Origin of the sequence: Paenarthrobacter sp. NPDC089322 (assembly GCF_040684895.1) — a bacterium.
Classification (GTDB): domain Bacteria; phylum Actinomycetota; class Actinomycetes; order Actinomycetales; family Micrococcaceae; genus Arthrobacter.
Map to the genome: position 1 here is coordinate 57,672 of NZ_JBFBGW010000018.1, position 43,683 is coordinate 101,354.

Genomic DNA, 43,683 nt, shown 5'->3' on the forward strand with positions numbered 1-43,683 from the left:
TGGACGGACGTCGGGAAGACATCGTTTGAGGACTGGGAAGCGTTCACGTGGTCGTTCGGGTGGACAACCTTGTCGCTTCCGGCAGACGCGAGGGCGCGGGATGCGAGCTCCGCGATGACCTCGTTGGTGTTCATGTTGGAGGACGTGCCGGAGCCGGTCTGGAAGACATCGATCGGGAAGTCGCCATCGTACTTTCCGGTTGCGACCTCATCCGCAGCGGCTGCGATTGCCTCGGCGAGCTCGCCGTCGAGCACCCCCAGTTCGGCGTTCGCGAGTGCTGCGGCTTTCTTGACGCGTGCAAGTGCCTCGATGTGTGCGCGTTCCAGCGTCTTGCCGGAGATCGGGAAGTTCTCCACAGCACGCTGCGTCTGTGCGCGGTACAGGGCGTTCACGGGGACGCGAACTTCGCCCATCGTGTCATGTTCAATACGGAACTCAGTGGTGGAAGTCATGGGGCTAGCTTATGGCGATTGCGGGCTCCACCGAAAACCCGGAAAGGAGTGCTACGTGCCCCGGCCGTAAGGCCGGGGCACGGCGTCCTAGACCTGCCCGATCCCGGAAACGAGGGCCGCGCGGCCCTCGTCGAGCTTGTAGGAAAGGCCGATCACAGCCACGCGGCCTTCCTCAATGGCGTCGGAAATCACACGGGAGCTGTCTGCCAGTCGGGACGCCGTCTGCTTCACGTGCTCCACAACCATGTCGTTGACGTCTTCCTGGTCGTTGCGCTTGGCGGTCAGGACCGATGGGGTGATGCGCTCCACCAGGTCGCGGATGAAGCCTGCAGGCATTTCACCCGTTTCCACAGCCGACTTGGTGGCCTGGACGGCGCCGCAGCTGTCGTGGCCCAGGATGACGATCAGCGGGACGTGAAGTGCGCTGATGCTGTATTCCAGCGAGCCAAGGACGGCGTCATCAATCACCTGCCCGGCAGTGCGAACCACGAAGGCGTCACCCAAGCCGAGGTCGAAGATGATTTCTGCTGCGAGCCGGGAATCCGAGCAGCCGAAGATCACGGCAAAAGGGTTCTGGCTTTCGAGAAGGGATGATCGGCGGGCTGCGTCCTGGTTGGGGTGCAGGGATTCGCCGGAAACAAAACGTTCGTTGCCCTCGCGGAGGCGGCGCCAGGCCAGGGCTGGAGTCAGGTAAGTAGGCACCTTACTACTTTACGGGGCCGGTGCCGCCGGTCGTGAAAGTGTTGCGGAACGATGTCAGGCGGCAGGCGCGCTGCTTGCGGCAGGTGCCGTGTCCGCGGACTTCACGACGGCGGTGGCAAGCGTCGCGAACTCTTCAAGGCTTGCCGTTCCACTCAGGACGATGGTGGTTCCTCGATATTCAAGGATCATGCTGCGCTGCTCCTTGCCTGAATCCCGCAGCTCCCACTCCTGGCCGCCGGCGTTTCGGGTGCCGGTCACGGGAAGGTTTCCGGCTTGTTGAAGCACCCACGTCGGGTTGGCCTGGCGCGTCTGCGTCAGGCCGATAAAGGCCTCTTTGGGGGTCAGGTAGCCGACTTCCCACGTGGGCACACCGGTGCTGGTCCCGGATTCCCAGCGGGCGTAGTTCGGCGAGAATGCGCCACCGGTGTCGGGTGTTACGGGTGTGAATCCCGCCACATCGCTGGCGTTGCGGGCGGCAGCGGAAACGTCGACGGCGGGACGGAACCCTTCGCCTTTCGGTGCCGGGTTCATCAAGACCACTGGAAGAAAAGCGAGAACGCACAGCACGAGCGCGATGATCATGCCGATGACAGAGGCATTGGCGCGCTTGGCCGCTTTCGCCGGAATGACGGGTTTAAAGGGGGCACCGGTGGCATCCGGCGCGTTGTTTTGGTTTGCATCGAAACCATCCGGGCCATTGCCGGCAGCGGGCTTGTCCTGCGTTTCACTCACCCTTCCATGGTCCCTTACCCCGGCCGTAAACACACAACCGGCACCTGAGCAGGCCGGAGTCATCCAACGACTCCGGACGAGCCGGGCGACTATGATCGTTGGTAGAGGGGCCCCAGGTCGCCTCGTGCAACCGTTTCCGGTCCCGTGAATCGTCACTCGAAGAAGAGGTTCAAGTGTCTCCTGCACCAATGACCCAGCAGTATTCCACGATTTCGCCGTCGCTCGCCGTCGGCACCGACGAACCCGACCGCAACCTTGCGCTGGAACTCGTTCGTGTCACCGAGGCCGCGGCCATTGCCGGTGGCCACTGGGTAGGTTTTGGCGACAAGAACAAGGCTGACGGTGCCGCCGTCGACGCCATGCGCTCATTCCTCCACACCGTCCACTTCAACGGCGTCGTCGTCATCGGCGAAGGCGAAAAGGACGAAGCCCCCATGCTGTTCAATGGCGAACAGGTTGGTGACGGCACCGGTCCGGAATGTGATGTCGCGGTTGACCCTATCGATGGAACCCGCCTCACCGCCCTCGGCATCAACAACGCCCTCGCAGTCCTCGCCGTGGCCGAGCGCGGCTCCATGTTCGACCCCTCCGCCGTCTTCTACATGGAGAAGCTCGTCACCGGCCCCGAAGCCGCCGACATGGTGGACCTTCGCCTGCCCGTCAAGCAGAACCTGCACCTCATCGCCAAGGCCAAGGGCGTCAAAGTCAACCAACTCAACGTCATGATCCTGGACCGCGACCGCCACCGCCCCCTCGTGGAAGAAATCCGCGAAGCCGGGGCACGCACCAAGTTCATCATGGACGGCGACGTCGCGGGCGCCATCGCCGCAGCCCGTTCGGGCACCGGCGTCGACGCCCTCATGGGCATCGGCGGTACCCCGGAAGGTATCGTCGCTGCCTGCGCCATCAAGTCCCTTGGCGGCGTCATCCAGGGCCGTCTGTGGCCCACCTCGGATGACGAAAAGCAGAAGGCCATCGATGCCGGGCACGACCTCGACCGCGTCCTGTCCACCAACGACCTCGTCACCTCGGACAACTGCTACTTCGCAGCCACGGGCATCACCGACGGCGACCTCCTCCGCGGCGTTCGCTACCAGAAGGACCGCGTGCTGACGCAGTCCATCGTGATGCGCTCGAAGTCCGGCACGGTGCGCTTCGTCGATGCCGAGCACCACGCATCCAAGTGGGAGACATACGCGCGCAAGGCGTAACCCCTTACCTGGCTACAGAAGGACGGCGAGCATCGCTCGGCGGCTATCTCCTCGTTCCTCGTCGATTTGATGCCGCTGTCGCGATACTCGCCGTCCTTCTCTGTGTGTGCGGGCGGTTCGCCGTGCGCGCTTTTTGAGGGTTGGTTGGCGGTGCGGGGTGTGCCGTCATCACCCACTTTGCCTTTGAAAACCAGATGACACGCCGTCATTCCGGGCGTGTTGCAGGGCGGCGGGCTCAAAGTGGGTCGTGGCGGCACCGATCCGCCGATGCTGCGGCAAGGGCGGGAACGGGTGGTTGGGTTCGCGCCCTTGCTGCAGCGCTAGCGGAGCTTGTCCCGGAGTTTGCGGGCCAGTTGGTAGGCGCCGTAGCGGAGTTTGTTCACCGGGAGGTCCCACGTGCCGGGGTAGGCTACTTCGCGGCCTCCGAAGGACTTCTTGAACGCTGTGAAACCGGCCCACTTGTGGTCCGGCTGGTCTTCGGGAGCGACTCCCCAGAGGTCAACGTACTGGAGACCTTTCTCCTTGGCGTCGGCCATCAGCGTTACCAGGAGTGGAATACCCGCGCTGAGCTTGCGGTGGGTATCGTCCAACGCCGCGTGGGCGTACACGCGGGTGTCGGACGAGTCGTAGGCGAAGGCCGCCGCGATCGGTTCACCCTCAAGCTCTGCGATGAAGAGCGTTCCAGCGCCGGCGGGGAGCAAGGAAGCCGCTACTTGGGTGAGGTACTCATCACTTTGCGGCTTGAAGCCATTCCTCGCTGCCGTGAGATGAAGGAAATGCAGGAGGATCGAGATATCCGCCGGGTCCTGGGACGCCCGGAACGTGACACCCTTCTTATGGATGTTCCGGTACAGGTTTCGGTTGGTCGGCTTCATGCCGGCCAGGACATCCTTGAAGTCGCCCTCAAGGTCCACCACCCAACTCAGCTCGGGCTGCTGGTTGACCGGCGCAGGCTGGAGGCCACGCGCTCGGAGGAGGGGACCGGCGTCGGACGCTGTAAACCCGGCATCCGCAGGTTCCATCCGCACGAAGACAGCCCGCTCCTTCCGGGCCAAAGCCACCAAAGCCGCCGTGGCGGCGTCGAAGGCCTCTACCGTCTTGGCCACCGGACCGTACGGGGCGTAGATGACTTTGCCCGCGGGGTTGTGTTCCTCAATCGCCAAGAAGCTCCAGCCGGGACCCGACTGCTCGAAAACCCGGCGTCCGAGGGCACGCTGGACAGCGGCCCAAGCCGGCGTCTGAAGGAAAAACTCCACGACTCAGTTCCCCAGCCCCGTGGTCACGGCAAAAGCGATACTGGTTTCCGTGGAACCCTGGACAGGATGGACGTTCACGGGGTTCTCGACCTCGGGGATGAAAGCGGCTCCGCCGCGTCCCAGTGGAAGATCGCTCTTGGGGGAGTCGAGCACTACGGAACCGGCAACAACGACGACGACGGCAGGCCCGGATTGTGCCAACGGCACCGGTTCGGCTCCCGGACCAAGTTCGATCCGTTGGAGCTGGAACTCCTTGAACGGCGGGCGATACAGCTCCTGGCCGAACTCGGTGCGGGCGGCCTCGATGCGGGGAACACCCAGCGACTCAAAGCGGACAGTCTTCAGGAGTTCGGGGACATCAACGTGCTTGGGGGTCAGGCCGCCGCGCAACACGTTGTCCGAGGACGCCATGACCTCCACGCCCAGCCCATGCAGGTAGGCGTGAACGTTTCCTGCGGGCAGATAGACGGCTTCACCGGGCTGGAGTGAAAGGTGGTTCAGGAGCAGGGAAATGAGGACGCCGGGATCGCCGGGGAAGGCCCCGTTGATTCCGAGCATCGCCGACAGCGCATCCTCATGGGGTTCCTGGGGAGCCCCTGCGCGGAGCACCGCCTCCACCTCCTGAATGGCATCCGTAACCTTGCTGCCGCCTTCGATCAGGCGCGTGAAAGCGGCCTTGAGGGCTTCCTCTTCATTGGCCAGGCCGAGGTCGGCGATGACGCCCGTGATAATCTCCGGAACGTCCACGGCCGCGGAGTCCAACACCGACGCGAGGTGTTCAAAGATGCTCCTCGAGGCTGCCGGGGAGCGGAAACCGCACAGTGCCCGGAACGGCGTAAGCGCGAAAATCATCTCCGGCTTGTGGTTGTCGTCCCGGTAGTTGCGGTCTGCGGCGTCGGCGGGGATGCCCGCAGCGTTTTCCCGGGCAAAGCCTTCCCGTGCCTGCTCGAGGCTGGGGTGCACCTGGAGGGAGAGGGGCTGCTCGGCCGCCAGGATCTTTGTGAGGAACGGAAGCCTCGGCCCGAATTCAGCCACGCTCGGCGTGCCGAGGAAATGTACGGGATCCTTGGCGATCAAGGCATCAAGGGGTTGCGTGACCCCGTTGGGGTGGATGGCCGTGGACGGTGAGTCAGGGTGGGCGCCGATCCACATTTCCGCCTCTGGACCACCTGATGCCGGCCGCCCCAGCAAGCCGGCGATCGCCGTCGTCGAACCCCAGGCGTAGGGCCGCAAAACATTCTCAATCTGGTACACGAAGGAAAGTCCTTACAGTTGCGCTGAACGTGAGCTGATGGGGTACTGCGGATTTACAGCGGGGCGCATTGCCCGTTGGTCGCAACGAGATCGCGGATGCCTTGCTCGTCGCCCTGGGCTTTGAGGCCGTTGAGCAGTTCCTCGGTGATGGGAGTGCCGTCCGGAGTTGTGGTGACCGGCGTGAAGTCCGTCGGCGACGGCGATGGTTGCTGTCCCGCACGCAATCCGGACGGCAGCTGGCCGGCGGCTACTACCGTACCCGCTGCCGGTCCGTCATTGGATACGATCGCGTCGTCCGCTTTGGGCGTTTCCGATGGTGTCAGCAACTCCTGGACCTTCGAATGGATCAGGTCAAAGTCGGGGACCGTCGAGAATGAGGCGTCGAAGTCGGGTGGGCCGATGGTGAGTCGCTTCACCGGTTGGTTCTTGGATTTCAAGGCAAGGTCAACAAAGCTGCCGAGCTGTGCCGAGGAAATGTTGGAGTCGACTACCTTGGTGCCCGCATTGGCGATGTCCTCGAACTTGGTGAGCAGGGTGCCCGGGTCGAGCTGTTTCAGCATGGCCTGCTGGACACACTGCTGACGGGCGATGCGGGCGTAATCGTCGACGAACTCGCGGGAACGCCCATACCAGAGGGCCTGGAAACCGTTCAGGTGGACATCACCGGCGGGGATCCAGCCGTCCGGCATGCCGTGGATGCCGTTGGCCTCGTCAATGGTGGGCCCGCTGATGGGGACCCAGCCGCCGGCCTTGATGCGGATGCCGCCCATGGCGTCAATGAGCTTCGCGAAGCCGTCCATGTCCACCAGGACGTAGGCCTGGACGGTAATGCCCAGCGTGCCGGACACGGCTTCGAGGGTGGCTTGGGCGCCGGGATCGGCAACACCGGGGTAGAGGTCCTTGTAGTTATTGGTGACCTCGGTATTGACTGCGTTAATGAGGCATTCGTCGCCGCAGTTGTAGCCCTCCGGATAGATCTGGCGCATAGGCGAATCTTCACTGAACTGCGCGTTCTGCAGGTTCCGGGGTACCGAGATGATGGCGCTCTCGCCGGTTTTGGCGTCGACGCTGATAACCGAGAGGCTGTCCGGGCGGCGTCCGGTCCTGTCATCGCCGGCATCCCCGCCCATCATGAGGAAGTTGTAGCGGCCGTCCACGGGATCAATGGCCGGGCCGGCGTTGAAGATGCTGCCGATGGCGTTCCGGCTGACGTTGAGGACGTAGGCCAGATAGCCCAGCGAGCCGCTGGCAAGGATGGTGGTCACCGCGAGGACCACGGCAATGATGGGCCGCATCCCCGGGGCCAGCAGCGTTGGCCGGATGATGCGCAAGGTGTTGAGGAACAGGTAAGCCCAACCCAAGGCCAACGCCACCAGGACAACGATGATGACGAGCGAACCCACCGGATGGGTCACGATGCTCAACAGCATGGTGCGGTTGACCAGCGCTATGAAGAGCGCCACCAGTGCCAGGGCCCAGACCGTGAGCGTGACCCGCAGGGCGATCCGCCCCAATTTGCGGTCGCCGGCCACGATCTGGGCGCTGCCGGGGATGAAGAGCGTGAGGAGGACCAGCACGAAGGCGCGTTTGGTCCGCACGGGGGCACTGGCCCCCGCTGGGTAGCGGACGGGATCAGTCAGGCCCGCGCCGGACTGATTCGGATTCTTGTGCACGGTGGTCACCCGCTGCCCTCCTAGCGGTTGCTCCGGCCGGATGCGTTGGCAGGGGAGAAGACTTCTTCCACCTTGTGCCGAAGGTTTTCGCCTTTCTTGGTGGCGACGTCATTCAACTCCTGCGCAAAGCGAAGCAGGTCTTCGCGGAGGCTGGCGGCCAGTTCGTCTGTACCCGATGCCAGCATGCGCACAGCCAGCAGCCCCGCGTTGCGGGCGCCCGCGATGGAGACGGTCGCCACGGGTACGCCGGCCGGCATCTGCACGATGGACAGCAGCGAGTCCATGCCGTCCAGCGTCTTGAGCGGCACCGGGACACCGATCACCGGCAGGGGAGTGACCGAAGCCAGCATGCCAGGCAAGTGGGCGGCGCCACCGGCACCGGCAATGATCACACGGAGGCCGCGCTCGTGTGCCGTCTGCCCGTAGCGGATCATTTCTGTGGGCATGCGGTGTGCCGACACGACGTCTGCCTCGAAGGGGATGCCGAATTCAGCCAAGGCGTCCGCTGCCGCTTCCATGACAGGCCAGTCCGAGTCGGAACCCATGACGAGCCCTACGAGCGGGGCTGTTGCTGCTGACGTCATTCGGTCTCCTCAAGGGTGGTCTGCGCCGGCAGGCGGCCGTCGCGGATGATGTTTGCCACGGCTGTGGCTCGCTGGCGGACGGAATCGACGTCCGAGACGGCGGAGCCAACCAGGTTGACGTGGCCGATTTTGCGGCCGGGCCGGACAGATTTGCCGTAGCAGTGCACCTTGGCGGCCGGTTCGTAAGCCAGTGCAAGGGGGAACGCCTCAAACAGGTTCTGGTTGTCGCCGCCCAGGAAGTTCTTCATCACAGTCACGGGAGTCAAGGCGTCCGTTGCACCGAGCGGGAGGTCCAGGACAGCGCGCAGGTGCTGTTCGAACTGGCTGGTGATGGCGCCATCCTGGGTCCAGTGCCCTGTGTTGTGCGGGCGCATCGCGAGTTCGTTGATAAGGAACCCGGCACCAACACCTGGAGTCTCGAACAGTTCTGCCGCCATGACACCCGTGACGCCGAGCTCGTTGGCGATGCGCAGAGCCGCTTCCTCTGCGGCTGCGGCAACTTCCAGGGGAATGTTTTGGGCCGGGGCGATGACTTCGTCACAGACACCGTCCACCTGGATGGTATGTACTACCGGCCAGGCACGGGATTCGCCGCTGGGGGTCCGCGCTACGAGGGCAGAGAGTTCCCGGCTGAAGTCCACCTTGGCTTCTGCCAACAGGGGGCTCATGGACTCAAACCAATCGGCAGTATCTGCTGCATCCTCGGCAGAATCGACGATGCGGACGCCCTTGCCGTCGTAGCCGCCACGAGGTGTCTTCAACACCACAGGCCATCCGATCTTGTCGCCGAAAGCGACGAGTTCCTCCACCGTGTTCACGGCGGACCATTCCGGGTTCGGCAGGCCTAAACGGTCGATTGCGGCGCGCATGACGAGTTTGTCCTGGGCGTTCACGAGTGCGTCCGGGCCGGGCTGCACGTTGACGCCGGCATCAAGGAGCGCCCGCAAGTGCTGCGTGGGGACGTGCTCGTGGTCGAACGTGATGACGTCCACGCCCTTGGCGAACTCGAGCAGGGTGTTCAGGTCTTTGTAGTCACCAACCGGAGCCGTGGGAACGGCCGGGACGGCTGAAACGTCTTCGCCCTCAGCCAAAACGCGGAGTTCGAAGCCCAAAGCGGTAGCGGGCGGGGCCATCATGCGTGCGAGCTGGCCGCCGCCAACAACGCCAATCACTGGAAAAGTCACAAGGTTCAGCCTACCGAACCGGGGGCAGGATCACGGATTTCTCCTTCTCGTTACTACCGTTTGCCTGTCCGGCGGGGCCGCCTATAGGCGTTCTCACAGCGAGCTCCCGGGTAGCGCTTGGAAATGGGCGCTAAAATGGATGTGGCCCATCGGCCCACTTTCTATCGGCCATGGAGGGTCATGATCACCACACTTGCAGATCGCATCCGCGGACTTGCCTCGCTTTTCTGGCGCGAGGTGGCGAAGTTCGGCGCCGTAGGCGGTGTTGCTTTTGTCATCGACTCCGCCGTGTTTATCTGGCTCTTTTCGGGTCCGATGCACGGCAGCGAAGTATGGGCCAAGGCGGTAGCGACCATTGTGGCAAGCGTGTTCTCCTGGGTGGCCAACCGCTTCTGGACGTTCCGTCACCGTAAGCAGGCGAACGTGGTGCGCGAGGCCGTGCTGTTTGCAGTGATGAATTTCATCGGGCTGCTGATCGCGTCCGGCTGCGTGTGGTTCGCCAAGTACATCCTGGATTTGAACGACAAACCTTCCCTTTTCATTGCGGGCAGCGTCGTGGGACTCATCCTCGGCACCATTTTCCGCTTCTTCGCCTACCGCTTCTGGGTGTTCAACGAAGAGCTCGACGCCGAGCCCGAGTTCTCGCATGACCATGAGATCCTCGAACTCCACCATAAGCCGAAGCCCGGAGCGGAAGTCGCCGCCTCAGCACCAACCACCGGCGAGGTGCCGTCCATCAAGAACGGCTGACGCGCTCGTTCTCCAGCAAGTGCTCGGTCACTTCCAGGTCGGGGTGTACAAGAACAACGGAGCCGTCTTCTTTCCACGCACCCAACGAGGCCGCCAACCCCGCTTCCAAACCATCCGAAGCACGCACCAACAGGCGAACCCCCGCCTCATGGGACGCAGCGAAGCCGTCCAGGAGGCTGCCGTGGTGGTGGACTGCGGAGCCGCGGACTGCCGGGTTTCCTGCCTCGGGTTCGTTGTGCGCCATGAAAACGTCACCGTGGGAGCGCACTTCCGCTGCGTAATCAACGACGCCGGATGGAAGCTCTCCGGGCCAGCGCATCGCGAGTGCCGCGAGCGGCACGGCAACGACGGCGTCAAAGCCGGCTCCCGCGCCGTCGTCGGGAGTGTCGGTCACCAACAGGTCAGCTGAGGTGCCGTCCAACACCACCTCCATGCCGAGCTGCCAGGCGGCCAAAGCCCAGACGAACGACTTCCAATGCGCAGGGAGGTCCAGCCGGACCGCCATGCCGGGTTCGGCGTCCAGCTCGTCCTGCAGGAGATTGCTCGTCTTCGCTACCCAGTTATCCAGGACGCGCCCCGAGAGTTCCACGCGCTCGGAATCCGGGCCGTACCACGTGAGCCTGGGGGAAGTTGAATGGCCGGACCGCAGCGCGGTCATCAGGGTTGCTGCCGGGATGCTCATGGACCAATCTTGTCACGATCGACTTCCACGGCGGGGCCGGTTTGTGAGATCCAGCACACTGCAGTTAGTCCATTCGGTGGGGGTGGCGGTAGAGATTGAGGGCTGCCCCCGTAAATTCAGGAGATGTTTACCCAACTGATGCCGGACTTCCGTTTAGCGTGCGACGCGCCCGGCGCTGCGGCAGAAATTGTTGGGCGTGGCGCATCCCACGTTTCTACAGATTCTTGATTATTATCCCCGCGCGGCTTGACTGGCGGGTAGTTACACGCGTGTAATTAGTAATCAAACGCCGCTGCATAGATGACCGGAGCAACACCGGGCGTCGGAAATACATCCAGGCAGCAGCTGCAAAATCAGGAGGGACGCCATGGGGCAAGCGTTGCGTATCCAGGAAGATGCAGTCGTCGCAGAACATGCGTCGGTGAAGTACCGTTCGAGGGAAGTACCAGGAGATTGGTACGTGGACCCTGCGGATCCGGAAGCGGCAGACCGATACAACCAGAATGTGCAGGAATCATTGGAAGACCAGGCGACTGCTCTTCTCGCAGCACATGAGGCTTTGATCGGGGACCTGCCCGCCGGGCCGGACGACGACGTAGACGACCCTCCCATGGAGTTGCGCCGTCCCCTTGAATCCCCGGGGCAACCCGTGTGGATCGGCCTCCCGAGCCAGGGAGACTTCGACGACGAAGGCGAACTCGGCTGGCAAACTGACGCCTTGTGCGCCCAGACCGATCCCGAAGCGTTCTTCCCGGAAAAAGGTGGATCAACGCGGGACGCCAAGAAGGTCTGCGGAGCGTGCAACGTCCGCTCGCAATGCTTGGAGTATGCCCTCGCCAACGATGAGCGCTTTGGTATCTGGGGCGGACTTTCGGAGCGCGAACGTCGTCGGCTGAGGAAGCGAGCGGTCTAATTCTTAAGGAAGTACACGTCACCGCCGTCGTGGTTGCCCACGACGGCGGGGACTATTTGCCCAGGACATTGGCGGCATTGTCGGACCAGACGCGTTCGGCAGATGCCGCCATTGGCATTGATACAGGATCCGGGGACAACTCCCTTGATTTGCTCCGTGAGGCGTTGGGACCAGAGAACGTCACCACGTTCCGGCAGCCAAAGACCGGTTTTGGTGCTGCCGTGCAGGCGGGATTGTCGGAGCTTGCACCTGGCGGGACCAAGAGCGTCGACGCTGGCGACACTGGAACAGTCGAATGGATCTGGCTCCTGCACGATGACGCAGCTCCCGCACCTGATGCGCTGGCGGAGCTCCTCCATGCAGTCGAGCGAACCACGTCCGTAACCGTTGCCGGATGCAAGCAACTAGGCTGGGATCACGAGCGGCGACTGGTGGATGTAGGGCTCTCCACGAGCCGTTGGGCAGAACGCCTGACCCTCATCGATGCCGATGAGGTGGACCAAGGGCAATACGATGCCCGCTCCGATACCTTTGCCGTGAACTCTGCCGGCATGCTGATTCGACGGGACATCTGGGAGCAACTCCAGGGCTTCGACCCCGCACTTCCGGCAAGCGGCGATGACGTCGATTTCTGCTGGCGCAACTGGCTTGCGGGAAACCGTGTGGTGGTGGTGCCGGGCGCCCGGATGTTCCACGTGGAGCACCGGCCCCACGGGCTCGGGACGTCCTCGGCAGCGCGCAAAGCGCAGATCCATATGCGCCTAAAGCACACGCCGTGGTGGAACCTCCCGTTCCAGGCCGTGGGTGCCTTGCTGGGTTCCCTCGTTCGGCTTGTCCTTAGCATTCTGGTCAAGGAACCCGGCTACGGATTCTCCCAGTTCGCTGCCACTATCGCCGCTTTGGCCCGGCCGCTGGCAGTGATGCGGGGACGACGCACGGCGGCACGGACACGGACAGTGCCTCGATCACTGGTTCGTGGGCTGCAGACCTCATCCCGGGAAGTTCGGGCAAGCCGGCGCTCCCTGCTCGAAGCAATCCGCCCCAGCGAGGAAAGTTCCGCGGCTTCCGATCTCCTGGCGCCGGAACCCAGCGGCGACGCGGCCGATGACTTCGCGGCGCTTGCCACGAACGAGCGTGGATGGGTGGGGACGGGAGCTGTCGCGGCAGCGCTCATCGCGCTGGCTGCTGCGCTGGTTGGACTCATGGGCCTCCTGCGCGAAGGGGCAGTTGCCGGCGGTGGCCTCCTTCCCCTCTCCGCGTCACCCGCGGACATTTGGGCAAATGCCGCCACGTGGTGGATTCCGTTGGGGGCAGGACTCCCGGGACACGGGGATCCTTTCGGCTACGTTTTGTGGGCAATCTCGCTGTTCGGCGGGGGAGACGGTAACGCAGCCGTAGTGTGGCTCCTCATCCTGGCCATGCCCCTATCCGGACTCGCGGCCTGGTTTGCTGCCGGCGCCTTGACTACCAGGCGGCGTTTCCGGACGGTGGCCGCTTTGGCGTGGTCCGGAGCGCCCGCGCTGCTGGTTTCCATCAATGAGGGCCGGCTCGGTGCTTTGGTGGCACATGTTCTCATGCCGTTGCTCCTGCTGGCACTGATGCGTGCGTCGGGATCCGCCATTGGACAACCGCACCCGGGTATCCACCGACACTCCCGTTCCAGCGACACCCTTATGCGTCGGCCGGCACCTGCCTTGGGAAAGCCCGGCATCAATGGCACTCCATCCTGGACTGCGGCAGCCGCAGCAGGGCTGGCAATGGCGGCAATTACCGCGTCGGCGCCGTTGCTCCTTGGCCCGATCACCGTGGCGATTGTCCTTGCCGCTGTGGTTCTTGGCCACCGCGGTAAGACTCTGTGGTGGTCGCTGCTGCCAAGTGCCGCCCTCTTCATCCCTTACGGGATTTCCGTGCTGGACCGTCCGCGCTCTCTGTTGGCTGATCCCGGGCTTCCTCTCAACTTCGAAGCGGCGCCGTTGTGGCAGCAGCTTCTGGGCCAGCCGGTCAAGTTTGACCTCGGCGGCGGGCTCACCGGTTTGGCGCTGTTCGGGCCAGGTGCCATGCCTTGGGCCCTGCTGCTCGCGATGCTGGTGAGCGTACCGGTACTTCTCCTCGCGATGGTTGCCTTGTTCCTTCCAGGTAAGCGTGCAGCAGCCGTCCGGGTGTTCTGGCTGGTGGCGCTGGCGACCCTTGCAAGCAGTTGGCTGGTGGGCCACGTGGCCACGGGCGTGAACAACAACGTCATGGTGGGGCCGTTTACCGGTCCTGCTGTGTCGGCATCCTGGCTGCTGCTCCTCGGTGCGGCCTTACTCGGCGCGGACAAGATGTTCGGCGCCGACAACATGTTCGGCGCCGACAGGATCTTCAGTGCCACCCGTCCTGTTCCGGATGCGCCGCGGTGGAAGCGGCCGCTGCGACGGGCGGCCTCGGGCATCGTTCTGGCGCTTTTGGTGGCGGGCCCGTTGGCCGGCATGGGTGCCTGGGCAGCGCAAAACGTCCTGCAACCCTCCTCCGCGGCCGCGTTGACCCCGGAGACGCCCGAAACGGTTCCCGCGGACGACGGAACCGTCCCCACGGAAGACGGCTCGTCACTAGGCGTTCTCCGCAAGGTCTGGCCGGTAGGCAACGGCACTTTGCCGGCCACCGCCGTCGACCGCGGCGTGGGACCCGAGCGAACGCGAACGCTGGTCATCACAAGCGGTGAGCAGGGCGCGTTCACGTCCTCGCTGATGCGCGGCGCCGGTACCACGCTGGACAGTCTTTCCACCGTAGCGTCGGCGCGGAACATTATTGGCGCTCCCGGCCGCGAGGAAGTCGCCGCGGATGACGCCGCAACTGCGGCTCTGCGGAGGGCTGTTGCCACCATCGTGGCGAGCACGGGCGTGGACCCACGCGAAGACCTGGAACAGCTCGGTGCGGGCTTCATCGTCCTCAAAGCCGCTGACAATGCAGCGCAGTTGACGGCCAGCAGGATCGACGCCGTTCCGGGACTCGTTGCTGTTGGACAGACCGACGCCGGATGGCTCTGGCGTGTCACGCCACGCGGACAGTCTGCCGAAACAGCGGCAGACTCAGCCCACCGCGTGCGGGTTGTCGATGCCCAAGGGGCCACCATTGGTGCCTTGCCTTCCGAAGACATCACGGTAGCCGCTGACGTGCCCCCGGGCGAGGACGGAAGGCTTGTTGTCCTGGCCGAAAGGTCCGATCCCGGCTGGGAAGCGTGGATGGATGGTCGCCCGTTGAAGCCGACCACGTCGGACTGGGCGCAGGCTTTCGAACTCCCGGCAAGCGGCGGCAGCTTGGAAATCCGCTACAGCAACCCCTGGGGCCTGTTCTTCGGAATAGCTCAGGCAGTGGTGTTCGCTCTGACAGCCCTGCTGGCAATCCCGATACCCGCCCGACGCTCGCGAACCGGCATGTCGAGGGACGAAGTTTCCCTCCGTAAGGAGTACAGCAGTGTCTGACGACCAGAAAAACGAGGTCGACGCAGCCCAGGAGCCGGGGACGCCCCGTTCGGGTTCCAGCAGTTCTCCCCGGGTTTCCGGCAGGAAATCCAGCGGGTCCAACAAATCCGGTGCCAATAAAGGGGTTGTCACAGGAGTTTTGTCGGCAGTAGTCATCCTTGCTGCAGGTGGGGGTGCCGTCGCGGCGGCGTCCATGGTGCCCGAGCCGTCCGGGGGGACCGCATTGGACCTCCGGGAAGCCGATGTGCCCGCCGGACGCTCCCTTGGCGTGTGTCCCGAACCCGCCCGGCTTGTCGATGGAACGGAGTTGGGCACGGACGCCGCATTCAGCCCGGTTTCCACGACAGCGTCGAGCGCGCTCAATGCCGTGGTGCTGAGCAACCCCGCGGGCACCATCCCGGGCACACGCATCATGACATTGGCTGGGGATACCGTGTCCGAAATTGCAAAGACGCCCACAAGCACGCCTTCACCCACTGCCGGGCCTCCAGTCCTCGCGGCAGGCGCGGCGTCCATCAGCCCTGTTACTGCTCCCATCGTGGTGGGGGCGGAACCGGTCGGAAACGAGCAGGCTTCGCTTGCTGCAAGCCTCAGCTATTCGGCCACGGACGGTGACCTTCGCGGGATCGCCGCCGCTCCCTGCCAACAGCCCGGGAACGATGCCTGGCTCTTGGGCGCAAACACGGCCCTGGGCAGGACCGCGGTCCTTAATCTCAGCAATGCTTCCGAAACGCCGGCCACGGTGAATCTGGATCTCTTCGGTGAACAAGGCCAGATCCAGGCGCCCGGCGCCCGAGGCCTCCTGGTAGCGCCCGGCACCACCCGCTCCGTGAATCTCGCCGGCCTGGCCCCTGGTGAGTCCCACCTGGCGGTTCATGTCCGCAGCACGGGTGGTCCCGTGGCCGGTACCATCCAGCAGAGCGTGCTGCGGGGGTTGGTCCCGGGCGGCGTCGACTTCCTTTCCCCGGGGACCGGACCGTCGAATCTCCAGGTGATGTCCGGCGTCGAGATCCAAGACCCTGCCGCTGTCAAGGCGCTCGGCGGCAAGAGCGGCTTTGCCGATGCCGTTCCGGCGCTCCACATAGCTGTGCCTGGTTCCACGGATGCCGTTGTGCGGGTGCGGTTGTACGGCGCCAACGGTGAGCGTCAGATCCCCAACGGGGGAGTAGTGACAGTCAAGGGTGGTTCCGTGGCCACCCTCGATCTGGAGGGGGTTCCCGCCGGGAGCTACACCGTGAGCGCGAGCTCTGATGTTTCATTCGTGGCATCCACGAGGGTTGTCCGGGGGACCAAGGCAGAGGACGCTACGGACTTCGCATGGTCGCCATCGTCAGCGCGGCTTGGAAGCCAACACTTGGTGTCGGTACCCCGTAACGGACAACGGTTCTTCAGCTTTGGCGTGCCGGACGGGCGCGCAACTGTCAGCTACGCACCGGTGACCGCCGACGGCAAGGTTGGAAAGTCCGTGGACGTGGATATTTCCGGCGGCACGACGTCATTGATAGAGCTACCGGCGAAGACTGGTGACGCGGCGGTGGCAGGCTTCGTTGTGTCGGCATCCGGGGACCCGGTATACGGTGCGCTGTTCCTTGGAACGCAAGACCGCAATGACGTCTCCGTGCTGGCCATCCAGGACGCAGCCGCGGGCCTTGAGAAGGTTCCGGTGACTGTGGGGTATTAGGCCCTGCCCGTCAGGGACGCGGCTTACTGGTAGCGGCGCCGGTACACCGGATCAAGCGTCTCCGGCGGGACGCCCAGCATTTCGGCCGTGTACTCGACCACGACGTCGTGAACCAGGTCCTGGAGTTCTTCCCGCGTTCCGGCCGTCTGCTCCACCACGCGTCGGTACACAGTGATCATCGGTGCTTCGCCGCGGCCGCCGGCGGTGTAGGAGCCCATGGGTGCCCCGCCACCGGCAGCAACCAACTGCTCCAGATCCGGCGGGATTTCATCGACGGCGAACAGAACGCCATCCAGTTGCTTGCCCCACATGTCCTGCAGCCGCTCAGCGGAGTCCAGAACCATGTCATCAAAACGCTCCGAGCGCGTCCGGAAGCCAGGAAGGCTGGGGAGCATGAGTTCTCCCCGCAGTCCACGCCCATGACGGTTGCGCCGACGCCGTCGGAAACCGCGGACACCCGCCGATGCGTGTGCCTTCCCCTGATCACCCTCGGCGTCAGTCCACCGGACAGTGAAGCCGGGAACATGTGGCTGTGACTGCATATATCGACTTTAGTCCCGAGGAACCGCCAACGCGATATCAGCGCGTTCACCACGCCGTGGCCCGTGGCGGGGCGCTTTAAGAACGGGCCACGGGCGTCCAATGCGCAGAGTGGCGGTCAAATGGCGCTAATCTGGGGTGTTGTGGGTGCTATTCGTCAATGCTCAAGATCTGCCTGCCGCCAATCTGCGGTGGCCACTTTGACGTACGTGTACGCCGACTCCACAGCTGTTCTTGGCCCACTAGCCACCTATGCGGAACCGCATGCTTATGACCTCTGCGCCCAGCACGCAGAGACCCTCACAGTGCCCCGTGGCTGGGAGGTCCTGCGCCTCGCGATGCCGGCCACTCCACCCGAGCCGGGGCCGGATGATTTGCTGGCCCTCGCTAACGCCGTCCGGGAAGCGGCATCGGCCGCTGCGGAGACCCCTGCACGGGCAAGCCGTCCGCAGGTGGAAGCACCCGCTGTGCTTGAAGGCACCCGCCGCGGCCACCTGCGGATCCTCCGCGAACCTTCTTAGCACCATCCGGCGGTCGAGGTTCCGACTCGGCGGCCCGTACGCAAACGTCGTCGGCTCCTTGGGGGATCGCCCGCGCGGTAGGCTTGGATCTGCCGATTAGTCCGCCAGCGGCACCACTCCGGTGCCACCCAGGGAGCATCATTCATGCCAAAGGTCAGTCCTGAACTGTTGTCCATCCTGCGCTGCCCCGTCACGGGCTCGCCGCTGGTCCAGGAGGGCGATGAGCTGGTTTCCACAGCTGCCGCCGAAAACGGTGAGAAGGTCCGTTACGAGATCGAGGACGGCATCCCCCTGCTCCTGCCGCCGGAATTACGCGCAGCCGCCCAGGCCGCATCTTCCGGACAGCACGACGCCAAAGCCTGACGTATTCCAGACAGCAATACCCGCACGGTACCCCCTAAGGACTTTCATGACTTTCGATTACAAAGTGGCTGACATCTCCCTGGCCGAGGCCGGCCGCCACCAGATCCGTCTCGCAGAGCACGAAATGCCGGGCCTCATGTCGCTGCGAGCAGAGTTCGGTGCCGCCCAGCCGCTCAAAGGTGCCCGTATTGCCGGTTCGCTGCATATGACGGTCCAGACGGCCGTCCTCATCGAAACCCTCACCGCCCTCGGCGCGGAGGTTCGTTGGGCCTCGTGCAACATCTTCTCCACGCAGGACGAAGCCGCTGCCGCTGTGGTTGTCGGCAAGGGCACCCCCGAAGACCCGCAAGGTGTTCCGGTTTTTGCGTGGAAGGGCGAAACCCTTGAGGAATACTGGTGGACCGCCGAGCAGATCCTCACGTGGCCCGGAGCGGACACCAACCCGGAGCTGGGCCCCAACATGATTCTCGACGACGGCGGCGACGCCACCCTGCTGCTGCACAAGGGCGTCGAGTTCGAAGCAGCCGGCGCCGTCCCGGCACCGACCGAGGAGGACCCCGAGGAATACGTCCTGATCCTGGACCTGCTCCGCCGGACGCTTGCAGCGGATCCGCAGAAGTGGACACGGCTGGCAGCAAAGATCCAGGGTGTGACCGAGGAAACCACCACGGGCGTGCACAGGCTTTACCAGTTGGCCGAGCAAGGCAAGCTGCTGTTCCCGGCCATCAACGTCAATGACTCCGTCACCAAGAGCAAGTTCGACAACAAGTACGGTATCCGGCATTCGCTCCCGGACGGCATCAACCGGGCGACGGACGTCCTCATGGGCGGCAAGGTCGCCGTCGTATGTGGCTATGGCGACGTCGGCAAGGGCGCCGCGGAAGCGCTGCGGGGCCAAGGTTCCCGCGTGGTCGTGACCGAGATCGACCCCATCTGCGCACTGCAGGCCGCCATGGACGGCTACCAGGTTGCCAAGCTCGAGTCCGTGCTCGCCCAAGGCGACATCTTCATCACGACCACTGGCAACAAGGACGTCATCATGGCCGAGCACATGCTGGGCATGAAGAACAAGGCGATTGTTGGGAACATCGGCCACTTCGACAACGAGATCGACATGGCCGGCCTTGCCAAGGTTGCAGGCGTCAAGAAGGTGGAGATCAAGCCGCAGGTCCACGAGTGGGTCTTCGATGAAGGGACGGACAACGAGCGCTCCATCATCGTGCTGTCCGAAGGCAGGCTCCTGAACCTGGGCAACGCAACCGGCCACCCGTCGTTCGTCATGAGCAACTCGTTCGCCAACCAGACCATCGCGCAGATCGAACTCTGGACCAAGAGGGACCAGCCGGCCGGCGAGCGTGAATACCAGAAGCAGGTTTACGTCCTTCCCAAGATCCTTGACGAAAAGGTGGCGCGCCTGCACCTGGACGCGCTGGGCGTGGAGCTGACTGAACTGAGCAAGGACCAGGCTGACTACCTTGACCTGGATGTCGCAGGACCCTACAAGCCGGAGCACTACCGCTACTAGGCCACCTGCTGCTTAAGGATTCTCACCGACAGGCCGGACACGTCACCAGCGTGGCCGGCCTGTCGGCTAGAATTGGATGTTCAGAATTGCTTGCCGGGGGACAGGAAGACGGAAACCATGACGGAAGTCGCCAAACGGAAAACGGGCAAGGTCCTTGCGATTGTGGGGATCTGTGCCGCTATTGCCGTGGGCGGAATTGGCGTAGCTACCGCTCCCGGATGGCTTTCCGGATTCAGCCAGGATGCCGTGGGTACGGCCCAACCAACTCCGACGCCGGAAGCCAAGCCCGTTGAACTCGGTGTCACGCCGCTGGACGGCGCCGTGGAGTGGAACCCCGTGGTGGGCCCGCAGATCAAGGCAGTCAACGGCAAGATCAAAGACGTTGTGCTGGCACCCACCGGCGGCGGCGCTCCTGTGCAGGGCAAGACCAGCGCAGATGGAAGCACATGGACCACCCTTGAGGTCTTGAAGTTCAAAACCAAGTACAGCTATTCCTTCACCGTGGTGGACACGGCAGGCAAGGAAACCAAGAAGACCCAGACGTTCACCACTGTTTCCGCCGCTTACGAAGCCGACGCTTCCATCTACCCCCGTAACGGCACAGTGGCAGGTTCCGGCCAGCCGATCGAGATCAACTTCAGTGAGCCGGTGCTGGACAAGGCCGCCATGGAAAAGCGTGTTGCCATCACTGTGTCATCGGGCCAGCCCGTCGCCTGGCACTGGTATTCGGACAAGAAGGTCCGCATCCGACCCGAAACCTTCTGGGCCTCCGGTACCACTGTCACGGTTGACATGAAGCTCCTGGGCGTCAATTTCGGCAATAACATGATCGGCAACGGCGACGTCGTGTCCACGTTCACCACCGGCCCCCAGCGGGTGGCCGTGGTGGACGACAACACCAAGACCATGAACGTCTACACCGATGGCCAGTTGGTCTACACAGCGCCCGTTTCCCTCGGTGGGGAAGACTGGCTGTCGCCCACCGGATATGCCGTGATCATGGAGCAGGAACGGCACTCCAACTTCAATGCCGGGACCATTGGCTTGAAGCCGGGGGACAAGGGCTACTACCCGCCGCTCGTTGTCGAGTACGCAAACCGATTGACCTGGTCCGGCGTTTACGTCCACCAGGCACTTGAAGCCGCATGGAGTTCCATTGGCGTGGCCAACGTCTCCCACGGCTGTGTTGGCCTGCTGCCCAAGGATGCTGCCTGGTTCTTCAACAACATGAAAACCGGCGACGTCGTGCAAATCCTGAACACTGGCGCACCGGCCGTTGAACCGCTCGAGGGCTTCGGGGACTGGAACATTCCCTGGGCCAGCTACGCCCAGCGGTAGCCCGCTCCTAAGAGCGCCGCAGTCACTCGTGACTCTTTCACCACACCTTCGCCCGGACTGCGGCAACTGCTTTGCCCTTTGTTGTACCGCCTTGGGCTTCATCCGATCGGCTGACTTCGCCATCGACAAACCGGCCGCTTCGGCGTGCCCCAATATGGCAGGCGACTTTTCCTGCACCATCCATCAAAGGTTGCGTCCCCGCGGATTTAGCGGATGCACGGTCTTTGACTGTTTCGGAGCGGGCCAAGTGGTCTCGCAACGCATTTTCGCCGGCGTCAGTTGGTCGCAGGACCCGTCATCGCAGGACGCCATGTTCGCGGTCTTCAGAATCGTCCGGCAACTCCACGAAATGTTGTGGTACCTGGACGAAGCCAAGCGGCGCACCCGGGACTCCGCGCTGGCAAGCGATGCCGTCCTGCTTTCTTCCGCTGTAGAGGCCGCGACGCACGGTGACGTGACAGCGGTCCTGGCTGCCGACGTCGAACGCCTGCACGGCGAGGTGCGCGCCCTGCTGATGGAAGTGAGTGAGGAAGTGCGGGCTTCGTACGGGGCTGAGGGCCGCCATGGGCTCGACGACGGTCTCCGCCCGGGTGCCGACCTCATGGGAGCCCGGCTCGCGAACCGTCGACTCTGCGGCGCGGACCTCCGCGGGGCTTACCTGATCGGTGCGAACCTCGAAGGAAGCGACCTCACAGCAGTCGATGTGCTCGGTGCCGATCTGCGGAACGCCCGCCTTCACGACGCCGACCTGTCCTGCTCGCTCTACCTCACCCAGCCGCAAATAAACTCCGCGCAGGGCTCCGGCGGAACGCTGCTGCCCGAGCGCTTGGCAACCCCGGCCCATTGGATCGGCTGATCGTTCCAGGAGGCCGGATTAGGTTGAACGGCTGAACGGCAACCGGCTAAGCCTCTCGCCGACAGTCGAGTTGCGCTGTTCGGCTTGCCTCAAGCGGTTGAGTTCGCGGTTCCTCCGTTCGCCGAGGACCGCCCCGATGTAGTCGTCGGGGCGGGTCCCCGGGGGCGGAGGAGGGGCAACGTAGTGGGCCAGTTCGGTGGCCAGGGCCGTAGCCATCCGTGTTCGGGAGGCCGGGGCCATCAGGTAGGCCTGTTGGACAAATGTTCCGGCCCGGCGCGCGGTTGCGTCTGGAACCCGGCCGATGTCCGCCATCGAAACCCATGCCTGGAGATAAGGCGGTGCCCCGGGGAGGATGCGCGGTTCCGACGGCACGCGCTGGCGGAGCGAGTAGGTGCCTGCAACGACGTCGCCCAGGCGCTTGGACCGGTCATTGAACAAAGCGACGGCGATGGCCAGACCGCCAAAAGTCAGGTAAATCTCGAGGAAACCAAGGAGCCCGCGGATCACGGCATGGCGGAACCGGATGGAGCCGCCGTCGTCGCGCACAATCCGCAGGCCGGTGGCGAGTTTGCCCAGTGAACGGCCGCGGGTCAGGGTCTCCACTGTTACGGGCACGATCACGAAGGAAAAGACGACGCTGGACAATATCAGGGCTTGCACGGCTGCTTCGTCGAGGTCACGCGAGGCCATGCTGATCAGGATAATGAGCAGGATCAGCAGGATGATGTGGGCGATGACGTCCAGGATAAGCCCAAGAGCGCGGGCAGCGAACGACGCAGGCCGCAGTTCCAGGACCACTGCCTCTCCGGTAATGATTGAACTCAAGTCCGCCCCCGTAGTTCCGCACTGCGGCGGACCGCATCACGCGCCCGCATGATCGAGTCTAGCTGCGGTCGACGATCCTGTGCCGCGGTCCTTCCCAGCGGTTAGGGTGGTGCCGTGGACATTGACGCGTTTTCGGCTGTGCACGGCGACAAATGGGCGCGCCTTTCTTTCCTGGCGCACAAACGGCGGCTCACCGGGGAAGAAGCGGATGAATTGTTGCGCCTGTACCAGACCGCGTCGGCGCATTTGTCCCTCATCCGCTCGGTAGCGCCGGAAACAGCACTATCGTCGTCGCTCTCCGCAGCCCTTGCACAAGCGCGTACCAGGTTCACGGGGGCGCGGTCGAACTTCATGGAAGACCTTGCGCGCTTCTTCGTCATCGCTTTGCCCGCGGCGTTTTACCGGATCCGTTGGTTGACGGTGTGGTGTGGCATCTTCTTCGTGCTCGTCGGAGCCGGGTACGCGTTCTGGATCGGGACGTCACCCGAAGCTTTGCGGGCCGTCATGGGAAGTGACGAGAGCGTGCGACGGTACATCGAGGAAGACTTCATCGACTACTACTCGGAGAATCCGGCGGCGTCGTTCGCGGGGGCGGTCTGGACCAACAACGCATGGATTTCCGCCCAGGCAGTGGCCTTCGGCATCACAGGCTTCTGGGTGCCCATGATCCTCTTCCTGAATGCCCAAAACGCCGGTGCAGCTGCCGGGGCCTTCGCGGCGACCGGCAAGTTGGATGTCTTCTTCAGCTACATCCTTCCCCATGGCCTCATGGAACTGACGGCAGTGTTCATTGCCTGTGCCGCCGGTCTACAGATTTTCTGGGCGATGGTCCGGCCCGGTCCCAGGACACGGTTGCAGGCGGTGGCCGATGAGGGCCGTTCCCTCATTACGGTTGCCCTTGGCCTGGTCCTGGTTCTACTCATCTCAGGCGTAGTCGAGGCTTTTGTCACCCCCAGCCTGCTGCCTGTGTGGGCAAAAATCACCATCGGGGCCTTGGTCCTGGCTGCCTACTGGACTTACACCCTGGTTCTTGGGCGGCGGGCGTCCCGCTCGGGTGCCACAGGTGATTTGGACAGTCACGACGCCGGATATCGCGGCATTGCTGCCTAGCACCTTACAGTTACGTTTCAATCCGGCTCCAGGCGGGGTGGCTCCGCGTGTCTACCCGAAGCCGGACTGTAGGCTCGAATGCAGACAAGTGAGCCGGCAGCATGCAAGGGCCGGTGGATGCCTACGGAAGTGAAACCGCTGTGAGCGACAAGAGCCCAAAACCGCAGGAACCGGAGACGGACGTCCATGACGACCCCGATGAACCGGCCTTCGACTGGATGAAGCCCCGGACATCCGGCGGATCGTCAGCGGCATCTGCTCCTGCCGGTGCGTCTTCACCTTCCAGCGATTCGGATACTTCCGCTCCTATCCAGCCCGAGAGCCGGGCGGACCGCAAGGCCGCCGAGGCTGCGGATGCAGAGCCTGAACCGCCGCTGTTCGCTGATGCTTCGGCCAGCAACCCTTTGGCCAGCAACCCTTCCTCAGGCCAGCCTGCACACTACTCGGAACCGCTTCCGACGTCAGCCCTTCAGGTCCGCCCGCCCGAAGACGAGGTAGCCAGGCGCAACGCAGAGCGTGAGCAGGCCGCGAAGGTCAAGCCCATTGGCCCCCGGATTTTCCAGGTCCTGCTGGCTGTCTTCTACCCGGTCATCCTCTTGGTGCTGGCGGTCAGGGCTGTAACCAGCCCATTGTTCCTTTGGGTGGAATACAACCGGCCAGGGTTCCCGGGCGACGGCTACGGTTTCAGCACGGACGATCGTATGACCTATGGCTCCTACGCGGTGGACTACCTCAGTAACTGGTCCGGTCCCCGGTACCTCGGCGGGCTGGTCCACGAGGATGGTGCCAAGCTGTTCAAGGACACTGAAGTTTCGCACATGGCCGACGTGAAGCTTGTCATCCTGTCCTCGTTCGGCGCAGGCCTTCTGCTTATCATCCTCAGCATCATCGCCATCCTCTATCTGCGCAAGCGCAGCCAGGGCGGCGTGCGGCGCGGCCTCTTTGCGGGTTCCATCGTTACCTTGGTGATCATCATCGGCCTTGCCGTCCTGGCAGTCCTGAGCTGGCAGACGTTCTTTACGGAGTTCCACCGCATCTTCTTCGCCAGCGGCACGTGGACGTTCTCGCTGGAGGACACGCTTATCCGACTTTTCCCGGGCCAGTTCTGGGTGGACGCAGGTATCGTGATCGGCGCTCTCGTGTTCCTGGCAGCCACGGTGACATTCATTCTCACCTGGCCGACGCGTCGTCGCCGCGGTGCCGGTGCTAAGTCGTCTGCCGTCGACGACAGCGAAAAAGAAGAGTCGTTTGAGGACACTCCTGAAGATGAGGCTGTTCGTCGATAAGAAGGGTGGCGGTGCGCGGTTCAGCGCTCGTAAAGCCTGTCCACGATTCCGGAAAAGTCATTCACCACTGCGGCGCGCTTGAGTTTGAGCGACGGCGTCAGGTGCCCGGATTCAACACTGAGTTCGGCCTTGATAAAGGTGAACTTCTTGATCGACTCGGCCGCGGATACCAGTTTGTTGGCTTCGTCCACGGCGGATTGGACCGCTGCCCGCACGCGCTGATCCGACACTGCGTCATCGGGGGAGAGGTCCTCGACCTTGTGTTCGGCACACCAATCGGCAAGGCCTTCACGGTCGATTGAAATCAACGCCGCAACGAACGGCCTGCCATCGCCAACGACCACGGCCTGTCCCACCAGTTGGTGTTCACGCAGCTTTTCCTCCAAGGGGCCAGGGGCAACGTTCTTGCCGCCGGCCGTGACCAGAAGGTCCTTCTTGCGCCCGGTGATGGTCAGGAACCCGTCTTCGTCGAGTTCACCGAGGTCCCCTGTGCGGAAGAAACCGTCCACGAACGCCTCAGCGTTGGCAGCCTCGTTGCTGTGGTACCCCTTGAACACGCCGATGCCCTTGACCAGGACTTCGCCGTCCGGTGCTACCCGGATGGTGGTGCCGGGGAGCGGAATCCCGACGGTCCCGATCCGCGACATCGTTGGCGTGTTCACCGTGCACGGTGCGGTGGTTTCAGTCAAGCCGTAGCCCTCCAGGACAGGAACACCTGCGCCGTGGAAGAAGTGGTTCTCGCGCAGGCTGAGCGCGCTCGCGCCTGACACGGTGTAGCGCACGGCGCCCCCGAATACTTCGCGCACCTTAGGGTAGAGGAGCTTGTTGAATGCTTTGTGCTTCACGCCCAGCAGCCAACCCGGACCGTGCCCCTCGCCCCGCGCAGCGAGGTCCACCGCCGTCGAATACTCGACGGCGGTGGCAGACGCCGCCGCGAAGAGCGCAGACTTTCCCGCCATGGCGGCCTTGTGGCCGGCACCGGCGTAGACCTTCTCGAAAACGCGGGGCACAGCAAGGAGGAAGGTCGGTTTGAAGACGCCCAAATCCGCCATGAGTCCGTTCGCTCCGGCGCTGTGCCCCAAGGTGACCCCGGCGGTGAGGCAGACTACCTGAACGGCCCTCGCCAGCACGTGCGCCAATGGCAGGAACATCAAAGTCCTGGCGCCATGCTGCATCAGAAGCTCGGGGAGGAACGGAATGACATTCCGCGCGACGAGCACGAAGTTCCCGTGCGTGATCTCGCAGCCTTTGGGCTTGCCCGTGGTCCCGGACGTGTAGACGATCGATGCGACATCGGACAGTTGGGCCGTAGTGCGTTGACGTTCCAGTTCAGCATCGGTGATGCCGCTTCCGACGGCGGCGAGGCTGCTGAGGTTCGGAGCCTCACCTTCATGTTCCATCTTGATTATTGCCACCGGATCGTCGCCCAAGACAGTGGACCTGTCCACAAGGCCATGAACCATGGCCGCTTTGGCAGCGTCGTCGACGAAGATGCGTCGGGCCCCCGAATCCAGGAGGATCCACTCGATCTGCCCGGCAGATGAGGTCTCGTAGATAGGCACGGTAACGCCCCCGGCCAGCCAAATGGCGAAGTCCACCAACGTCCACTCGTAGCTTGACGGGGCAAGGACAGCAACGGGATCACCGGGGTTCAAACCGCCGGCAATCAACCCCTTCGCCAAGGCCTGGACGTCTGCGAGGAAGCGGGAAGCGGGGACGTTGAGCCAGCCGTTGGGTGTTTTGTGGGCGAACAGAATCCCGAAGGGGTCCTTGCGGCACCGTTCCAGGAGGAGGTCCGTCACATTGCTGTTCTCGTCGGCCTCGACCAGGAGCTCCGTGCTTGCTTCCCTCACTACCGCGTCACTTCCTTTGAAATTCCTAACCCTGCGCTGTCCAGCCTAGATCCAGGACGGCATCCACATCCGCATCCGCCACTCCTGGTAGCTGACCACCTCGGCCGTCAGGACCGGGTAGAAGTAGGCCGTTGCGAGGACAGCCAGGACCATGACCAAGGCCAGCATGTAGAGTCCGGATCGTCGCCGCCACGGCGGGTCGCTGCTGCGTCCCAGGGTGAGCCCCAGGACATACGTCAATGCCAGGACCAGGAACGGTGCAAAAGACACGGCGTAGAAGATGAACATGGTGCGTTCCGGGTACATGAACCAGGGAAGGTACCCGGCAGCGACACCTGCAAGGATGGCGCCGGCTCGCCAATCCCGGCGGCCTGCCCACCAGAACAACAGCACGACGAGTGCGATGGCGCCGCCCCACCACACTATGGGGTTGCCGACAGGGAGGATGGCTGAGGAGCAGGTTTCGGCAACGCAGCCGGGAGTCCCCGGCTTGGGGGATTGGTAGTAGAAGACGGTTGGCCGGCCCATCACGAGCCAGGTCCAAGGGCTGGACTCGTAAGGATGGTCCGAACTGAGGCCCTGATGGAACTTGTACGCTTCCAAGTGGTAGTGGGCCAGGGAGCGTACGGAGTTGGGCAACCAGTCCAGGCCCGGGGCGGGGTTGGTGGCAGCCCACTGGCGGTAGTAGGCGTCCTTGGACAGGAACCACCCGGTCCACGTGGCAACGTATGTGGCAGCGGCGGTGGGAATGATGGTCAGGAAAGCCGGGAGACCGTCCTTGAGGACCCCGGCACTGGGCCAGCTGCGGATACCGGCAATTCTGCGGGCGTTGATATCCCAGAAAACCGCCATCAGGCCGAAGGCAGCCACGAAGAACAAAGCGGACCATTTGGTGCCGACGGCCAATCCCAGGCACACGCCCGCTACCAGTCGCCACCAGCGCATGCCGAGCCATGGCCCGGCCAACAGTTGCCCGGGTGTAGGGCGGCCCCCGGGTGAAGCAGCCGCTTGGGCGGCGAGCCTTGAAGCCAGACGTCGGCGGCCGTCGTCGCGATCCAACAACAACGCACCGAAGGCGGCAAGGATCCAGAAAGCCAGGAAGATGTCCAAAAGGGACGTCCTGGACAACACGATGTGGTGGCCGTCGATGGCGAGGAGGAGCCCGGCAACCGCGCCAAGCGTGTGGGAGCGGAAGAGCTTCAACGCAATCAACGAAACAAGGAAAACCGTCAGCGTTCCGGTCAATGCGGCACCGAAGCGCCAACCAAAGGGATTGTCCGATCCGAACAGCCACATGCCGAAGGCGATCATCCACTTACCTACGGGCGGATGGACCACATATTCGGGGCTGTTGAGCAGGATGTCCGGGTTGCCGGCGTTGAACGAGTCGTTCGCCTTGTCCGGCCAACTGCGCTCGTAACCGCTCACCAGATAGGAGTATGCGTCCTTGACGTAGTACGTCTCGTCGAAGACCAGGCTGTGAGGCGTCTCCAGGCGGAAGAACCTGAGGATACCGCCGATGACCGCGGTGATGGCAGGGACCAGCCAGAACCACAACCGCAACGAGGCCGGGTAGTCCCGCCAGCTATGGATCCCACCGATCAGGCGCTTCACCAGGGCTTCCTTGGAGAAGGCTTCCGCAGGCCGTTCAATCCAACGGTGGCGTTCGAGTCCTCGTCCAGGGAGGGGATAGCTGTCGCCCTCGTCCTCTACGCGCGGCGGCAGCGTACGCGGGGTTGGGATGGTCACGGTTTCATCGTCTCCGGCAGCTTCACCGTCGACTCCCGCAGGCAGCGCAGAGTCCACGGGGGTTCCTGGCGCTGCGGTGGGAACGGGAGACTGGTTCACCCGCCCATGCTACCTTTCCATCCTTGCTGCGGCGCTGAAGTGCGCGCGGCATTAGGCTTGGCAGGTGGATGAACAATACGGCACCCCGGACGAGGCCCTCCTTGATGAGGACGGCGACGCAACTGAAGCGGTGCGCAACGCAACGCCCGGAACGGGCAGGATCGTGCTCGCGGCAACTCCCATCGGCAACGTCGGAGATGCGTCCTCGCGCCTGGTGGAGCTTCTGGCTACGTCCGACATCATTGCGGCCGAGGACACCCGCCGCTTGCACCGGCTGGTCCAGTCCTTGGGGGTGGAGGTGTCAGGACGAGTAATCAGCTACCACGAGCACAACGAAGTAGCCAAGACGGGCGAACTCCTGGATCACGTCCGCGCCGGCAAGACCATCCTGATGGTGAGCGACGCCGGGATGCCCGCAGTCTCGGACCCCGGCTTTCGTCTGGTTGAAGGTGCAGTGGCCGCAGGGTTGACTGTGACTGCCGTTCCGGGTCCTTCCGCTGTGCTGACTGCATTGGCGTTGTCCGGGTTGCCCACGGACCGCTTTACCTTCGAGGGTTTCCTGCCGCGCAAGTCAGGGGAACGGAATTCCCGCCTGGCTGAATTGGTGGAGGAGCGCCGGACCATGGTGTTCTTCGAAGCTCCGCACCGCCTCGAAGTGATGCTCCGGGCATTGCATGAGCGTTTCGGGGCGGAACGCCGGGTGGCTGTGTGCCGTGAACTGACCAAGACGTACGAGGAAGTCATCCGGGGGACACTGCGGGAACTTCTGGAGTGGGCGGAAACCAACGAAGTTCGCGGCGAAATAGCCGTGGTGGTGGGTGGTGCTCCGGCCCAGGCACCCGCCAAACCTGAAGACCATGTTGCAGCCGTCAACGAGCTGGTTTCGCAGGGCATTCGGCTGAAGGAGGCCGTGGCGGCCGTAGCCGATGACGCCCGCATCAGTAAGCGCGAGCTGTATTCCGCCGTTCTGGCCGCCCGCTGACCACTCGAAACTTCTTGGCTTAGCCCCTGTGCAGCTGCACAATTTGCGGAGCCGATGGCAGTGCGCACAGGCGTAGACACTGATTCTTGCCGGGCAGTACCGTGGCAGTAATTCAAGCCACTTCTGGCAAGGAACCCTAGTGGTGCAACACTCCAAAGCACCCCAGACGAAGGAGTCGCCATGACTGTCACGGTTGAGCGCGAAAGCGAACTGCTGGCTTCCGTACCCACCGGCCTGCTGATCAACGGTCAGTGGCGTCCCGCGGGATCCGGTAAAACTTTTGATGTTGAGGACCCGGCCACCGGCAAGGTCCTGCTCAGCATCTCCGACGCCGGCGCCGAAGACGGCGCAGCGGCCTTGGATGCTGCCGCCGCTGCGCAGGCTGACTGGGCACGCACCGCCCCACGTGAACGCGGTGAAATCCTGCGGCGGGCTTTCGAGCTGGTGACCGAGCGCGCCGAAGACTTTGCCCTGCTCATGACCCTGGAAATGGGCAAGCCCCTGGCTGAAGCCCGCGGCGAGGTCACGTACGGTGCAGAGTTCCTGCGCTGGTTCTCCGAAGAAGCCGTCCGTGTCTCGGGCCGCTACTCCGCAGCCCCGGACGGCAAGAACCGCCTGCTCGTGCAGAAGAAGCCGGTTGGTCCCTGCCTGCTGATCACCCCGTGGAACTTCCCGCTTGCGATGGCCACCCGCAAGGTAGCCCCGGCTGTCGCTGCCGGTTGCACCATGGTCCTCAAGCCCGCCAACCTGACCCCGCTGACCAGCCTGCTGTTTGCCCAGGTGATGCAGGAAGCAGGCCTCCCGGCCGGCGTCCTGAACGTCATCCAGACCTCCACCGCGGGTGCGGTGACCGGTCCGCTGATCAAGGATGACCGCCTGCGCAAGATCTCCTTCACCGGCTCCACCCCGGTGGGCCAGGCCCTCATCCGAGAAGCTGCGGACAAGGTCCTGCGCACCTCTATGGAACTTGGCGGCAACGCGCCGTTCGTCGTGTTCGAAGACGCCGACCTGGACAAGGCCGTCGAAGGCGCTCTCGCAGCCAAGATGCGCAACATGGGCGAGGCCTGCACCGCCGCCAACCGCTTCATTGTGCATGAGTCCATCGCTGATGAGTTCGCGCAGAAGTTCGCCGCGAAGATCGGTTCCCTCACCACCGCCCGCGGCACCGAGCCCGAGTCCAAGGTTGGCCCGTTGATCGACGGAAAGGCACGCGACGGCGTCCACTCCTTGGTTACCGACGCCGTGGCAGGAGGCGCCACAGCGGTCACCGGTGGTGCCGCCGTCGACGGTCCCGGGTACTTCTACCAGCCCACCGTCCTCAAGAACGTGGCGGAGGATTCGCGGATCCTGAAGGAAGAAATCTTCGGACCCGTGGCCCCGATCGTGACGTTCTCCTCGGAGGACGACGCCATCCGCCTGGCCAACAACACCGAATACGGCCTGGTGGCCTACGTCTTCACCAAGGACCTCAACCGCGGCCTGCGCGTCAGCGAAAAGCTTGAGACCGGCATGCTCGGCCTCAACGCCGGCGTCATCTCCAACGCGGCGGCACCCTTCGGTGGCGTCAAGCAGTCCGGACTGGGCCGTGAAGGCGGCTCAGAAGGCATCGAAGAGTACCTCTACACCCAGTACGTAGGTATCGCGGACCCGTACGCCGACTAGGCTCCGCTGGACCCATCACCGCTCTCGCAACAAGAACGGTTGATACAAGCAAGGGCCCGGCGCCGGAATCACAAGTTCCGGCGCCGGGCCCTTCGCTGTTGCGCAGCGCGGGCTGCTAGCGGCGCTGCGGGAGGAAGCCTCGGATTGCCCTGCCGGACCGTACGGCAGCCTGCCCGACGTTGCGGCCCAGCGTGCCCACCGCGCGGAACGGGGCACCGAGGGCGTGGAACCAGCGGCGCATCAGCGACGGCGGCACCCAGGTAGCGCGGAAACGGGCCCACCAGCCGGCGTTGTTCCGCAACGATTCACGGACGACGGCGATTCTCGCCGCAGCTGACGACGCCGCACCTGCCGGGCGACCATAACGTTGCCGTTCGAAGTCGGAGGTGAGGGAAACCACCGCGGTGTGGGCGCCGTCGTCGAGTCCTCCCGCCTCACCCAATACAGCACTGGAACGAAGCCGGGCGGAAAAGTTCCGCGGCGTTTCACTGGGCGCGGAAGGGACCCCGAAGTCGGTGGCGAGGTCCTGCAGTTCGGCCCACGCGAGCGAGGCAGGAGCATCGCGGTCCCCGGGAGGCGGTGCCCCCTCGGGCGGCTCTTTACGGTTCAGGCGGCTGCGGCGCAGCACGGACCTGCTGATCCGTGGCGAGCCAAGGAAAGCAGCCAGAAGCAACACGGCGGCTGCCGAGGCAAGGATGCCCGGAAGGGGGTTGCTTTCCGTGGAACCGGCGCCGGGAGTGCCGGGGACCGGAACGGGAGCAACGCTTGGAGCCGGAGTTGCAGCGGTGCTGGGCACCTCTTTCTCGTCCGCGTTGGTGCTGAGGTTGCCTGCCACGGAAGCTTCGGAGGCGTACTCCGGCACGAAGCCGCGCGATGGCGTCGGCTCGAACGGAACCCATCCCAACCCCTCAAAGTACAGCTCGGGCCAGGCATGGGCGTCGCGGGCGTCCACCTCGTACTCGGGGAAGGAACCCTGCCCGACCAAGGCCACCGTTTCACCCGTGAGACGGCCGGGTGCGTAACCCACCGCGATGCGGCTCGGAATGCCCTCCACCCGGGCCATGACTGCCATTGCCGACGAGAAATGCACGCAATAGCCGCTCTTGACCGCCAGGAAATCGGCAAGGACGGAGAGGCCGTTCCCGTCGTACCCGTTCTGAACCGGGGCCTGAAGCGAGTACGTGAATTCGCTGGACCGCAGGTACTTCTGGATGGCCAGTGCCTTGGCATAATTGCTGCCCGCCGAAGCTGTGACGGCGTCCGCCGTCTCCCGCACGATGCCTGGAAGGTTTGCCGGGATCCGCAGGAAGTCGCCGGAAATGGACCGGGCCGGCGCCGTGGCCTGGGACAATGATTGTGCCGTGACCTTCGGCGTGGCCGAGAAGACCACGTAGCGCTGTGCGAGCGTGCTTGTCTCCTTGCTCATGATGCTGAGGGTGGCAGGATCCCAGGTCCAGCGTCCGTTGAGCCCGTTCACGGACACGGGAGCATAAGGCGTGGGCAAGTAGGGGCTGGTGAAGAGTCCTGCGTTGATCGACGTCACCGCGTTGACGACTTCGCCTTGCAGGTCGTACCCCGTCTCGATCCTGTCGGCACCGGTGCGGCGCGTGGCCGAGCGGTCGTCCGGCGCCCAGGTTTCGCCGTCGAAATGCTCGACGGTGACGGACCTCAGGTAGGTGGGTGAGCTGGAACTCGTCGCATACGTGATGCGACCGGCGCCCGTGGGACTCCGCAGGCTGTTGCCCAGGGTGATCATCGGGTTGAGCCCGTTGGAGGTTCCCCACGGCGACAGCCTGGAGCCCTGCGGAAAAGTGCCCGTTTCAAAACCCGGAATCGCCAGAGGCACAACCAACGCCAGTCCCAGCGTCAGCGCCCCCGTCACCAGGGAACGCCTGAACTGACCTGAACTTCGGGGTGCTCCGGACTGCAACCTGGAATCGGGTGCGAACCACTGGCTGCAGCCAAGTATCAGGAGGAAGCCGACCACCGCCCCGATGAACCCCGCGATGCCGACACTCTGCGGCTTGATGGTGGCCGGGACCACCATCACAGCCAAGAGACCGATCCCGCTGGCCGCAGGCATGGAAAGTGGTACAGCCAACGCATCGATCAGGACTACCAAGAGTCCCAAGCAAGCGCATGCCACGAACACGATCCCGGTATTGGGGGCCACCGGCGCGCTCTCGGATACAACTGTCTCAGCGGCGCGTTTGATGTGGCGCCCCACCGCCTCGAACGTCCCGGACGTGGGAATGAAACCCAGGAAGCTGTCCTGCCGGCAGAAAGTAAAGCTCAGTATCCCAACCAGCGAAGCCAAGGCGCCCAACGTGGCGAGGAGCGGCTGGACCCGGAGGGATCGCAGGATAGCCAAGGCCAATGCCACGACGACCACCGTTGTGATCAGGGGCATGAACCAGGCCCAACCCCTGAAAACCCCATTGAGCGACAAGGCTGGGCCAAGCACGGCAACCGCCACGGAACCGGCCATGGCCCACGGATAGAGGCCGGGACCCTGGCGCTCCCGACGCGACGGCGCTCCCGGATGACCCGTCTGTGGACCGGGCCGGGTTCCGCCCGACGGATACCCTTGGGGGCCTGGACCGGCCGGGTCGCGATGCGAGGTGGTAGTCATCTGGGTACCGCCGCCCCACGGCGCACGTCCATCGCCGCACCTGCAGCGGCCACAATGCCGCCTTCATCGAAACTGGACCATGCGGCCGCGAGTGGCGTTTTGGACGTGACAGACACAGCCCGCCACCCACCCTGCCGCAACGTCTCCAGGACGTCGTCGTTACTGTGGCCACTGTCAGTCACCAGCAGGGCGAACGCATTTGCGCCGTAGCCTGCTGCGGGCGCGAGGGCTTTGGCTTCCGCCGGCGTCACGTGACCCAACAGGGCAAGGAGCGGGCCGCGGAGGCGGTGGGCTGCGAGCTTGTCCATAAGACGGTCATCGAAGGCCGAGTCCATGTTCTCCGCACCCGGGGAATCGGGGGACTGCCTCGGCTGCTCTGCCTTGGCGTCCGCGTGCTGATCAGTTCTGTGTTGCTCTGTTCTGTGCTGCTCCAGGCGGTGGTGTTTGGGGCCGCTCAACTCGATGGCCGCCAGTCCCTCAGCGATGGCATGAAGTCCGCCACCGCCCGTGAACTCTTCCGCGCTCGGATCCGAAGCGGACCTCGAGCGGCTGAAGGCGGGCTTGCCGAACGCGTCAAGGGCACGGAGGGAATAGTTTCGCTCGGCAAGATGCGCGCAAATGGACATTGCCGCCGTCACCACCCATTCGAATCCCGCGTTGGTGGCAAGATCGGAATCGTCTTCGTGGCTTCCGAACATCGACGCTGTGCCGGACGGGAAGGCGGTGAAGCGTTGGTCCAGGATGATGGTCGCTTCCGGGGTGGTCACTGACTCTTCCTGCCGGACCATCAGTTGTCCGTGGCGTGCTGTGGCGGGCCAGTGAACACGGCGCATGGGGTCGCCATGCCTGTATTCGCGCGTCATGATGTCGTCATCGCTCGGATTGGCCCGGATGCGGGTGGCGGTGACGCCGTCGTTGCCGCGCGCCCCGGCGAGCCCGGTGACGGGAAGCTCGACGGCGGCAGGCGTCACGGTGAGGAGGTCGCCGTCGTCGATCGAATGGCGGCGCAACGACAAACCGAAGGGATCGCTGAACTCGGCGGTGACCGGCCCGATCCGGAATTGTCCGCGCTTGCCGGACCGCAGATGGTACTCGTAGCGGCTGGTCCCACCGGAAGCCGACCGTGCGGGAAAGCGGAAAGCGGGAGGATCGCCGAATCGCGACGGCAACTGTTCCTCCATGATGACGTGGCCTGTGGAGTACGTGGTCCGGGCGACGGCCAAACGCACGGTGGTTGTAGCGGACGTTTCCACTGTGGAGGGGTTGAATTCCCGGTACACCTGGAACTTTGGCTTGAGCACGCGGACGCCAGCCAAGGCAACCAACGGCAGCAGGAGCAGGAACACTGCCAGCGTCAGCAGATCGCGCCGGCCCATGATGTGCGCGGACACGAGTGAAACCACCCCGGCGGCAAGCAGTCCCCAGCCGCGGTTGGTGAAGAGGTGCTTCGGGAGCCGATCCATCAGTGCCACGCCGGCATCCTCCTATGCGCTGTGCCTGTCCCTGCGCCACGCGCCCGGGGCGTCCTGGGCCACCGGTAGGGAAGCGAGGATGCCGCGAAGGACGGTCTGCGGGGTATCGCCCGAACTCGCAGCCTTGCGGTCCAGAATGATCCGATGCGCGAGAACTGCCTCGGCGACATCCACGACGTCGTCCGGAAGCACGAAGTCGCGTCCGTCCAACGCTGCGGTCGCCTTGGCGGCCCTGAGCAACTGAAGAAGCGAGCGTGGGCTTGCGCCGAGCCGCAGGCGGGCGCTGTCACGCGTCGCCCTGCCTATCGCCACCGTGTACTCCTTGATGGCCGTTGAAACAAACACCTGCTGGACAGTGGCGATCATCGCGGCAACATCGTTGGCCGTGACCACGGGCGTTACCTTGATCAGGGGAGACGCAGCCTGATGTGTTTCCAACATCTCAATCTCGGCGTCCTGGTCCGGATAACCCATGGAAATCCGTGCCATGAACCGGTCACGCTGGGCCTCGGGGAGCGGGTAGGTCCCCTCCATCTCGATGGGGTTTTGCGTAGCAACCACCATGAACGGCTGGCCAAGCTGGTACGAGTGCCCATCAACCGTCACTTGGTGTTCTTCCATGCATTCCAGGAGAGCGGACTGGGTCTTGGCCGAAGCGCGGTTGATTTCGTCGCCGATCACGATGTTGGCGAACACGGCTCCCGGCCGGAACTCAAACTGCCTGGAGGACTGGTTGTAAATGGACACACCGGTGACATCCGAAGGCAGGAGATCGGGTGTGAACTGGATGCGGGACACCGTGCAGTCCACTGTCCGCGCCAAGGTCTTCGCCAGCAACGTCTTCCCGACGCCGGGCACGTCCTCCAGCAAGAGGTGCCCCTGGGCCAACAGGACAGTCAAAGCCAATTTTGCGGCGTCGGCTTTGCCGTCGATGACCTTGTTGATAGCGCCCAGAATGCGCTCGCTGGCGTCGTGGAAGCGTTCGGAGTCCATCACGTGCTGCCTGTGCCCGTTGAGCACGGCCGCATCCCTGGGCAGGGCGCTGTACGCCTCGCCCTGGAGGGGGGAAGGATCAACGGTGACTTGTCGCTTGGACTCCATGGACTGCCCTTCAGCCGTGGCCACTGCCGCGCGTGGCCCCTTGTCCGTTCCAGACTACCCAGACTTTGGCCATGGCTGACATAGTGGCCGGGGAATTTATGTGCCAACTGGAATTTGTCTCTTGGACCTTCGTGATACGGGAGTCTGCGCGTCGTCCCGAACGTTGCGGAACCTTGGTCCGATTAAGGTGGAAGCATGTGCAACTCCCTCGCCCCCGCTCCTTATCGCGCGTCCTCCGGGACCACGGAGACCATGGATTCCCGGAGGGAGTACCCCCCGGCTCCGGAACCCCTTCCTGTCCCGGTGATGGATAACCACACCCATCTGGACTTCCGGCACGGACTGATCGAAGTAGCCGTGCCCGACGCCATGGATGCGGCGGAGGCAGTCGGGGTCCAAGGGGCCGTGCAGGTCGGTTGCGACCTTGAGTCGTCGCGATTCACGGTCCAGGCGGTGGATCTGGACCCGCGCTTGCTGGGAGCCGTAGCCATTCATCCCAACGATGCACCTGTCTACGCAGGACGCGGCGAACTGGAAGCTGCGCTCGCGGAGATCGAGGAACTCGCCCGGCATCCGCGGATCCGGGCCATCGGCGAGACGGGCCTTGATTTCTTTAGGACGCACGGCGAAGGACTCACGCATCAGCGCTACTCCTTCCGCCGGCACATTGACATCGCCAAGCGACTGGGGCTGACGCTGCAAATCCATGACCGCGACGCACACGACGACGTCGTGCAGGTACTTGAAGAAGAAGGAGCCCCGGAACGCGTCGTTTTCCACTGCTTTTCCGGCGACGAACAGTTGGCCCGTATCTGCAACGAAAACGGTTGGTACATGTCGTTCGCCGGGACGATGACGTTCAAGAACGCTGCAAACCTCCGTGCCGCCTTGGCCATTGCAGAGCCGAGCCGTGTCCTGGTGGAGACCGATTCCCCCTTCCTCACGCCGCACCCGTATCGAGGCCGCCCGAACGCGAGCTACATGGTCCCGTACACCGTCCGGTCCATGGCGGAAGTGACAAAAGATGACGTCGCGGAATTGTGCGCGCGGCTCTCGGGAAACACCCTCAACGCCTACGGTTCCTGGGCGTAAAAAGGGGGTTGTGAGAGCCCGGAGTGGTGGAATCGGCATGGATACCCGGTATGCAGAATTCTTGGTCCGTTTATAACAGATCGGTTACTGTGTACAACTAGTAGCCGGGGTCGGGGAAGGCCTTCGGACAACTGGTCCGGTTTTTTGGACCACTTCAGTTGAATGTTTTTGGCGGCGCAGATGCCGGCAGCGGACATGGGACCAGGCAATGTGCCTGGCCCCTTGGTTTTGCGGCTGGCGTTACTTTTCTGCGCTTTCCCCGTGCCCGGATGGTCTGAGAGTTATGGGCAATCGTGATCAAGTTCTTCACAACGGATGGCAAGTTCAGCTTTCTCAAAGTCGGTGCCCAGTTGCTGGTTGTAGCAGCACTGGTAGTCGGAGTCGTCGCCTTCGTGGGCAACAACAAGACGGTCACCCTCAACGTTGACGGCAAAGTGAGCTCCATCCAGACCTTCGGAGGCACAGTTGACCAAGTGGTCAAAGCCGCCAAGGTCGAGCTGAAGGACGCGGACCGGATCTCCCCGTCGTTGGATACCCAAGTGGAGAACGGCTCCGTGGTGAACATCAACCTCGCCAAAGCCGTTTCCATCGAGCTGGACGGTGCCCGCAAGACCGTCAATACAAACGCTCCGGATGTTGCCGGGCTGGTGAGCGAACTCGGAGTTGCAAGCTCCTCCGAGATTTCCCAACCCAAGGACGCCTCACTCGCAGTGACAGGTTCCTTCGTCTCCATCTCGACGCCCAAGACCATCAGCCTCGTCGCAGACGGGAAGGACACGAGCACCACCACCACGGCACCGGATGTCGCCACAGTGCTGAAGGACGCCGGGATCACGCTGGGCGCCAGCGACCGCGTCTCCCAGCCGAGCAACGCGCCGGTCATCCAGGACATGGTGATCAAGGTCTCCCGTGTTGACACCAGCAAGACGGCTGAAGCTACCGAGGAAGTTCCCTTCGAAAGCGTCAGCACCGATACCGCGGAGCTGTACAAGGGCGAAGAGAAGGTCACCCAGGAGGGTGTTCCCGGCTCGGTCGTCAAAACCTTCAAGCTGGTCCTCGTTGACGGGCGGGAAGCGTCCCGCACCCTCGTCTCCAGCAATGTCACCACCCAGCCGGTGACTGAAAAGATCGCAGTCGGCACCAAGGCACGCCCGGTCGCGGCCGCCAAAGCCACGTCCAGCGGTCCCACAGGTGCTCCGAACGAGGCAATGTGGGACAGGATTGCCCAATGTGAATCCGGAGGCAACTGGTCCATCAACACCGGAAACGGCTACTACGGTGGACTTCAGTTCTCCAGCCCGACGTGGCTGGCCAACGGTGGCGGAGCCTATGCCCCCACGGCAAACCTCGCTACCAAAGCCCAGCAGATCGATATTGCCAACCGCCTGTACGCCAAGAACGGACTGCGCGACTGGGGCTGCGCGCACGCAGCCTGATCGCGCTCAGGCGATACGATACCTAGGTGACTGAACCGAATTCCGAACCCGCCGCCGTCGCGCCCCTGATGGGTGCCACAGACATCCGACGGTTAGCCGAGGAAATCGGTGTCCGCCCCACCAAGACCTTGGGGCAGAACTTTGTGATCGACGGCAACACCATCCGCAGGATCGTGTCCGCCGCCACCATCGACGCCGACGAGACGGTTCTGGAGGTGGGTCCCGGCCTCGGGTCCTTGACGCTCGGCCTGCTGGACGCGGCCCGGACCGTGGTCGCCGTCGAGATTGATCCCGTCCTGGCCGAAAAGCTTCCCCATACCGTCCGGGAGTGGCGGCCACAGGCCGAAGAGAACTTCCATCTGGTCCTTTCCGACGCGATGAAGGTCACCGAACTTCCGGTTCAACCCACGGCACTTGTCGCCAATCTGCCCTACAACGTAGCGGTTCCCGTGGTGCTGCACCTCTTGCAGCACTTCCCAAGCCTTCGGCACGGCCTGGTCATGGTGCAGGATGAAGTAGCCGACCGGCTCGCGGCGACGCCCGGGTCCAAGATCTACGGAGTTCCTTCCGTGAAGGCTGCCTGGTACGGGCACATGAGGAAAGCCGGCGTGATCGGCATGAACGTCTTCTGGCCCGCGCCGAAGATCCACTCCGGGCTTGTTGCGTTCACCCGCCAGGACCCGCCTGCCACCCATGCCACGCGCGAGCAAGTCTTTGCCGTCATCGACGCCGCGTTCGCGCAGCGAAGGAAGACTCTCCGGGCAGCCCTGGCGGGTTGGGCAGGAAGCGCGGCCGAGGCTGAACGCTGCCTTGTTGCCGCCGGCGTCGATCCCACGGCCAGGGGAGAAGTCCTCGACATCGGTGCCTATGTCCGGATCGCCGAAGCGCGCCACCCAGTGGACGCATGAGCCCGAACACCCGCAAACCCGGCGGCCTCCCTTACGCGGGTGGCCGCTTCCACGCCAGGACCGTCCGGGTGAAAGCGCCGGGGAAGGTCAATGTCTCACTCAGCGTGGGCCCCCTGCGCCCGGACGGGTACCACTCCGTGGCCAGCGTCTACTTGGCCGTTTCCCTCTATGAGGAAGTTGCGGCCACCAGCACCGAAGCCCCCGGAATCACCGTCAGCATCAGCCCCAACAGCACGCTGGACTTGGATGGCGTGGACATCCCGCTGGATGAACGCAACCTCGCATACAAAGCTGCCGCCATCATGGCTGAGATGTCAGAGAAGCCAACCGGCGTGCACCTGGAAATAACCAAGCGCGTGCCCGTAGCCGGCGGGATGGGCGGCGGCTCCGCCGACGCCGCGGCTACGCTCCTTGCCTGCGACGCCCTCTGGAACAGCGGCCTGTCCCGCGAGGAACTCGCGCATGTGGCAGGTGAGTTGGGCGCAGACGTGCCGTTCTCGCTGCTGGGAGGTACCGCCGTCGGCCTTGGCGTTGGGGACAAGTTGTCGCCCGCCCTCGCCAAAGCGCAGATGGACTGGGTGTTGGTCTTCGCCGATTACGGACTTTCAACCCCCGACGTGTTCCGGACCTTGGACGGGCTACGCGATTCCGAGGGTGCGGATATTTCCGAGCCAGTGGACGTGGACCCGACGATCCTCCAAGCCCTGCGCAACGGGGATCCCGAAACCTTAAGCCGCGTCCTGATCAACGACCTGCAGCGGGCATCGATCGCGCTCGCACCACAACTCCGCGACACTATCGGCCTTGGCGAAGCCCGCGGTGCCCTGGCAGGCATGGTTTCCGGTTCCGGTCCCACCATTGCCCTGCTCGCGAGGGACTCCGTAGCCGCCAGCGTCCTGGCGGAGGAACTGACCCACCGCGGCCACACCGCCCTGGCCGTGCATGGACCCGTGCCCGGCGCCCGGATCATCTCCGATACCCTCCTTTAGTAGCTTCCGCACCCCGGCAGTAGAAAGTAGTACCCATTGGCCCACCTGCTTGGCGGCGAAAACCTTAGCGTTTCGTTCGCGACCCGCACTGTCCTCGACGGCGTCACCCTCGGTTTGGAGGATGGTGACCGCATCGGCATGGTCGGCCGCAACGGCGACGGAAAATCGACCCTCATGCGCCTGCTTGCCTTGCGCTCGACGCCTGACTCGGGCCGCGTCACGAAACGAGGGGACGTGAACGTTGGCTACCTCGACCAAAGCGACGTGCTCGACGGCGACCTGACCGTCGGTACCGCGATCGTCGGCGACCGCGCGGATCACGAATGGGCGGCCAATCCCAAGATCCGTGAAGTCATGGGCGGGCTCGTAGGGGACGTCGATTGGCATGCCAACGTGCACTCGCTCTCAGGCGGCCAGAAACGCCGTGTTGCGCTGGCGAAGCTCCTCATCGAAGACCATGACGTGATCATGCTCGACGAGCCCACCAACCACCTCGACGTCGAAGGCGTGGCCTGGCTCGCCCGGCACCTCAAGACCCGGTGGCGGGCCAACCAAGGCGCCTTCCTCGTGGTCACCCACGATCGCTGGTTCCTCGACGAAGTCTGCAACTACACCTGGGAAGTCCACGACGCCATGGTGGACATGTTCGACGGCGGATACGCCGCCTACGTTTTGGCGCGCGCCGAGCGGGACCGCATGGCCGCCGTCGTCGAAAATAAACGCCAGCAGCTCGTTAAAAAGGAACTTGCGTGGCTGAGGCGAGGGGCCCCCGCCCGGACATCAAAGCCGAAGTTCCGCATCGAAGCCGCCAACGAGCTCATTTCCGACGTTCCCGAACCCCGCGACTCCGTAGCCCTGAACAAAATGGCAACGGCGCGCTTGGGGAAGGATGTCCTGGACCTCGAGAACGTGTCGCTTGATTTTGAAGGCGGCGAATCCGGACAGAAGCTGTTCGACAACATCACATTGCGTCTGGCGCCCGGGGAAAGACTCGGCCTGGTTGGTGTCAACGGTGCCGGCAAGTCCACCCTGCTGAAGCTGCTCAACGGTGAGATCCAGCCCACTTCAGGGAAACTGAAGCGCGGCAAGACCGTGGTTACGGCAGTGCTGACCCAGGACGTCAAGGAACTCGACGATGTGTCGGACCTGCGCGTCATTGAGGTCATTGAACGCGAGAAGCGCTCCTTCAGCGTGGGCGGCAAGGAATTCACCGCAGGGCAGCTCGTGGAGCAACTGGGCTTCACCAAGGAAAAGCAATGGACGCCGGTAGCTGACCTGTCCGGTGGTGAGCGCCGCCGTCTCCAGCTGCTGCGCCTGCTCGTCGGGGAACCCAACGTCCTCATGCTCGACGAGCCCACCAACGACCTCGACACCGACACCCTCGCCGCCGTCGAAGACGTCCTGGACGGTTGGCCCGGCACGCTCGTGGTCGTCAGCCACGACCGTTACTTGCTGGAGCGCGTCACCGACCACCAAATGGCGCTGCTGGGAGACGGGAAGCTCCGAGGACTTCCTGGCGGGGTTGACCAGTACCTGGAACTACGAGAGGCGGCGCTTGCTACCGGCACCGTGGGTGGCACGTCCGGCGCTCCGACGACGGCAGGCCCAGGTGCGTCGTCCTCTGCGCCTTCCGGTGCGAGCGAGGCCGAAAAACGCGAAGCCCGCAAGGACCTCAACAGGATCGACCGTCAGCTCGGCAAGCTCGCGCAGCAGGAAGAGAAGCTCCACACCCAGATGGCGGCGAAGTCCGAATCCGGCGATTTCGACGCACTCGGTGAACTCAACGCCAAGCTGCAGGAGTTGCTGGAAGAGAAAGAGGGCCTGGAGCTCGAATGGCTTGAGGCGGCCGAAGTCCTGGGCGAGTGAGCTTGTGCCCGCGAAGGCGGCGGTGCGGGTGAACGGGGAGCGGCCGTTGGTTGCGCAGGGGCGTGGAGCGGCCGTTGGTTGCGCAGGGGCGCGGCGCGGCCGTTGGTTGCGCAGGGGCGCGGTGCGGCCGTTGGTTGCGCAGGGGCGCGGTGCGGCCGCCGTCCTCTGCGTGCTGCTCCTTCGTCGCTCTGACGCACGCCGCCGGACGGCAGCCGCTCCGCGGTGGCCCGGCGTGACGGCGTAGTCCGAGTGTGCTTGCCCATCCTTGCCTTGCCGGACACAACGAACCCTCTCGCACCGTTGGCCGATTTTTGGCCGTCGCTCTCTCACCGTTGGCCGGTTTTTCGTGGTCGCTCTCGCACCGTTGGCCGGTTTTTCGCAAACGCTCTATCACCCTGGGCGCTCGCATACCCGCTCGCGACCCACGAGCCCATGCAGTCCCGTGGCGATGATGGCTTGACAAAGAACACCGGCCAACGCCATGGGCAAAGCATCGAGAAGGGGCCCGTTGGGCCCAAATTCCTTGTATGTCCGGAGAGTGGTTCTCCCCCGCCCATGTATGCCTGGGCCGGTCTGTTGGCCAAGGCAGCCCCACGTTCGAGGAGTGGTTGCCGGCTTCCATGAGTTCGGAACCTTGCGATTCTGCTGCTACGAGGCGAAGAAGGATGCTTTTCCGAGGTACTCGTTATCCATCCGCAGCTTTGCAACTTCCCGCCGCAAACGCTCCAGTTCCGCGACTCCGCCGAAGCCGCCAATAGAGGGTGAGCGTAGATGGGGTGTTTGGTGATAGAGGGTGCCCGGGGAGGGGGGGTGTTTGGTGAGAGAGGGTTGCCGGGGAGGGGGGGGTGTGCGGTCGTCAACTTTTTGAGACAGGTTCGTTGTTTGTTTTGGTTAGGCGGCCAGTGGTTGCTGGGCGCGGGTTTGGTGGTTGGTGTGGGCTTTG

35 protein-coding genes (1 of these 35 cut by a window edge) are annotated in these 43,683 nt (G+C 63.9%); 19 read left to right on the forward strand and 16 right to left on the reverse strand.

Features of this window, described 5'->3' with window-relative positions:
- The 3 genes from AB0N65_RS16420 to AB0N65_RS16430 all read right to left on the reverse strand — a co-directional run.
- Nucleotides 1-452, reverse strand: partial view of a class II fumarate hydratase gene (locus AB0N65_RS16420; RefSeq protein WP_364163837.1) — the 5' end (the start) only. The gene continues 976 nt to the left of window position 1, outside the view; 452 of the gene's 1,428 nt are visible here — the first part of the coding sequence; its start codon is at nucleotides 450-452; its stop codon lies off the left edge, out of view.
- 87 nt (nucleotides 453-539) lie between these two features.
- Nucleotides 540-1,154 (reverse strand): carbonic anhydrase, encoded by a 615-nt coding sequence (locus AB0N65_RS16425; protein WP_364163840.1) that lies wholly within the window; start codon nucleotides 1,152-1,154, stop codon nucleotides 540-542.
- A gap of 54 nt (nucleotides 1,155-1,208) precedes the next feature.
- The gene (locus tag AB0N65_RS16430; protein WP_364163843.1) at nucleotides 1,209-1,886 is read right to left on the reverse strand and encodes a DUF4245 domain-containing protein; all 678 of its coding nucleotides are present in this window, start codon (nucleotides 1,884-1,886) and stop codon (nucleotides 1,209-1,211) included.
- Nucleotides 1,887-2,074: 188 nt separating this feature from the next.
- Between AB0N65_RS16430 and glpX the strand changes: the two genes are divergently transcribed.
- Nucleotides 2,075-3,097 (forward strand): class II fructose-bisphosphatase, encoded by a 1,023-nt coding sequence (gene glpX, locus AB0N65_RS16435; protein ID WP_364163935.1) that lies wholly within the window; start codon nucleotides 2,075-2,077, stop codon nucleotides 3,095-3,097.
- A gap of 320 nt (nucleotides 3,098-3,417) precedes the next feature.
- On the opposite strand, the gene AB0N65_RS16440 is transcribed toward glpX, so the two are convergent.
- Genes AB0N65_RS16440 through AB0N65_RS16460 form a run of 5 tightly spaced genes read right to left on the reverse strand, consistent with a single transcriptional unit; the run spans nucleotide 3,418 to nucleotide 9,048 of the window.
- Nucleotides 3,418-4,353: a peptidoglycan bridge formation glycyltransferase FemA/FemB family protein gene (locus AB0N65_RS16440; RefSeq protein WP_364163845.1), complete on the reverse strand. Its 936-nt coding sequence runs from the start codon at nucleotides 4,351-4,353 to the stop codon at nucleotides 3,418-3,420.
- Between the two features lie 3 nt (nucleotides 4,354-4,356).
- Nucleotides 4,357-5,607 (reverse strand): mannose-6-phosphate isomerase, class I, encoded by a 1,251-nt coding sequence (manA, locus tag AB0N65_RS16445; RefSeq protein WP_364163847.1) that lies wholly within the window; start codon nucleotides 5,605-5,607, stop codon nucleotides 4,357-4,359.
- A 53-nt stretch (nucleotides 5,608-5,660) separates the two neighbouring features.
- Nucleotides 5,661-7,289 carry an LCP family protein gene (locus AB0N65_RS16450; protein ID WP_364163849.1) on the reverse strand — a complete coding sequence of 543 codons (1,629 nt, stop codon included), beginning with the start codon at nucleotides 7,287-7,289 and terminating at the stop codon, nucleotides 5,661-5,663.
- 11 nt (nucleotides 7,290-7,300) lie between these two features.
- Nucleotides 7,301-7,864 carry a 5-(carboxyamino)imidazole ribonucleotide mutase gene (gene purE, locus AB0N65_RS16455; protein ID WP_364163852.1) on the reverse strand — a complete coding sequence of 188 codons (564 nt, stop codon included), beginning with the start codon at nucleotides 7,862-7,864 and terminating at the stop codon, nucleotides 7,301-7,303.
- Nucleotides 7,861-9,048, reverse strand: a complete 1,188-nt coding sequence (locus tag AB0N65_RS16460) for a 5-(carboxyamino)imidazole ribonucleotide synthase (RefSeq protein ID WP_364163855.1) — start codon at nucleotides 9,046-9,048, stop codon at nucleotides 7,861-7,863. Before AB0N65_RS16460 ends, purE begins: the two co-directional genes overlap by 4 nt.
- A gap of 180 nt (nucleotides 9,049-9,228) precedes the next feature.
- Here AB0N65_RS16460 and AB0N65_RS16465 point away from each other — a divergent pair, with 180 nt between their 5' ends.
- Nucleotides 9,229-9,798: a GtrA family protein gene (locus AB0N65_RS16465; protein WP_364163858.1), complete on the forward strand. Its 570-nt coding sequence runs from the start codon at nucleotides 9,229-9,231 to the stop codon at nucleotides 9,796-9,798.
- On the opposite strand, the gene AB0N65_RS16470 is transcribed toward AB0N65_RS16465, so the two are convergent.
- Entirely contained in the window at nucleotides 9,785-10,480 is a 696-nt protein-coding gene (locus AB0N65_RS16470; protein ID WP_364163861.1) for a TIGR03089 family protein, read from the reverse strand. The two genes, AB0N65_RS16465 and AB0N65_RS16470, sit on opposite strands and share 14 nt — an antisense overlap.
- Before the next feature lie 367 nt (nucleotides 10,481-10,847).
- On the opposite strand from AB0N65_RS16470, the gene AB0N65_RS16475 reads away from it, so the two are divergent.
- The 3 genes from AB0N65_RS16475 to AB0N65_RS16485 are packed head-to-tail and all read left to right on the forward strand — an operon-like array spanning nucleotide 10,848 to nucleotide 16,535.
- A complete protein-coding gene (locus AB0N65_RS16475) occupies nucleotides 10,848-11,393 on the forward strand; it encodes a WhiB family transcriptional regulator (protein ID WP_364163864.1) in 546 nt (181 codons plus the stop codon).
- Nucleotides 11,393-14,854 (forward strand): glycosyltransferase, encoded by a 3,462-nt coding sequence (locus tag AB0N65_RS16480; protein ID WP_364163937.1) that lies wholly within the window; start codon nucleotides 11,393-11,395, stop codon nucleotides 14,852-14,854. Before AB0N65_RS16475 ends, AB0N65_RS16480 begins: the two co-directional genes overlap by 1 nt.
- The gene (locus AB0N65_RS16485; protein WP_364163867.1) at nucleotides 14,847-16,535 is read left to right on the forward strand and encodes a DUF5719 family protein; all 1,689 of its coding nucleotides are present in this window, start codon (nucleotides 14,847-14,849) and stop codon (nucleotides 16,533-16,535) included. The genes AB0N65_RS16480 and AB0N65_RS16485 overlap by 8 nt, the downstream gene beginning before the upstream one ends.
- A gap of 23 nt (nucleotides 16,536-16,558) precedes the next feature.
- Here AB0N65_RS16485 and AB0N65_RS16490 read toward each other — a convergent pair whose 3' ends face one another.
- Complete coding sequence (locus AB0N65_RS16490; RefSeq protein WP_364163870.1) at nucleotides 16,559-17,077, reverse strand: metallopeptidase family protein; 519 nt, start codon at nucleotides 17,075-17,077, stop codon at nucleotides 16,559-16,561.
- Between the two features lie 120 nt (nucleotides 17,078-17,197).
- Here AB0N65_RS16490 and AB0N65_RS16495 point away from each other — a divergent pair, with 120 nt between their 5' ends.
- The 5 genes from AB0N65_RS16495 to AB0N65_RS16515 all read left to right on the forward strand — a co-directional run bounded on the left by AB0N65_RS16495 (nucleotide 17,198) and on the right by AB0N65_RS16515 (nucleotide 21,678).
- The gene (locus AB0N65_RS16495; protein WP_364163873.1) at nucleotides 17,198-17,596 is read left to right on the forward strand and encodes a DUF3499 domain-containing protein; all 399 of its coding nucleotides are present in this window, start codon (nucleotides 17,198-17,200) and stop codon (nucleotides 17,594-17,596) included.
- Nucleotides 17,597-17,740: 144 nt separating this feature from the next.
- Nucleotides 17,741-17,959: a Trm112 family protein gene (locus AB0N65_RS16500; protein ID WP_364163876.1), complete on the forward strand. Its 219-nt coding sequence runs from the start codon at nucleotides 17,741-17,743 to the stop codon at nucleotides 17,957-17,959.
- A 46-nt stretch (nucleotides 17,960-18,005) separates the two neighbouring features.
- Nucleotides 18,006-19,484 carry an adenosylhomocysteinase gene (gene ahcY, locus AB0N65_RS16505; RefSeq protein WP_364163878.1) on the forward strand — a complete coding sequence of 493 codons (1,479 nt, stop codon included), beginning with the start codon at nucleotides 18,006-18,008 and terminating at the stop codon, nucleotides 19,482-19,484.
- A gap of 117 nt (nucleotides 19,485-19,601) precedes the next feature.
- Nucleotides 19,602-20,822 carry an Ig-like domain-containing protein gene (locus AB0N65_RS16510; RefSeq protein WP_364163881.1) on the forward strand — a complete coding sequence of 407 codons (1,221 nt, stop codon included), beginning with the start codon at nucleotides 19,602-19,604 and terminating at the stop codon, nucleotides 20,820-20,822.
- A 247-nt stretch (nucleotides 20,823-21,069) separates the two neighbouring features.
- A complete protein-coding gene (locus tag AB0N65_RS16515; protein WP_364163883.1) occupies nucleotides 21,070-21,678 on the forward strand; it encodes a pentapeptide repeat-containing protein in 609 nt (202 codons plus the stop codon).
- Nucleotides 21,679-21,696: 18 nt separating this feature from the next.
- On the opposite strand, the gene AB0N65_RS16520 is transcribed toward AB0N65_RS16515, so the two are convergent.
- Nucleotides 21,697-22,503, reverse strand: coding sequence for an RDD family protein (locus AB0N65_RS16520; RefSeq protein WP_364163886.1), 807 nt, complete (start codon nucleotides 22,501-22,503; stop codon nucleotides 21,697-21,699).
- Between the two features lie 114 nt (nucleotides 22,504-22,617).
- Between AB0N65_RS16520 and AB0N65_RS16525 the strand changes: the two genes are divergently transcribed.
- Nucleotides 22,618-23,613 carry a stage II sporulation protein M gene (locus tag AB0N65_RS16525; protein WP_364163889.1) on the forward strand — a complete coding sequence of 332 codons (996 nt, stop codon included), beginning with the start codon at nucleotides 22,618-22,620 and terminating at the stop codon, nucleotides 23,611-23,613.
- 140 nt (nucleotides 23,614-23,753) lie between these two features.
- Nucleotides 23,754-24,899 carry a TIGR01906 family membrane protein gene (locus tag AB0N65_RS16530; protein ID WP_364163892.1) on the forward strand — a complete coding sequence of 382 codons (1,146 nt, stop codon included), beginning with the start codon at nucleotides 23,754-23,756 and terminating at the stop codon, nucleotides 24,897-24,899.
- 20 nt (nucleotides 24,900-24,919) lie between these two features.
- On the opposite strand, the gene AB0N65_RS16535 is transcribed toward AB0N65_RS16530, so the two are convergent.
- Both AB0N65_RS16535 and AB0N65_RS16540 read right to left on the reverse strand, forming a co-directional pair.
- Entirely contained in the window at nucleotides 24,920-26,752 is a 1,833-nt protein-coding gene (locus AB0N65_RS16535) for an AMP-dependent synthetase/ligase (protein ID WP_364163894.1), read from the reverse strand.
- A gap of 45 nt (nucleotides 26,753-26,797) precedes the next feature.
- Entirely contained in the window at nucleotides 26,798-28,600 is a 1,803-nt protein-coding gene (locus AB0N65_RS16540) for a phospholipid carrier-dependent glycosyltransferase (protein WP_364163897.1), read from the reverse strand.
- Between the two features lie 130 nt (nucleotides 28,601-28,730).
- Between AB0N65_RS16540 and rsmI the strand changes: the two genes are divergently transcribed.
- Together rsmI and AB0N65_RS16550 are read left to right on the forward strand one after the other, a co-directional pair.
- On the forward strand, nucleotides 28,731-29,582 hold the full coding sequence (rsmI, locus tag AB0N65_RS16545; protein ID WP_364163940.1) for a 16S rRNA (cytidine(1402)-2'-O)-methyltransferase: 852 nt from the start codon (nucleotides 28,731-28,733) through the stop codon (nucleotides 29,580-29,582).
- Between the two features lie 180 nt (nucleotides 29,583-29,762).
- Nucleotides 29,763-31,244, forward strand: coding sequence for an NAD-dependent succinate-semialdehyde dehydrogenase (locus AB0N65_RS16550; RefSeq protein ID WP_364163900.1), 1,482 nt, complete (start codon nucleotides 29,763-29,765; stop codon nucleotides 31,242-31,244).
- Between the two features lie 115 nt (nucleotides 31,245-31,359).
- On the opposite strand, the gene AB0N65_RS16555 is transcribed toward AB0N65_RS16550, so the two are convergent.
- From AB0N65_RS16555 to AB0N65_RS16565, 3 genes are all read right to left on the reverse strand, one after another.
- Nucleotides 31,360-33,732 (reverse strand): DUF3488 and transglutaminase-like domain-containing protein, encoded by a 2,373-nt coding sequence (locus AB0N65_RS16555; protein ID WP_364163942.1) that lies wholly within the window; start codon nucleotides 33,730-33,732, stop codon nucleotides 31,360-31,362.
- A gap of 140 nt (nucleotides 33,733-33,872) precedes the next feature.
- The gene (locus AB0N65_RS16560; RefSeq protein ID WP_364163903.1) at nucleotides 33,873-35,348 is read right to left on the reverse strand and encodes a DUF58 domain-containing protein; all 1,476 of its coding nucleotides are present in this window, start codon (nucleotides 35,346-35,348) and stop codon (nucleotides 33,873-33,875) included.
- A 12-nt stretch (nucleotides 35,349-35,360) separates the two neighbouring features.
- Nucleotides 35,361-36,449 (reverse strand): MoxR family ATPase, encoded by a 1,089-nt coding sequence (locus AB0N65_RS16565; RefSeq protein WP_364163906.1) that lies wholly within the window; start codon nucleotides 36,447-36,449, stop codon nucleotides 35,361-35,363.
- A 195-nt stretch (nucleotides 36,450-36,644) separates the two neighbouring features.
- On the opposite strand from AB0N65_RS16565, the gene AB0N65_RS16570 reads away from it, so the two are divergent.
- The 5 genes from AB0N65_RS16570 (at nucleotide 36,645) to AB0N65_RS16590 (ending at nucleotide 42,740) form a co-directional block, all read left to right on the forward strand.
- A complete protein-coding gene (locus AB0N65_RS16570; protein ID WP_364163909.1) occupies nucleotides 36,645-37,541 on the forward strand; it encodes a TatD family hydrolase in 897 nt (298 codons plus the stop codon).
- A 293-nt stretch (nucleotides 37,542-37,834) separates the two neighbouring features.
- Nucleotides 37,835-38,977 carry a transglycosylase family protein gene (locus tag AB0N65_RS16575; protein ID WP_364163912.1) on the forward strand — a complete coding sequence of 381 codons (1,143 nt, stop codon included), beginning with the start codon at nucleotides 37,835-37,837 and terminating at the stop codon, nucleotides 38,975-38,977.
- Nucleotides 38,978-39,003: 26 nt separating this feature from the next.
- Nucleotides 39,004-39,885 (forward strand): 16S rRNA (adenine(1518)-N(6)/adenine(1519)-N(6))-dimethyltransferase RsmA, encoded by an 882-nt coding sequence (rsmA, locus tag AB0N65_RS16580; RefSeq protein WP_364163915.1) that lies wholly within the window; start codon nucleotides 39,004-39,006, stop codon nucleotides 39,883-39,885.
- Nucleotides 39,882-40,874: a 4-(cytidine 5'-diphospho)-2-C-methyl-D-erythritol kinase gene (locus AB0N65_RS16585; RefSeq protein WP_364163918.1), complete on the forward strand. Its 993-nt coding sequence runs from the start codon at nucleotides 39,882-39,884 to the stop codon at nucleotides 40,872-40,874. Before rsmA ends, AB0N65_RS16585 begins: the two co-directional genes overlap by 4 nt.
- Nucleotides 40,875-40,910: 36 nt before the next feature.
- The gene (locus AB0N65_RS16590) at nucleotides 40,911-42,740 is read left to right on the forward strand and encodes an ABC-F family ATP-binding cassette domain-containing protein (RefSeq protein WP_364163921.1); all 1,830 of its coding nucleotides are present in this window, start codon (nucleotides 40,911-40,913) and stop codon (nucleotides 42,738-42,740) included.
- The last annotated feature ends 943 nt before the right edge of the window (nucleotides 42,741-43,683 follow it).

What these genes read in the sequence shown, in the direction of transcription:
- glpX (WP_364163935.1), top strand. Translation starts at nt 2,075, where the DNA reads ATGACCCAGCAGTATTCCACGATTTCGCCGTCGCTCGCCGTCGGCACC.
- purE (WP_364163852.1), bottom strand. Translation starts at nt 7,864, where the DNA reads ATGACGTCAGCAGCAACAGCCCCGCTCGTAGGGCTCGTCATGGGTTCC.
- AB0N65_RS16465 (WP_364163858.1), top strand. Translation starts at nt 9,229, where the DNA reads ATGATCACCACACTTGCAGATCGCATCCGCGGACTTGCCTCGCTTTTC.
- AB0N65_RS16470 (WP_364163861.1), bottom strand. Translation starts at nt 10,480, where the DNA reads ATGAGCATCCCGGCAGCAACCCTGATGACCGCGCTGCGGTCCGGCCAT.
- AB0N65_RS16475 (WP_364163864.1), top strand. Translation starts at nt 10,848, where the DNA reads ATGGGGCAAGCGTTGCGTATCCAGGAAGATGCAGTCGTCGCAGAACAT.
- AB0N65_RS16490 (WP_364163870.1), bottom strand. Translation starts at nt 17,077, where the DNA reads ATGCAGTCACAGCCACATGTTCCCGGCTTCACTGTCCGGTGGACTGAC.
- AB0N65_RS16495 (WP_364163873.1), top strand. Translation starts at nt 17,198, where the DNA reads ATGGCGCTAATCTGGGGTGTTGTGGGTGCTATTCGTCAATGCTCAAGA.
- AB0N65_RS16500 (WP_364163876.1), top strand. Translation starts at nt 17,741, where the DNA reads ATGCCAAAGGTCAGTCCTGAACTGTTGTCCATCCTGCGCTGCCCCGTC.
- ahcY (WP_364163878.1), top strand. Translation starts at nt 18,006, where the DNA reads ATGACTTTCGATTACAAAGTGGCTGACATCTCCCTGGCCGAGGCCGGC.
- AB0N65_RS16510 (WP_364163881.1), top strand. Translation starts at nt 19,602, where the DNA reads ATGACGGAAGTCGCCAAACGGAAAACGGGCAAGGTCCTTGCGATTGTG.
- AB0N65_RS16550 (WP_364163900.1), top strand. Translation starts at nt 29,763, where the DNA reads ATGACTGTCACGGTTGAGCGCGAAAGCGAACTGCTGGCTTCCGTACCC.
- AB0N65_RS16555 (WP_364163942.1), bottom strand. Translation starts at nt 33,732, where the DNA reads ATGGCCGGTTCCGTGGCGGTTGCCGTGCTTGGCCCAGCCTTGTCGCTC.
- AB0N65_RS16565 (WP_364163906.1), bottom strand. Translation starts at nt 36,449, where the DNA reads ATGGAGTCCAAGCGACAAGTCACCGTTGATCCTTCCCCCCTCCAGGGC.
- AB0N65_RS16570 (WP_364163909.1), top strand. Translation starts at nt 36,645, where the DNA reads ATGTGCAACTCCCTCGCCCCCGCTCCTTATCGCGCGTCCTCCGGGACC.
- AB0N65_RS16585 (WP_364163918.1), top strand. Translation starts at nt 39,882, where the DNA reads ATGAGCCCGAACACCCGCAAACCCGGCGGCCTCCCTTACGCGGGTGGC.